General features: G+C 48.3%; 43 protein-coding genes (1 of these 43 running past the window's edge). 39 read left to right on the top strand and 4 right to left on the bottom strand.

Annotated features, from left to right (window positions below):
* The 3 genes from BN98_RS05785 to hpf all read left to right on the top strand — a co-directional run.
* Window positions 1–473, top strand: partial view of an ABC transporter ATP-binding protein gene (locus tag BN98_RS05785; RefSeq protein WP_019190517.1) — the final stretch only. It extends 601 nt beyond the left edge of the window; 473 of the gene's 1,074 nt are visible here — the last part of the coding sequence; the start codon falls outside the window, past its left edge; it ends in the stop codon at window positions 471–473.
* Window positions 457–1,458 (top strand): ATP-binding cassette domain-containing protein, encoded by a 1,002-nt coding sequence (locus tag BN98_RS05780; protein WP_019190516.1) that lies wholly within the window; start codon window positions 457–459, stop codon window positions 1,456–1,458. Before BN98_RS05785 ends, BN98_RS05780 begins: the two co-directional genes overlap by 17 nt.
* Window positions 1,459–2,040: 582 nt before the next feature.
* Window positions 2,041–2,583, top strand: a complete 543-nt coding sequence (gene hpf, locus BN98_RS05775) for a ribosome hibernation-promoting factor, HPF/YfiA family (protein WP_019190515.1) — start codon at window positions 2,041–2,043, stop codon at window positions 2,581–2,583.
* A 140-nt stretch (window positions 2,584–2,723) separates the two neighbouring features.
* Here hpf and BN98_RS05770 read toward each other — a convergent pair whose 3' ends face one another.
* Both BN98_RS05770 and BN98_RS05765 read right to left on the bottom strand, forming a co-directional pair.
* The gene (locus BN98_RS05770) at window positions 2,724–4,151 is read right to left on the bottom strand and encodes a sodium-dependent transporter (protein ID WP_019190514.1); all 1,428 of its coding nucleotides are present in this window, start codon (window positions 4,149–4,151) and stop codon (window positions 2,724–2,726) included.
* An 11-nt stretch (window positions 4,152–4,162) separates the two neighbouring features.
* Window positions 4,163–5,806, bottom strand: coding sequence for a tryptophanase (locus tag BN98_RS05765; protein WP_019190513.1), 1,644 nt, complete (start codon window positions 5,804–5,806; stop codon window positions 4,163–4,165).
* A gap of 489 nt (window positions 5,807–6,295) precedes the next feature.
* On the opposite strand from BN98_RS05765, the gene secA reads away from it, so the two are divergent.
* The 4 genes from secA (at window position 6,296) to BN98_RS05745 (ending at window position 13,486) form a co-directional block, all read left to right on the top strand.
* Entirely contained in the window at window positions 6,296–9,127 is a 2,832-nt protein-coding gene (gene secA, locus BN98_RS05760; protein ID WP_019190512.1) for a preprotein translocase subunit SecA, read from the top strand.
* Between the two features lie 81 nt (window positions 9,128–9,208).
* Window positions 9,209–10,328, top strand: a protein-coding gene (gene prfB / locus BN98_RS05755; protein ID WP_154654969.1) for a peptide chain release factor 2 whose coding sequence is annotated in 2 segments (ribosomal slippage) — window positions 9,209–9,280 and window positions 9,282–10,328 — 1,119 coding nt in all. Because the reading frame shifts where the segments join, the coding sequence is not laid out codon by codon here.
* Window position 10,329: 1 nt separating this feature from the next.
* Window positions 10,330–12,039, top strand: a complete 1,710-nt coding sequence (locus tag BN98_RS05750; RefSeq protein WP_040942760.1) for a proline--tRNA ligase — start codon at window positions 10,330–10,332, stop codon at window positions 12,037–12,039.
* A 739-nt stretch (window positions 12,040–12,778) separates the two neighbouring features.
* Window positions 12,779–13,486: a YitT family protein gene (locus BN98_RS05745; RefSeq protein ID WP_019190509.1), complete on the top strand. Its 708-nt coding sequence runs from the start codon at window positions 12,779–12,781 to the stop codon at window positions 13,484–13,486.
* Between the two features lie 25 nt (window positions 13,487–13,511).
* Here the strand turns inward: BN98_RS05745 and BN98_RS05740 are convergent, their stop codons facing one another.
* A complete protein-coding gene (locus BN98_RS05740; RefSeq protein ID WP_019190508.1) occupies window positions 13,512–14,075 on the bottom strand; it encodes an isochorismatase family protein in 564 nt (187 codons plus the stop codon).
* Between the two features lie 156 nt (window positions 14,076–14,231).
* On the opposite strand from BN98_RS05740, the gene BN98_RS05735 reads away from it, so the two are divergent.
* The 27 genes from BN98_RS05735 to cls all read left to right on the top strand — a co-directional run bounded on the left by BN98_RS05735 (window position 14,232) and on the right by cls (window position 50,753).
* Window positions 14,232–14,597 carry a PaaI family thioesterase gene (locus tag BN98_RS05735; RefSeq protein ID WP_019190507.1) on the top strand — a complete coding sequence of 122 codons (366 nt, stop codon included), beginning with the start codon at window positions 14,232–14,234 and terminating at the stop codon, window positions 14,595–14,597.
* 224 nt (window positions 14,598–14,821) lie between these two features.
* A complete protein-coding gene (locus BN98_RS05730; RefSeq protein WP_019190506.1) occupies window positions 14,822–16,273 on the top strand; it encodes an N-acetylmuramoyl-L-alanine amidase family protein in 1,452 nt (483 codons plus the stop codon).
* A gap of 113 nt (window positions 16,274–16,386) precedes the next feature.
* Window positions 16,387–17,589 carry a M23 family metallopeptidase gene (locus tag BN98_RS07995; protein ID WP_019190505.1) on the top strand — a complete coding sequence of 401 codons (1,203 nt, stop codon included), beginning with the start codon at window positions 16,387–16,389 and terminating at the stop codon, window positions 17,587–17,589.
* Window positions 17,590–17,775: 186 nt separating this feature from the next.
* The gene (locus BN98_RS05720; protein WP_019190504.1) at window positions 17,776–19,509 is read left to right on the top strand and encodes a L,D-transpeptidase family protein; all 1,734 of its coding nucleotides are present in this window, start codon (window positions 17,776–17,778) and stop codon (window positions 19,507–19,509) included.
* A 200-nt stretch (window positions 19,510–19,709) separates the two neighbouring features.
* Complete coding sequence (locus BN98_RS05715) at window positions 19,710–21,746, top strand: GH25 family lysozyme (RefSeq protein ID WP_019190503.1); 2,037 nt, start codon at window positions 19,710–19,712, stop codon at window positions 21,744–21,746.
* 189 nt (window positions 21,747–21,935) lie between these two features.
* Window positions 21,936–23,087 (top strand): glycosyltransferase family 4 protein, encoded by a 1,152-nt coding sequence (locus BN98_RS05710; RefSeq protein WP_019190502.1) that lies wholly within the window; start codon window positions 21,936–21,938, stop codon window positions 23,085–23,087.
* A gap of 50 nt (window positions 23,088–23,137) precedes the next feature.
* Complete coding sequence (locus BN98_RS05705; RefSeq protein WP_019190501.1) at window positions 23,138–24,457, top strand: nucleotide sugar dehydrogenase; 1,320 nt, start codon at window positions 23,138–23,140, stop codon at window positions 24,455–24,457.
* 112 nt (window positions 24,458–24,569) lie between these two features.
* Window positions 24,570–25,697 carry a glycosyltransferase gene (locus tag BN98_RS07990; protein ID WP_019190500.1) on the top strand — a complete coding sequence of 376 codons (1,128 nt, stop codon included), beginning with the start codon at window positions 24,570–24,572 and terminating at the stop codon, window positions 25,695–25,697.
* A gap of 45 nt (window positions 25,698–25,742) precedes the next feature.
* Window positions 25,743–26,891, top strand: coding sequence for a glycosyltransferase family 4 protein (locus BN98_RS05695; protein WP_019190499.1), 1,149 nt, complete (start codon window positions 25,743–25,745; stop codon window positions 26,889–26,891).
* Window positions 26,888–28,156, top strand: coding sequence for a glycosyltransferase family 4 protein (locus tag BN98_RS05690; RefSeq protein WP_019190498.1), 1,269 nt, complete (start codon window positions 26,888–26,890; stop codon window positions 28,154–28,156). The genes BN98_RS05695 and BN98_RS05690 overlap by 4 nt, the downstream gene beginning before the upstream one ends.
* Window positions 28,153–29,271: a glycosyltransferase family 4 protein gene (locus BN98_RS05685; protein ID WP_019190497.1), complete on the top strand. Its 1,119-nt coding sequence runs from the start codon at window positions 28,153–28,155 to the stop codon at window positions 29,269–29,271. Before BN98_RS05690 ends, BN98_RS05685 begins: the two co-directional genes overlap by 4 nt.
* A gap of 12 nt (window positions 29,272–29,283) precedes the next feature.
* Complete coding sequence (locus BN98_RS05680; RefSeq protein WP_019190496.1) at window positions 29,284–30,714, top strand: MBOAT family O-acyltransferase; 1,431 nt, start codon at window positions 29,284–29,286, stop codon at window positions 30,712–30,714.
* A gap of 9 nt (window positions 30,715–30,723) precedes the next feature.
* On the top strand, window positions 30,724–32,133 hold the full coding sequence (locus BN98_RS05675; RefSeq protein ID WP_019190495.1) for an alginate O-acetyltransferase AlgX-related protein: 1,410 nt from the start codon (window positions 30,724–30,726) through the stop codon (window positions 32,131–32,133).
* A complete protein-coding gene (locus BN98_RS05670) occupies window positions 32,108–33,826 on the top strand; it encodes an adenine nucleotide alpha hydrolase family protein (protein ID WP_019190494.1) in 1,719 nt (572 codons plus the stop codon). The genes BN98_RS05675 and BN98_RS05670 overlap by 26 nt, the downstream gene beginning before the upstream one ends.
* Before the next feature lie 23 nt (window positions 33,827–33,849).
* Window positions 33,850–35,070 (top strand): glycosyltransferase, encoded by a 1,221-nt coding sequence (locus BN98_RS05665; protein WP_019190493.1) that lies wholly within the window; start codon window positions 33,850–33,852, stop codon window positions 35,068–35,070.
* Between the two features lie 40 nt (window positions 35,071–35,110).
* Window positions 35,111–36,499 (top strand): O-antigen ligase family protein, encoded by a 1,389-nt coding sequence (locus BN98_RS05660; RefSeq protein ID WP_019190492.1) that lies wholly within the window; start codon window positions 35,111–35,113, stop codon window positions 36,497–36,499.
* Window positions 36,475–37,833 (top strand): oligosaccharide flippase family protein, encoded by a 1,359-nt coding sequence (locus BN98_RS05655; RefSeq protein ID WP_019190491.1) that lies wholly within the window; start codon window positions 36,475–36,477, stop codon window positions 37,831–37,833. Before BN98_RS05660 ends, BN98_RS05655 begins: the two co-directional genes overlap by 25 nt.
* A 53-nt stretch (window positions 37,834–37,886) precedes the next feature.
* Entirely contained in the window at window positions 37,887–38,984 is a 1,098-nt protein-coding gene (gene wecB, locus BN98_RS05650; protein ID WP_019190490.1) for a non-hydrolyzing UDP-N-acetylglucosamine 2-epimerase, read from the top strand.
* Window positions 38,981–40,105, top strand: a complete 1,125-nt coding sequence (locus BN98_RS05645) for a Gfo/Idh/MocA family protein (RefSeq protein WP_019190489.1) — start codon at window positions 38,981–38,983, stop codon at window positions 40,103–40,105. Before wecB ends, BN98_RS05645 begins: the two co-directional genes overlap by 4 nt.
* Window positions 40,106–40,151: 46 nt before the next feature.
* Window positions 40,152–40,736: an N-acetyltransferase gene (locus tag BN98_RS05640; protein ID WP_019190488.1), complete on the top strand. Its 585-nt coding sequence runs from the start codon at window positions 40,152–40,154 to the stop codon at window positions 40,734–40,736.
* Between the two features lie 32 nt (window positions 40,737–40,768).
* Window positions 40,769–41,911, top strand: a complete 1,143-nt coding sequence (locus BN98_RS05635) for a DegT/DnrJ/EryC1/StrS family aminotransferase (RefSeq protein ID WP_019190487.1) — start codon at window positions 40,769–40,771, stop codon at window positions 41,909–41,911.
* A gap of 19 nt (window positions 41,912–41,930) precedes the next feature.
* Window positions 41,931–43,904, top strand: coding sequence for a polysaccharide biosynthesis protein (locus BN98_RS05630; protein ID WP_019190486.1), 1,974 nt, complete (start codon window positions 41,931–41,933; stop codon window positions 43,902–43,904).
* A 29-nt stretch (window positions 43,905–43,933) separates the two neighbouring features.
* A complete protein-coding gene (locus BN98_RS05625; RefSeq protein ID WP_019190485.1) occupies window positions 43,934–45,154 on the top strand; it encodes a DegT/DnrJ/EryC1/StrS family aminotransferase in 1,221 nt (406 codons plus the stop codon).
* A 36-nt stretch (window positions 45,155–45,190) separates the two neighbouring features.
* Entirely contained in the window at window positions 45,191–45,874 is a 684-nt protein-coding gene (locus BN98_RS05620; protein ID WP_019190484.1) for a sugar transferase, read from the top strand.
* Window positions 45,875–45,937: 63 nt separating this feature from the next.
* Window positions 45,938–47,851, top strand: a complete 1,914-nt coding sequence (locus BN98_RS07985; protein ID WP_019190483.1) for a cell wall-binding repeat-containing protein — start codon at window positions 45,938–45,940, stop codon at window positions 47,849–47,851.
* A 357-nt stretch (window positions 47,852–48,208) separates the two neighbouring features.
* Window positions 48,209–49,183, top strand: coding sequence for a choloylglycine hydrolase (bsh, locus tag BN98_RS05610; protein ID WP_019190482.1), 975 nt, complete (start codon window positions 48,209–48,211; stop codon window positions 49,181–49,183).
* Between the two features lie 70 nt (window positions 49,184–49,253).
* Entirely contained in the window at window positions 49,254–50,753 is a 1,500-nt protein-coding gene (gene cls, locus BN98_RS05605) for a cardiolipin synthase (protein WP_242826683.1), read from the top strand.
* A 122-nt stretch (window positions 50,754–50,875) separates the two neighbouring features.
* On the opposite strand, the gene BN98_RS05600 is transcribed toward cls, so the two are convergent.
* Window positions 50,876–51,826, bottom strand: coding sequence for an IS481 family transposase (locus tag BN98_RS05600; protein WP_019190480.1), 951 nt, complete (start codon window positions 51,824–51,826; stop codon window positions 50,876–50,878).
* Between the two features lie 202 nt (window positions 51,827–52,028).
* On the opposite strand from BN98_RS05600, the gene rpmE reads away from it, so the two are divergent.
* The 5 genes from rpmE to fba all read left to right on the top strand — a co-directional run bounded on the left by rpmE (window position 52,029) and on the right by fba (window position 57,636).
* Entirely contained in the window at window positions 52,029–52,232 is a 204-nt protein-coding gene (gene rpmE, locus BN98_RS05595) for a 50S ribosomal protein L31 (protein ID WP_019190479.1), read from the top strand.
* A 67-nt stretch (window positions 52,233–52,299) separates the two neighbouring features.
* Window positions 52,300–53,142 (top strand): peptide chain release factor N(5)-glutamine methyltransferase, encoded by an 843-nt coding sequence (gene prmC, locus BN98_RS05590; RefSeq protein WP_019190478.1) that lies wholly within the window; start codon window positions 52,300–52,302, stop codon window positions 53,140–53,142.
* A 13-nt stretch (window positions 53,143–53,155) separates the two neighbouring features.
* Window positions 53,156–54,244, top strand: coding sequence for a peptide chain release factor 1 (gene prfA / locus BN98_RS05585; RefSeq protein WP_019190477.1), 1,089 nt, complete (start codon window positions 53,156–53,158; stop codon window positions 54,242–54,244).
* A 15-nt stretch (window positions 54,245–54,259) separates the two neighbouring features.
* Window positions 54,260–56,638 carry a glycogen/starch/alpha-glucan phosphorylase gene (locus tag BN98_RS05580; protein ID WP_019190476.1) on the top strand — a complete coding sequence of 793 codons (2,379 nt, stop codon included), beginning with the start codon at window positions 54,260–54,262 and terminating at the stop codon, window positions 56,636–56,638.
* Window positions 56,639–56,769: 131 nt separating this feature from the next.
* On the top strand, window positions 56,770–57,636 hold the full coding sequence (gene fba / locus BN98_RS05575) for a class II fructose-1,6-bisphosphate aldolase (RefSeq protein WP_040942800.1): 867 nt from the start codon (window positions 56,770–56,772) through the stop codon (window positions 57,634–57,636).
* Window positions 57,637–57,671: the final 35 nt, after the last annotated feature.

Below are 57,671 nucleotides of genomic sequence, written 5' to 3'. Positions count from 1 at the left end.
AAGAATTGGCAGTAGAATATCAATTTACCACGATCTATATTACGCACGATTTGGGCGTGGTGGCCAAGGTGGCTGATAAGGTAGCCGTCATGTATGCCGGCCAAATTATTGAACATGGTACGGCGGAAGAAGTCTTCTTTGATCCGCGTCATCCGTATACCTGGGGCTTGCTGTCCTCCTTACCGCAGCTGGCTACCGGGGAAGAAGACCTCTTTGCGATTCCCGGCACACCGCCGTCGCTCTTTGAGACGATTAAAGGGGATGCCTTTGCACCTCGTAACCGTTATGCGATGAAGATAGACTTTGAATTAGAGCCGCCCATGTTCCAAGTATCGGACACGCATTTTGTCAAGACCTGGTTGGAACATCCGCAAGCTCCTGCAGTGGAAAAACCGGTTATTATCCAAGACCTGCATGATCGTATGGTGAAATTAACATCGAAAGGAGGCGACTACAGTGACGAAAACTATTGATGCGCAGACGGCGCAGGCGCCGCAGACTCCGCAAAAGGATGGCGAGCGCGAAGTGTTGCTGGATGTTCGCGGCCTGGAGGTGACGTTCCGCAATAACGGAAAGAAATTTCGTGCAGTCAAGGACGTGAATTTCCAAATCTACCGAGGCGAAAAATTTGCTTTGGTTGGCGAATCGGGTTCCGGCAAGACCACCATTGGCCGCGCCATTATCCGTTTACATCCGACCTCTGCCGGCGAAGTCTATTTCAAAGGTAAGTTGATCAACGGCAAGATGTCGCGGCAGGAAGAACATCAGCTCGTTCGTGAGATCCAAATGATTTATCAGGATCCGGCTGCATCGCTGAATGAACGTGCTACGGTCGACCATATCGTTGCCGAAGGCATTGATAACTATCATTTGTTTAAAGATCGCCAGGATCGTTCCAATAAGGTAGATGGGGCCCTTTCTTCCGTGGGCCTGTTACCGGAACATAAATCCCGTTATCCGCATGAGTTCTCTGGTGGACAGCGTCAACGTATCGGCATCTCTCGCTCCATCGTCATGAGTCCGGACTTCATCATTGCTGATGAGCCGATTTCGGCGTTGGACGTGTCGATTCGTGCGCAGGTGTTGAATCTGATGAACAAATTCCGTGATACGGAGGGGATCACCTATCTCTTCATCGCACATGACCTTTCGGTGGTGCGTTATTTCTCGGATCGTATTGCGGTTATCCATAACGGACGTATTGTAGAGATCGCAGAAACGGAAGAGCTCTTTGCCCATCCGATGCATCCCTATACACGTTCCTTGCTGCAGTCCGTACCGATTCCGGATCCGCTTATTGAGAAAGAAAAGAAGCTGATCGTCTACGATGAATCCAAGCGCGACTTCTCCGGTGAAAAACCGAAGCTGCGTGAGCTCGTGCCTGGTCATTTCGTCTTCATGAACGATCGTGAGAAGGCGGAATATATCGTATCCTACGAAAAACGCCAGAATCGCTAAACCGGCGAAAAGTCGGCACAGTATCCTATAGTAAGAAAAAACGCCTCGCCAAGAGTACTCGCGAGGCGTTTTTTTATCTCCATTTATTTTCATGCAATTTTAACAAGAACATTAAAAAGTGTCTTTTTTTCATGGACTATATTTTGAGCGAACTCGTCTCACTACCACTAGAAAATCAATAATCATGCTCTTTTATTGAGTGCTTTCTCATCGATTATTCCCTCATGCTGAATGGGGGACGAATGTCAAGAGAGACAAAAATTTTCCTTTATCCACAGAAATGTGGATAACTTGTTAATAAAAAGACCGTATAACGGGGGATGACAGAGATTTACACCGCAATAAATCGGACTTATCCACATGTCCTCTCTTTTCAACCTTCTGCATAGTGAATGAGGAATGACACGATATTTATTCAAGCGTTGCAAAGTGGGAGTCATGCGTTTTCATTTATTCACTTATTCAAAAAACTTTTTTCAGTCAAAAAAAAGCCTGCACAAGATGCCATTTTATTTTTTTCTCCTCCCTCGAACGTTTTCATGAAAATGGGGTAAAGACGAAGTAAGAGGAAAGGGGGAGTCTATGAAAATCACGTACTACGGAAAAAACATTAACCTGCGGGACAATACGAAACAAGAGATCGATAAGAAGGTCCGGAGACTGGACAAGTATTTCCGCGAAGATGTAGAAGCCAGAGTCACCATTTCTCAAGAAAAATCCGGTATGCGGAGTGAAATCACTATCCCCATCCCCGGTTCCGCCACGATTTTACGTGCCGATCAGGTGACAGGTGAACTCTTGGATGCGGTGGATCAGTGCATTGATGGCCTACTGTCCCAAATCCGCAAGTTTAAGACGAAACTGGAGCGTCGTCGCTACGTAGAAGAATCCATTCGTTTTGCGGCGGTAGAGGAGCCTTCTCCGGAAGAAGCGGCTCCGGAAGAAGCGGATATCGCCCGTGTGAAACAAGTGGATGTGGGTGCGATGACCGTGGAAGAAGCGGTGGATCAGATGGAACTGTTGGGCCATGATTTCTTCCTCTATTTGGATATGGATCGCGACACCATTTGTTGCGTATATAAACGAAAAGCTGGCAACTACGGACTATTGATTCCTAATAAATAAAGCGCTCTATTCGAAAGACAGAAGAAAGGCGCCGATCCAATGGATCGGCGCCTTTTAAGATGCATCGATCGACGTCAACCGACATGGCCTTCAGCGGCCATTTGACGTCAATAGATAGGAGCTTCTGGCTCCATTTGGTATCAGCCAATACCGCCCAAGATCGCTCCGGCGATGAGAGCGATTAAAGCGGCTGCGCAGTAGAAGTATTTGCCCAGCGGATAGAACCAACTGCCGATGGACTTTTTGCTGCCTTCGTTGACCGCCTTAAGCGCCGTTTCCTTTTTGAGCACCCAGAAGAACATGATGCCGGCTAAGAGTGCGCCGAACGGGCAGAGGTAAATCGAAACCATGTCCATCCACTGCGACGTCCATGGCTGAATCATGATGGCAACAATCGCACCAAGCACACCAATGGTAGCAACGGCCGGCAGGCGTTTAAACTTGAACTTTTCCTGCAGGAAGGCGACAGGCGCTTCGTAGAGATTGATCTGTGATGTGACACCTGCAAACAGCACGCAGATGAAGAAGATCATGCCGACGATGCGGCCGCCGGGCATGCCGTTAAAGACGTTCACAAGATAAATGAACATCAGTCCCGGTCCGCCCTTAACGTTATTGATTTCTGATCCGAGCATGACCGCCATGGCCGGAATGATGACGAAAGCGGCGAGGTGGGCGGCGATGGTGTCAAAGAGCGCGACATTAAATGCCGAAGAAGGAATGGATTCTTTCTTGGACAGGTAGGAACCGTAAATGACGGAACCGTTGCCGGCAACGGATAGCGAGAAGAACGCTTGTCCGAAGGCAAAAATCCATACTTTAGGATCAGCAAGACCTGCCGGATTTATGGTGAAGATGAACTTGTAGCCTTCACCAGCACCGGAAAGGGTTCCAATATAGATCGCAAGGCCTACAAAGAGGACGAAAAGCAACGGCATCATGATCTTGTTGGCTTTTTCAATGCCGCCGGAAACACCCATGCTCATAATCGCAAGCGATACGAAGAGACCGATTAACAACCAGACGCCGTTTCCGACGCCGAAGATACCGCCGGAGAGCATCATATGAATAGCTTCTCCGAAGGTTCCCGCTTCGGGAGCAATGGACCCGAAGGAACCGCCGATCGCCGACATTTCCGTTCCCAGCGCATAGAGTTCTCCGTTAATGCCCATCCAGCAATACTTGAAAATCCAGCTCATGACGACGGTATAGCCGATGGCAAGCATCAGGGCGCCAACGATAGGGATGGCGCCGAATACTTCACCGAGACGGCGGCTGCCGGTACGTTCTTTGGTGGCCATGCCGAAGGCACCCACCGGGCCGGCTTCGGCCATGCGGCCGAGTGCAAATTCTTCAATGATGCCCGTGGAACCAATGAGCAACACAAAGAGCAAATAGGGCAGAATGAACGTTAATCCACCATATTTCTGTACCAAAATTGGGAAACGCCAAATGTTTCCCATGCCCACGGCGGAACCGATGCAGGCAAGAATAAACCCCCAGCGAGAGGCAAATCCGTCACGCTTTTCCACTGGAGCAGCATTTGTTGTGGAACTTGGGCTAGTCATAAGACACCTCTTTATTTTTCTTCGTTCGGATACGGCTCAAGGAAGGCATGGAAGTGACGCATCGGCAGATTGTGTCCCCAGGTGATGCGCATATTCGGGATACTTTCGCGATCTTCGTAGAGTTGTTTTACCGCGGCAATGACGTAATCCAGATGCTCTTGTGTCAGGCGGCTGCGGTCGATAGCAAAACGCACGACGTTTGCCACCTCAGCCTGTTGCTCCGGTGTCTTAAGATCATATTCCATAGAGTAGTCGCCAAGCTCTGCGACGCGGATACCATAGCGACGAATGAGCTCCAGCGAGAAACCTTCGCCGGCGAAGGACTCATGATCGCGCTTGCCGTCAAAGAACGTGTCCATATTAATGTATACGGCATGACCACCGGCCGGAAGAACAACACCTTTAACACCGGCATCATAGAAGCCCTTGGCCAGGTATTCGACTTGTTGTACACGCTCATGCATATAGTGGAAATCGCAGCTCTCGTAGAGACCGACAGCCAATGCCATGATGTCATGACCGGACATGCCGCCGTACGAGTCGTTGCCGTAGCAGGAAATCTGCTTGACCTTCAGCAAAACGCCGACATCCGTTTTGACGGAACCGTCTTCGTTAAAGTCACAGAATTTTTGCCAGAAGAGACCTTTATCGCGGAATGCTAACATACCGCCCATGTTGGAGTGGCCGTCTTTCTTTGCCGACATGGCAAAGACGTCGCAGTACTTAAACATTTCCGTGGCAATTTCAGCAATGGATTTATCCGCATAGCCTTCTTCATTCATCTTGATGAAGTAGGCATTTTCCGCCCAACGTGCCGCATCAAACACAACCGGAATTTCATAGGAATGCGCCACTTCGTTGATGGCTTTGAGATTGGCCATGGAAACCGGCTGACCGCAAACCGGGTTATTGGTAATGCAACAGAAAATCAGCGGAACATTTTCGGGACCAACGCCTTCGATCAACTGTTTCAGTTTATCGATGTCCATATTGCCCTTGAACGGGTTTTTCTCGTAGGAGCCACCTTCCGGCACTTCCCATAGTAATTTCTTGTTATAGAGGTTGCGCGGAATCGAACCCATTTGTTTGATATTGCCTTCGGTCGTATCAAAGTGGCCGTTGGAAGGAATGGTGAATTTCTTTCCCGGATGGCGCTGTGCCAGGATGTTGCGGACGATTTCCATCAGGACGGATTCTGCTGCACGACCCTGTTGGATAATGAAACTATTCGGGCGTTCCATTTGTGCCGCACCGCCGTTGAAGAAGTTGCCTTCGTATTCGGGCAGATAGACCTCATCCATCATTTTTTCCACGTCGCGGCAATCCGTACGGACCAGATCCAGGATCTTCTTCCAGTTCTTTTCGCCGCCGCGTTCAAAGATATCGCGGAAGGTATCCAGCAGAACATAGTAACCGGTATTACGACCATAGGCTTCATCGCCAAGGAAAAGGGAAGCCCACTGTGTATTGGTCATAGCGGTGGTGCCGGAGTCAGAAAGCATATCCACGCTCAATAATCCCGACGGGAAAGCAAATTCATTATAATGTGTAGCTTTTAAAGCGCGCTCACGCTGTTCCAGCGTGACTTCCGGAAGATCACGAACGACATAAGAAAAATGATGGGGTGCAGGAACATCTAAAGTATACTTTTTCATAAAATACCTCCAATTTGACGCAATGCGTCGTGTGCATGGAGGTACCCCGGTCATCGCGGCCCGACTTGGGGGGCGGTCGACTGGCGGACAGTACCTGACATTGTTGCAGCGCGTGGCCCTCGCGCATCGTTATCTAGGAAACGTTATTCCTCTAAACCTCCTTTCATAAAACGTTTTCGGCCAGACTCATGGTTTTATTTTAAGATAATGCCATAAAACGGTCAACGGGAACGATTAAGGATGCAAAATATGGAATAGGAAAATAGCGGGAAAACGAAAAGAAAAATGAGACATAAAGAATTTAAATATAAATGGTTTTCCTATCAAATATGAGAACAAAATGTTCGGGACGTTTCTTTGTTGCAAGAAGAAGTTACCGGTTGTCGGGAAAAACTGAAAAGATTTCGTCATGCACACAAAGGTTGTACAATATTGCGCCATAAAATGTTATTATAGAAGTGTTGCGATACCATGGATAAGGGAGAAGATATGGGATTATTTGATTTTTTAACAAAATCCTTTAGTGAAAAGGAAATCGATAAAATAAGGCCTCAGGTAGATGCTGTATTGGCATTGGAAGGACAGATGGAGGCTTTGTCGGATGAACAGCTCCGCGCCAAGACGGAAGAATACAAAAAACGCTATAAAGACGGGGAATCCTTGGATTCTCTGTTGCCGGAAGCGTTCGCTACCGTGCGTGAAGCAGCTTGGCGCGTGCTTGGAATGAAACCCTATCCGGTACAGGTCATTGGTGGTATCATCCTGCATCAGGGACGCATTGCCGAGATGAAGACCGGTGAAGGTAAAACCTTGGTGGCGACTATGCCGTCCTACCTGAACGCCTTGGCCGGCGAGGGCGTACACGTTGTCACGGTCAATGATTATCTGGCACAGCGCGATGCCGAATGGATGGGTAAAGTCCACCAATTCTTAGGCCTTACGGTTGGCGTGGTACTGCAGCCCATGGAGTCCAATGAACGCAAGCGCGCCTACAATGCCGATATTACCTATGGTACGAACAACCAGTTCGGCTTTGACTATTTGCGCGACAATATGGCCATTTACAAGTCCGGCGTCGTCCAGCGCAAACTGCATTATGCCATCGTGGACGAGGTTGACTCCATCCTGATTGATGAGGCGCGTACGCCGCTTATTATTTCCGGCATGGGCGATCCGTCCACAGAGATGTATTCGCGCGCTGATGAATTTGTGCAGACCCTGGAAGGACGTGTGCTGGATCCGAAGGAAGAGCTCAACAAGCTGGATTCGTTACTGGAAGAGCACAAGTTAGAGACGGTCGATTATTTGGTGGATGAAAAGCGCAAGACCGCAAACCTGACCGAACAGGGCAATGCTAAAGCGGAAGCGTATTTCCATGTGGATAATATTTCCGATCCGTCGCATATGGAATTGATGCACTACATCAATCAGGCCTTGAAGGCGCGTACGACCATGCGCCGCGATATCGATTACGTTGTTGACAACGATGAGGTGAAGATTGTTGATGAATTCACCGGCCGTATTATGGAAGGGCGTCGCTATTCGGAAGGCTTGCATCAGGCCATTGAGGCAAAGGAAGGGGTCACGATTAAGAGTGAATCCAAGACCCTGGCTACCGTGACGTTCCAGAACTTCTTCCGTATGTACGAAAAGCTGGCTGGTATGACCGGTACCGGCTTGACAGAGGCGGATGAATTTTCGGAAATTTATCATATCGATGTCATTGAAATTCCGACCAACAAACCCATTGCTCGTAAGGACTTGGAAGATGTGGTGTATGTGCACCAGGACGCCAAATTCCGAGCCATTGTTAATGAGATTGCTGAAGTGCATAAAACGGGCCAACCGATTCTGGTCGGTACGGTGGATATTGAAACATCCGAAAAGATTTCTAAGATGCTCAATAAAGTGGGCATCAAACACCATGTATTAAATGCCAAGCAGCATCGCTATGAAGCAGCCATTGTTGCGCAGGCGGGCCGTTTCGGCGAAGTGACCATTGCTACTAACATGGCCGGCCGTGGTACCGATATTGTACTGGGCGGCAACGCCGAGTGGATGGCTAAGAAGCAGATGGAGAAGGACGGCGATTCGGAGGAACTCATCGAATGGGCGGACAGCTTCCGTCATGTGGAACCGGAGGAGACCTTCCCCGCAAATGCTGTCGGCGATGAAGAGGAAGAGGAAGAGCAGCAATGGATCACCGGCCGTCAAATCTTGGATGCACGAGAGAAATTCCAAAATCTGAAGAAAAAATTTAGTGAAGAAACCAAAGAGAACGCAGAGAAGGTCAAGGCAGTAGGCGGCCTCTTTATTCTGGGAACCGAACGCCATGAAGCGCGACGTATTGATAACCAGTTGCGCGGCCGTTCTGGTCGACAAGGCGATCCCGGTGTTTCGCAGTTCTATATTTCGTTGGAAGATAAGCTGATGCGTCTGTTCGGCAGTGAAAGAATGCAGAAGTTCATCGAATCGGGGGCCTTCCCGGAGGATGAGCCCATTCAGGCGGGCATTCTCACCAAGTCCATCGAACGGGCACAGAAGAAAGTAGAGTCGAACAACTTTGCGACTCGTAAGCAGGTCTTGGATTACGACAACATCATGAACATGCAGCGCAATACCGTGTATACGGAGCGCAATCGTGTTTTGAATGGCGAAAATATGCGTGATGAAATCGTCGGTATGATTCATGGCGTTGTGTCGGATGCGGTAGACAGCTTCTGCGCTGAAGATGTTTCGCCGGAACAATGGGAGATGGAAGGCCTTTTCAACTATCTCAATTCCATTTTCTTGCCAAAGGGCATTGTGGCAGTGGAAAATCTGCAGGGCATGAAAAAAGAGAATATGAAAGAGAAGCTCATCGCCATTGCGGATGATCTCTATGCGAAGAAAGAGGAAGAGATTACGCCGGATGTGATGCGTGAAGTCGAGCGCATGGTGTTGCTTCGTGCGGTTGACACGAAGTGGATGGATCACATTGATGCCATGGATCAGCTGCGCAAGGGCATCGGTATTCGTGCCATGGGCAACGAGGATCCGGTGCGTGCCTACGCGAATGAAGGCTATGACATGTTTAATGCGATGAACGAGTCCATTCGCGAAGATACGGTGCGCATGCTCTATCATATCGAAGCACCCAAACAGGAAGTAGTACGTACAGCAGTTGCCACACCGACGCGGGCCATTGGTGCCGGCGATGAAGCGGAACCGGAATCACATCGCCCCTTTGTGCGCAAGAAGAAAAAAATCGGACGCAACGATCCCTGCCCCTGCGGCAGCGGTAAGAAATATAAAAACTGTCACGGCCGTTTTGACCGTTGATGCTGCGTCGTAAGGCGCGGACAAGGATAAAAAGGGCGGACCTCTCGGGGTCCGCCTTGGAAGTTAAAGAAGGAGGAAGGTATGGAATTATACGAGATGCGGCAGCACCTGGAGACTATCCGCGTGCGTTTGAGTGAGCTAAGGAGCTCTCTTTGACATTGCCGGATTAGAGGCTTCGGTAAAAGCATTAAACGAAAAAACATTGGCACCGGATTTTTGGAATGACTCCGATGCCGCGCAGAGCATTATGGTCGAGCTCAATGGAAAAAAAGAGAGCGTGGATGCCTTTCAAGAGATTGAAAGCGCCTATCAAGATCTCCGCGACATGCTGGAACTGTTGGATGAAGACGAATTTATGGCGTCGCAAAAAGAACTGACGGAAGAGCTGGAGACGGTTGAAAAGAAATTGGCGGCCTTGGCCAAAAAAGCGTTACTTTCGGGCGAATATGACGCCAATGATTGCTATTTTTCCATTCACGCGGGCTCGGGCGGCACGGAAGCGATGGACTGGGCGGGCATGCTGCAGCGTATGTATGAACGCTGGTTCCAGACGAAGGATTGGAAAGTCAGCCTGACGGATATTAATACGGAAGAAACCGGCGGAATTAAGTCCGTGCAGTTTGAAGTGAAGGGCTACAATGCCTACGGTTATTGTAAAGGCGAAAAGGGCGTGCATCGCTTGGTGCGCATTTCGCCCTTTGATTCGCAAAGCCGTCGCCACACGTCTTTTGCCAGTGTGGATGTGTATCCGGTTCTAAAGGACATCGGTGAAATTCAGATCGATGAAAAAGACATTAAAGTAGATACGTATCGCTCTACGGGTGCCGGCGGTCAGCACGTCAATACGACGGATTCGGCCATTCGTATCACGCATTTGCCCACCGGCGTTGTCGTGACCTGCCAGAATGAGCGTTCCCAGATTCAAAACCGTGCGAAGGCTATGGAAATCCTCGTTTCGAAATTGATGCAGATCAAAGAAGAGGAGCATCGCGAAAAAATTGCGGATATCCAGGGCTCGTATAAGCAAATTGCCTGGGGATCACAGATTCGTTCCTATGTGTTCCAGCCCTATACGCTGGTGAAGGATCATCGCACGGGCGAGGAAACCGGCAATATTGAAAAAGTGATGAATGGGGATTTGGATCCGTTTGTGGACGCCTATTTGAACTGGCATGCCCAGCAGGAAGCGAAGGGAGAATAAGATGAGAATGAAGCATTTTTATATGCCGACGCTACGTGAAGTTCCCGGTGATGCGGAAGTTCCCAGCCACCAGCTCTTGCTGCGTGCCGGCATGATTCGAAAAGCAGCCTCGGGCATTTATACGTACTTGCCGTTGGGCTATCGCGTGGTACGAAAAATCGAAGAGGTTGTTCGTGAGGAGATGGACCGTGCCGGGGCGCAAGAGATTCGTGTGTCAAACTTGCAGCCCAAGGAGATTTGGGAAGCGTCCGGACGCTGGGACACCTTCGGCCCGGAAATGTTTAAGCTCACCGATCGTCATGAAAAGCAGTTTGCGCTGGGTCCGACGGCGGAGGAGTACTTTGCCGACTTAATTAAGGAAGAGTTGCGTAGCTACAAACAGTTGCCGCTTAATCTTTATCAGATTGGCTGGAAGTATCGCGATGAGAAGCGTCCGCGCTTCGGCATTAATCGCTCTTGCGAATTTTTGATGAAGGATGCCTATAGCTTTGATATTGATATGGAAGGGCTGGAGGCGTCGTATCAGGTGATGTGGGATGCCTACGCGCGTGTGTTTGACCGCTTGGGTCTGGATTATCGTATTGTCCAGGGCGATTCGGGAGCCATGGGCGGTCGTGTGTCGCACGAATTTACTGCCTTATCCGAAATTGGTGAGGGTGTTATTGTCTATGCGGAAGGCGGTTATGCCGCAACGGATGAAAAAGCGGGCATGCAGAAGCCTGCCGTTGCACCGGAAGATCCGCTGCCGATGGAAGAGATTTTGACCCCGGATAAGCACACGATCGAGGATCTGGAACAATTCCTGCATATTCCCGCCGACAAGATGATTAAAGCCGTTTGTCTGCGTGTGAAGGATGATCCGGTTTTGGTCTTTATCCCGGCGGAACGTGAGCTCAACATGGCAAAATTGGTGGCATATCTGCAGACTCCGGAACACGAGATTTCGATGTTGGATGATGAAACCATTGAAAAAATAACCGGTGCTCCGGCCGGCTTTACAGGGCCGGTAGGCATAGGCAAAGATGTACGCGTTGTGTTGGATCAAGCCATCACAGAACGTCACAATCTCATCTGTGGCGCCAACAAAAAAGATACGCATTTGAAGAATGTGAACTATGGCCGTGATTTTGACGGGGAAGTGGTGGAGGACCTCTGGATGGTGCAAGAGGGAGATCTCGATCCGGTTAACGGTAATCCGCTTCAATTTGCTCGCGGCATTGAAGTGGGCAATATTTTCCAGCTGGGCACGAAATACACCGACGCCATGGGCGCCAGCGTATTGGATGAAAATGGTGTTGCTCGTCCGATCATCATGGGATCCTACGGCATTGGTATCACTCGTACCGTATCCGCCATCATCGAACAGAATCATGATGAAAAAGGCATGATCTGGCCGCTCATTGCGGCACCGTATCATGTCATAATTACGATCATGAAACCGGAAGATGAAGCACAAAATGCGCTGGCGGAAAAACTCTATGCCGATCTGCAAGAAGCAGGCGTTGAGGTATTGCTCGACGATCGCAAGGAACGCCCAGGCGTGAAGTTTAATGATCGCGACCTCATCGGTATTCCACTGCGTTTGACGGTGGGCCGTAAAGCGGCCGAAGGCATCGTGGAATTTTCCACCCGTCGTGAGATGGAAAACAAAGATATTGCTGCTGAAGAAGCGTTCCGTACCATTGTGGACGCGGTAAAGGCCATTCAGTAATCGAAACATGCGCAAAAGCACTGTAGGGAATACCTTCCCTACAGTGCTTTTTGCTTGAAATGGAATTTGTACGGTACGAAAAAGAGGCAAAATACAGTACTTTCGTTGAAAAAAAGAATTTGTACTGTATGAAAAGGGATGCAATTACAGTACCTTTTCCAAATACGCAAATTTGTACTGTAAAAATAGCGATAAAACTACAGTGTATACTGCAATAATCGGTAAAAGCACTGTAGTTTGGTGCGAAAAACTACAGTGCTTTTTGGCGATAACGGAATTAGTACTGTAAATAAGGCAAAAATCCTACAGTACTTTTTGCTGTAATTGATAAAAGTACTGTCGTTCGAGATGGAGCTACTGTACGCCGCTAAGTCCGGCAATGCTTCAGCCGAAAAAACCGCGCCCTCGGCTCCGCTATTTCGCGCTAGACGCACCCACCAACCCCCTTGCCCGTCTCTGGTATCCTATGCTATACTATGGTAGAAGCAATTATTTGTGATATCTGTGGGTACCGCTAAGCGGTAGTTTTTATCTGTCCCCTTTCTGTGAGCGGGTTCATCATCGGTCTGATGTGGCACTATGAATCATTAAACGGAGAGGAAAGCAGAGTTCTTACAAGAAAGAATTTCAAACAACAGCATCAACCACCACACGATTGTACAGCACGGAGTTCTCTCACGGCCAAGGCAATCTTTTTTTGGTTCTGAGAGACGCCATGTGAACGAAAACGAGGTGTCTTATGAAATTCTTATCCACTAAGAAGCCGACTTTCCATTTGGCTCAACCGCTACGTCGTTTTGCGGCGTGGATGAACCTGTCCGTGAAGGACGTTGCTTTAATGGTCATCGGGAATTTAACGATGGCATTTGCCATGTGTAATATTCATATCCCGGCGAAAATCACCGAAGGCGGCGTATTGGGCAGTATTGTATTATTTAATAAACTGTTTGGTCTAGACCCGTCCATTCTCAGCGTTTTGCTGGATTTTTCATTATACTTTTTCGGTATTTTATTACTGGAACGTGGCTTTTTAAAGAAGGCGGTTTTTTCCACCCTGATGTATGCGGCATCGTTAAAACTGTTTAACTTTATCGGACCGTTTTTGCCATCGCTAGAGAGCGCACCGTATCTGGCGGCCATTATCGGCGGTCTGCTACTTGGCTCCGGCTGCGGGCTGGTGGTCACGCGCGGCGGTGCTGCCGGTGGCGATGACTGCTTTGCGATGATCTTGGAACGGAAATCGCGCCTGTCATTGAGCGGAGCGTATTTCATCAGCGATGCAGTGGTGTTGGGGCTGTCTTTCCTGGTGTATCTGCCCGCACAAAACCTGATGTGGTCGTTATTGACTACGATGATCTCTTCCTATGTGGTCGGACAGTTCGAGATTCATTTGCCCAAACCCGTGGCGATGCAACAAGTAGCGGAACGCGCCGGAGAGACATCCTGAGGGGGCGTTCTAAAACGAAACCCAGCTATTTAATTAACGCCTGTAATGCCTTGAAATGCGGATTCTTGGAATCTCGCAGAAGATCAAAGAGCAACGATTCCGTGCAGGTGACGACGGCACCCATCTCGATAAAGAGACGGCGTGCCGTTTCTTTATTTTTTTCATCGCGAGAGCTGATGGCATCCACAGGGATGAATACCTCGTAACCGCGTTCTAGCAGCGTGCGCACCGTTTGGAATACGCAGATATGCGCCTCGATGCCGGTTACGATGACTTTTTTACGCGCGGAAAGAGGGGCATCGCTAAGAGCGGCCTCAATAGAAGGGGTAATGGCATTAAACGCCGTTTTATCCGAATAGACGGCATGAACGGCATCCAAGGTTTCTTTGAGTTCGGAAACCGTGGCGCCAAGGCCTTTCGGATATTGTTCGGTGTAGAGCACAGGCATTTCAAAGGCCTTTGCCGCTTCCAACAGGACTTTTGAATTCTTGCAAACGACATTGCTGTTGGCCATACTGGGTAGCATACGTTCCTGCAAATCAATCAGAAGCAGCAGGGTGTCATCCGGACGAACCGTAAAATCGCGCATAATTTTCTCCTTATTATTTACTGTGACGATGGCTACGCACCGTCTTATTCAAAGCGATAGCGACGAAGAAGACTCCGTCTTCTCGATTATACCAGTTCATGGCAGCGGGGGAATGGGATACAATAGCTGGGCGACAGCAGAGAAGGGAGAATCGGAGTGAACAAGGAAGTGGAGTTTGGCAAATATATCGGCATGGAGTTGCAAAAGCAAGAGGATGGCGAAGCGGAGGTGGCGCTCAAGGTTTTGCCGCATCACCTGAATTCCCAGAATATCGTCCATGGCGGTGTTTTTTTAGCGATGATGGATCTGGCGATGGGGGCAGCAGCCTCTTCATATGGAGCTTCCGTTGTTACTATGGACTTGCAGTATCGCTTTTTCCGTCCTGCGAAAGTGGGGGAAACCGTGGTGGCACAGGGAAAGGTTCTGAAAAACGGAAGAACTATTGTGGTCACCGAGGGAAAGATGCTCTGCGGGGACGAATGCATCGGCGCAGCTTCCGGTCAGTTTTTTAAGGGACGGTAACCAAAATACGGTCGGTATGACCCTGAAGTAGCCGGCTAGGAAAAGTCGATAAAGGGCTAATTTAAGCCATTTCTCATGATTAAAAACCATGGTGTTGACAAAATGTAACCCATTTGTTACATTTGTAGCGGTCAATTGTTACAAAACGGTTAATAAGAGATTTGCGATTGACGGTTCAACCCGATTGTTTCGCAGTGAGCGGACAAAAGGAGAAAGGTGGTTTCATGAGAAAGCATAGACATACAAAACGCTTGGCAATTCTTTCCGCAGGCCTTTTTATCGCCTTGCTACTTCAAAACACCCCGGTACAGGCAAAAGAACCGGCGGACAATGCGAAGGTAACGGAGCAGGCAGCAGTTACGTCTTCGGAGAACAACAGTACAAATAACGCAGCATCAACGTCTGGAAAAGCGGAAGCGTCCACATCGCAACAAGCCGATTCGGAAGAAGCGTTAAACTGGACGGGCTGGGGCGTCTATGCCAACGGCGCTCGCGTGTACCGCACTGAAAACGGCTACGCGTCCGGGTTACAGGAGATTGATGGGAATCTATATCTCTTTGATGAAAACAATCATTTGCGCCAAGATAACGCATGGGTGAAATACGAAGGAAAATATTATTTCCCGAAAGCGAATGGCGTGCTGTATCGCGATCAAATGATTACGTTTGGTCCGAAGACAGCCTATTATATGGATCATGACGGTTCCATGGCCACGGGATTCCGTGAAGTGGGCACGTCCTTATATTATTTTGATCGCAAGAACGGCAAGCTTCATAAAGATAACAGCTGGCTCAATACGGAACGTGGTTGGGTTTTTCCGAATGCCCAGGGACGCATCTATCGGGATCAGGTGATTACCTTCGGCCATCATGTCGCCTATTATTTGGACCATGACGGCACCATTGCAAAAGGCTTTCGCACCTATAACGGCAAGCTGATGTATTTCAAAGAGAACGGCATCCGCGCTAATCACAATCGTTTTATGGAGACGGAACGTGGCTGGATCTTCCCGAATGCGGAAGGAACGGTCTATCGCAATCAATTCATCACCTTCGGTCCGAAAGTGGCCTATTACATGGGCAATGACGGGGTACGCAAGAGCGGAATGATTCTGGTCAACGGAACGGCCCATCGCATGACCGGCAAAAACGGCGCTCGCTTGTGCCAAGAAGGTTTTTATTCCCATAATGGCAAACACTATTATGCCGACGCCAATGGTGTACCGGTACGCAATCGCGAAGTGACCGTGAATGGTGTTAACTATTACTACGGTGCCGATGGCGCGCGCGTCTTCGAAGATTTTGACCGCGATGGCTATACGTACAGCATTGACAACAATACCGGTGCCATTCAAAGCAAGGAAGCGAACAAGCTGAAAGCACAGAACAATGATGTGCCGATGCTCTACTCCTTGCGCGATCTGCGTTTCCACGGCGTGATCAATTGGGGCGGCTATAAATTTACTTATTATTCACAGAGCGTATTACCGGGTGGCGGTTTGCGCATTCCGGGACGCCATGTCAATGAATCCGGCTATGTGGCCGATGCAGATGGCTACATTGTGTTGGCCAACAGTGCCCCAATCGGCACGATCATTCCGACGCCGTTCGGCTATTACGGCAAAGTTTATGACCGCGGTACGTACGGAAACCATTTTGACGTCTATACGCGCTAACGTTTTTTAGCAACACAGAAACATACGATAAGGTTTAGAAAATAAGAGAGTACAAGATGATTTCCTTCTCTGCCGTCTGGCAGAGAAGGAAATCTTATTGAGAAGGATGAAGGATGAAAATTAACAGGATCTATGGATGCCGCTATGTGGCAGCGGCATTTCTCTTTGCTTTTCTGCTGTTCTTCGTACCGTTTGGATCGGTACAGGCAAAAAAAGGAGACAATGCCGTCCCAGTTGTAATGCAACCAATAGCGAAAGCTACAGCGAAAGAGTTAAAGCAGGAGGAAGATGACCTGCATCTCTATGACAGCAATGGCAATAGAATGAAGAATAACGCATGGGTCTCCTATGGCGAACGGATTTACTTCCCGAATGCGGAAGGCAAGGTGTATCGCCATACCATTCTCCGCTTTGGCGACGAGCGCGCCTACTATGTGAATCAACAGGGCGCTCTGCAGAATGGACTGGTCTCTGTGGGAGGCAACTTGCGTTATTTCTTTGAGTCGGGCGAAAAGATGAATGAGATGGCACAGGATGCCGGCTGGGTGTGGAGTCATCGCGGTTGGATCTTTGTGAATGAGAATGCAAAAGTGTATCATGATCAATTCATCACGTTCGGTCCGAAAATCCGCTACTACATGGGACCCGACGGTACCCTTCAACAGGGGCTTGTGAAAGCCAATGGTACGGTCTATCGCATGCAGGGAGAGAGTGGAAGTCTGTTGCAGCAAGCGAGCAGCTATACCCATCAGGGAAAATGGTATTTTGCAGCAGAAAATGGCGAGCCCTATCGCAATCGCATCATCAGCTTCGGTGCAAAGCGCTATTTGATGGGAGCGGATGGCAGCCGTCAAGACGGCACAGTGACGGTCAATGGCGTGGGGTATCGCTGCGATGTCGCGGCGGGGACGGTCGAGAAAGTCCATGATTACGACTTTTTGTGGCCCGTTGCGGGACGCACACGGATCTCTTCCGGTTTTGGCATGCGTTGGGGACATATGCATAAGGGCATAGATATCCCCGCCCCCACCGGAACGCCGGTACGTGCAGCTCACGGTGGCACCGTAGTCGCCGCCGGTTACCATAACTCGTGTGGTAATTACGTTCAATTGGTGGGCGATAACGGCCTGTTTACCAATTACTTTCATCTGAGTAAAATTTTGGCGACGCCGGGACAAACGGTACAAGAAGGCGAAGTGATCGGCTTGGTGGGTTCCACAGGAGACTCCACCGGCGCCCATCTGCATTTTGAGGTGCGTACCGGCGGAAACTGGGGCCAAGCACACAATCCGTTAAATTATAGCTACACCTATTAATGTCGGCGTTCTCCAATAATATGGTCACGACGAAACAGAAAACCGTTAAGCGGCAGGGATTCCTGCCGCTTTTTACGTATCCTGATGTCGGGTATGATACAATACGGGCAAAGCGTTGCGAACGCCTATAAAAATGGTGGCAGCGGCTTATCGAATCATGCATAACGACAAGGAAAGAAGGTACTTATGAAAGAACACAAGTTCTTCGGAAAAGAAAAAATTTGGATTAGCTTGGCCTTAGCTTGCGCTCTCCTTCCTTGGCAGAGTGCGGCAGCGGATACGCAGACATCCTCTGCACAAAATGCAGATGCCATTAGCGCTAATGCGGTATCGACACAGACTTCGGATGCATCGGATAGTATGGAAGACAGTGAAACCGCGGAAAAGGCACCCGCTTCCGCCTCAAGGGATGCGCGGGAAGCCGTGCTTTCTATGAAGAAAGATACAAACAAGCTTCGCTATGATAGCCAGGATGATGTTTTCTATGAGGGTGAGGAAAAAGTCTCTCTACGCTGGATCCAATATCTCGGCCACAACTACTATGTGAATGAAGATGGCCACCCCTATCGTAGCATGTTTTTGACGTATCCTTCCTCGGGCGATACCTATTACGTCGGGCCGACCGGAATCATGCTCAAGGGGATATCGCGCATCGCCGGAGACTATTATTACTTTACGGAAAGCGGCAAAGACGTTGGAAAACTGGCTAAGAAGGTCGGTTGGTACACTACTTCCGAGGGGCGTGTCTTTGCGGCGCCGGGCGGTAAACTGTATCATGACCAATTCATTACGTTCGGCCCGAAAAACAAATACTACATGGGTGCAAAGGGCGTCATGCAAACCGGTAAAGTTAAGGCAAAAGGTACCGTCTATGACATTGCTGAAGACGGGCGCGTCAAGATGGGCGCGCATCGTTATACGGCGGAAGGAAAAACCTATTACGCAAAGGATGACGGGGAACCGTATCGCAATATTTTCTTAAAATATCCCGACGGCCGCGTGATGCTCATGGGAGAAGACGGCAGCCAATTGACGGGCGTTTCACTGTATCGCGGTGTCGCCTATCGTTTTGACGACGACGGCTATCTGGTGCGTCGATCCTCGTCGTATGAATATCAGGGCAAGACCTATTTTTCTAAACCGGACGGAAAGCCGTATCGCAATCAGCTGTTGACCTTTGGCTCGAAACGAGCAATTTATATGGGCGCAGACGGCAGTCAGCAGACCGGTATCATTCAGGCCGCTAACGGGAACACCTATTATGCAGATCCAAAGACGGGCAATTTACAGCGCAATCTCGGTGAATTTCGTCTGAACGGACGCACCTACCACAGCGGAAACGGTTATGCGCTGACGCGCGGCTTTATCGGCAATTGCTATTTCGGACCGCATCGCCTTGAAAATACGACGGCAACGATCAACGGAAGAACCTATCGTTTCGACGCCAATGGAAAGGCCTCCCTGGTCAACACCTATTCGGTACCGGGAGAATGGTCCTATGGCGGCGGGTATTTGTCGGGGCCGGCTATTACAGATCGCCATGTGGGTAACAACTTTGCCGTGGTCAGCTTGCGACATCAGTATATGTGGGTTTTCCACAATGGAAAGCTGGCTGTGGAGACACCGATCATTTCCGGTAAGCCGGTGAGCCCCACGCTTCAAGGCAATTTTAACGTGCAGTATATGGAAAAGGGACGTTATTTGACGGGCCCGGGTTATAAGTCCTGGGTAGACTATTGGGTACCCTTTAGCGGCTCCTATGGGATTCACGATGCGCCATGGCAGCGCTACAATCGCTTCTATAAGGACAGCAAGTCCTATACTTGGGCAGGCAGCCACGGGTGCGTGAACGTTATGCCCTCCGTCATGCCGCACGTCTATGCAGCGCTCTACCACGGTAGCCCGGTAACGGTATATTAAGCATAAAGATAACGCGATGGCGATAAAGGCTTAAGCGATGTAAACAGTAAAAAGAAAAGTGTCCGTCCGTTGAGACGGGCACTTTTTGTTTGACGATTTCCGCTTGCACCGACACCGTAAAGTTGATACTATGTAAATGTCATATTTTTGTAACCTTTTCGAGAAAAGTTTACGATCCGATACATAGAGTAGGGGGCATTATGCAAGACCAACGACCGGAACGGACCTTGATCAAAGCATTATTGTTAAGCGCCGGTGTTCTGGCGCTGCCGGTGGGGGCCGTGCAAGCAGATAGCACAGAGACAGCATCCGCTGCGGAACAAAAAATCAGTTTCGAAGTCTCGCAAGAGACAAAAGAGGAAGCAACGGAGGCAGCAACGGAAGAAGTAGCTCCGGAGGCAGCAACGGAAGAGGCGACAACGGAAACAGCCGCAGAGGCGGTGCCAAGTACAGCAGAAGCCAAGCCCACGCCTTCGAAAGACACAACAGTGCGCGCCGCACGGCCGGAATTTGCCTTAACGACATCGGTGCCGCGTATCGCACCGCCAGACGTCGTGCGTCAAGCGCAGAGACGCAACGGCCGTTTTTACGATGCACAAGGAAACCGCATCACCAATCGCTGGGTGGAATGCAATGGCGTTTTCTATTTTTCAAATACGAACGCGACGACCTATACGAATCGCTTTGTCTCTTTTGGCGGCGATGCCATTTATTACTTGGATGAAGCGGGGCGCTTGTATGCAGGCGTCTTGACGCGTGGCAGTAAAAAATATTTGCTGGATGAAACCACGGGCAGGTTGCATCGGGAGAATCGCTGGGTGAACCAGTTGCATGGTAAATACTTTCCCAATGCCGCCGGCGAACTATATTACAATCGTTTCATTTCCATGGATCAGAACGCCATCTATTATGTGGGCGACACTGGAAAGCAACAGACGGGCGTCATCCAAGTCAGCGGACAATACTATCTGATGGACGAAACGAGGGGCGGCAAAATGCGTCGCGATAACACATGGGTGAGCTATCGCGGGAAGGAGTATTTTCCGAAAGCTAACGGTGAACTGTATCGCAATCAGTTTATTACCTTTGGCAAAGACATCGCCTATTATATGGGCGAAGATGGCAGCAAACAGGTGGGGCGTTTGAAGCTCAAAGACGCGTTCTACATTCTGCATCCGGTGACGGGCCAGGTCCAGTTCCGCAATGCACCCGGTTATCGGACGGTTGACGGACAGCGCTTTTACGTGGATGCCACAGGGGCATTTCGTTCGGTGGGACAGTGGGTCACGAAGAACGGTAAAAGTTATTACCAAAAAGGAGACGGCACCTACTATCACAACGAGGAAATTACCGTTGCCCAAAAAAAATATTACATCGGAGCGGATGGGGCTACGACACCCGGCGTTCACCGCGTTGGTCAGAAACTCTATTACTACGATCCTGCTCTCAACAATGAGCGTCGCCAACGTAGCGGCGTTGTGCAATGGCGGGGACAACAGTACTATGTCGGCTCCAAGGGCAATATTCTCACCAATCAAATTGTGCAGGTGGGGGACACCGTGAAACAGGCAGATGCCAACGGTATTTTGCGAACGACAACACGTCGCCTGGTTATTGACCTTTCCTATCATCAGAGACCGGATGATTTCAACTTTGATGCGTTTACCAACGGCGTATCCGGCGTAATTCTGCGTGCCGGCTATACCGGACATGGCACCGGAAACTCCTATTATCGTGACACAGCGTTCGAACGCTTCTATCGCGAGTTTAATGCGCGGGGCATCCCGATCGGCGCCTATTGGTATGCCTGTGCCAATACGGTGGAAGAAGGCATTGCCGAAGCCAAGGAGTTTAAAAAAGCCTTGGCGGGCAAGAAGTTTGCCCTCCCCGTGTACTGGGATACCGAAGATCAGTACCATCAGCGCCATACGGACAAGAAGACGTTGACCGATACCGCCCTGGCTTTCTTAAAAGAAATGGAAAAATCCGGTTATTATACCGGCATCTATGCCAGCGCATCCTGGTTCTATGAAAAACTGCAGATGGAACGCCTCAAAGACTATGATATTTGGGTGGCACACTACGGTGTTGCCACACCGGCCTATCACGGTGACTACAATCTCTGGCAGTTCACCTCCAAGTATAAGAAGGACGGTTTCCCGCGCCAATTGGATGCCAACTGGATGCTAGTGGACTATCCCGCCATCATCAAAAAAGCACGCCGAAACGGCTATTGATGGTAAAGGTAAAAATTCAATAGAGAAAGGCGGCGTTTCGGCCATGTTTCGAAACGCCGCCTTTTGCCGTTTCCAATAAATCCGACATCCGGCAATGCTATTGCCTTCCCCCTCAGAGGGAGGGACTGTGTTAAAATAGTAGCGACAGGCGTCGGAGCAGAAAAATAGCTCCTCGCAGGGAGGAAAGCATTGATTCTTCATATCAATATGAATTATATAGCGGGATCGCTCTATAGTGCCATGTTAGACCATATGCCGCATCCGGAAGAACACGTGGTCTATGCGCCGGCGGCCCGTAAGGCGCGGACCTATACGCTGATGAAACAGGAATTGGGACATCCGGAAGTGCACGTGATGCCTGGCCTTTCATCGTGGGAACGCATGTTTTATAGGCATCGTCATCATAAAATGTATCAAGCCTTGCAAAAAAGTGTATCGCTGGATAAAATTACTCTCTCGCAGGCCTATACGCTCTTTACCGATGGCGCGCTGGCGCATCGCCTTTTTCGCGAAAAAGGCGTTCCCTACATCGTATCGCTACAGGATCGGGAATTACGGCGCCTGCTGAATGAATGGAATAAGCATGAGGAATTGGCGCTGGAGATACTGGAAGACGCCTCGGCGATCACTTTCCTGTCGGAAGGAATGCGCCAAGAGGTGGTGGAGCGGCTTATACCCGTGCAGCAGAGGGCTCACTTTCGACGTAAGAGCTATGTTATCCCGCAAGGCATTGATGATTTCTGGCTCGAAAATCCACCGCCAGAGAGTTTGAAAACGGAGCAACAAGAGTGCTGCCCAAAGACGGTGCGCTTGCTCTTCGTGGGAACATTGAATCGGAACAAAAATGTGATGCAAATTCAGGAGGCCAGACGTCTTCTGCAGGAACGCGGTATTTCCACACGCTTAGACATGGTTGGGCGTGTTGTGAATCGTCGATTGTACGATGCTCTTCTCAATGTTCCCAATACGGTGTATCATACTCCGGAATCGAAAGAGGAATTGATTCATTGCTATCGCAAGGCGGACATCTTTGTGATGCCGTCCTTCTACGAAGCCTTCGGCTTAGTGTATGCGGAGGCATTATCGCAGGGACTACCGATTATTTACTCGAGGGGGCAGGGCTTTGACGAACAGTTCCCGAACGGTGAAGTGGGCTATGCCGTATATCCGCAGGATCCATCATCCATTGCGGATGCGATAGAAGCTATTTTAAAAGATAAGGCTATAAGAAAACGAGCGCTTGCCGGTGCGTCACGCTTCGACTGGAAGCAAGTGGACGCACAGTATGCGGCGATTTATCGCCAGTTGCTACCGACAGCGCCGACGTCGCCGCGCAGGTAACGCGGGATAGAGACAAGGGTGGCAAACAGCTGAAAAAACAGGAGAACAACATGGGATTAAAGGAAGAATTGCTAAAAAAAATTGAGGATCGTTCCATTCGTGTCGGCGTGGTAGGCTTAGGCTATGTCGGTCTGCCGCTGGCTGTGGAGAAGGCTCGTGCGGGATTTCAGACGACGGGATTTGACGTACAGGACGAAAAGGTCAAGCTCGTCAATGCCGGACATAATTACATCGGCGATATCGTGGACGACGATCTGAAGGCATTGGTGGAGGCGGGAAAACTGCGTGCTACCACGGACTTTAGTTTTATTAAAGATGTGGATTTTGTTGCCATCTGTGTGCCGACGCCACTGGATGCTCATCAGCAGCCGGATATCAGCTACGTGAAGTCCTCGGCAGAAAGCATTGCTGCGCATTTGAAAGCAGGCACCATGGTGGTGTTAGAGTCTACGACCTATCCCGGTACGACAGAAGAACTGGTGAAGCCCATTCTGGAAGAGGGCTCCGGTCTGGTCTGCGGTGAAGATTTCTATTTAGGCTTTTCGCCGGAGCGCGTTGATCCGGGCAACAAACAGTATAAGACGAAGAACACGCCGAAAGTGGTTGGAGCCATCGGTAAGGATGCAACGGAAGTCATCGCTAAGATGTATTCTACCGTATTGGAAGGGGAAGTTTACCCCGTCTCCTCGCCGGCTGTTGCTGAGATGGAAAAAATTCTGGAAAACACCTATCGCAACGTGAATATCGGTTTGGTCAATGAATTGGCTATTCTGTGCCATCGCATGGGCATCTCTATCTGGGAAGTGATTGACGCTGCGAAGACGAAGCCCTATGGCTTCCAGGCATTCTATCCGGGACCGGGCCTGGGCGGCCACTGCATTCCGCTGGATCCGTACTATCTTTCCTGGAAAGCACGTGAATACGGCTTCCATACGTCCATGATCGAATCCTCGATGATGGTGAACGATAAAATGCCGGAGTACACTGTGGATCGTGCGGCGCAGGTGCTGAACCGTTTGAAAAAGCCGTTAAACGGCTCGAAGGTGCTGGTCTTGGGCGTCGCCTATAAGAATGATATTGATGACTATCGCGAAAGCCCGGCCATTGCCGTGATCGAGGTATTGAAGGCTCGCGGTGCAGACGTGCAGTTCTTTGATCCGTATATCACGACCTTCCGCCATAAGGGAAAGACCTATAGCGGCATGGAAAGTCTGTCTGCCAAGGATGTGGCGGACGCCGATTTGGTCATGATTACGACGGCACACCAGGTGTATGATTATCCGATGATTTTGAAAAATGCGAAGGCGATCTTTGATGCGCGTCATGCCATTCAAAATCCGGAGCAATACGAGAACGTGGAAACGCTATAAGATCTTAGTGGAGCTAGGCGTATCTCCTCGCTGAGCACGTAGACGTATCGCACGAATAAGAAGGATGGAGCGACAATTGATGGCGGAAGAGAAAAGGAGAGTCCTCCATGTCATGATGGGATATGGAGGCGGCATCTCCTCCTTTGTAAAAAATATGGCGAAAGCGGTACGCAATCGTTCTATTACGATTGATGTGGTAACCTTTACGCCTGTTCCGGACGCCTTTCGAGAAGCTATCGCACAAACCGGCGGGGCTATATATCAGATGGAACGCCCCCACAAAGCGGGCATAGCTGCTTTTTGTCGCTCCTATCGCGTGCCTTTTCAGCAACATCGCTATGCGGCGATCCATTGTCATGCGGCGGGATACAATGCCTTGCCCTTTTGGCTTTTCTCTCGATTTGCCCATGTGCCGCTGTTTTTTGTACACGCCCATGGCAAAATGATGGACGGTGTGCACTATACATTCAAAAATCGCCTGCGTGTGGCTTGCGGTAAAGCCATTAATCGCATAGTATCGCAGCGTATTGTCGGTTGCTCTGAATTGGCTATTCGTGATGTCTACGGCAAGGTGCCGAAGAAGCGCATGATGATATTGCCCAATTGCGTCGCACACCATGACTTTTATAAGACGAGGGAAGAAGTGACAAAACGGCGCAAGGCAGTTCGTGAGCGCTTTTCGATTTCGCAGCCGGGACCTCTCTATGCGCAGGTAGGACGTCTGGAACCGGTGAAAAATTTTGAAAAAACTATTGCAATTGCCGCCTATTACGAGGCGCATCAGTATCCCGGAACGTTTCTTTTTGTCGGCACAGGTGATGAAGAAGCGCATCTGAGAACACTCGTGATGCAGAGTCATTTGGAGAAGCGGGTCCTTTTCACTGGAAGAGTAGAAAAACTGTCCGACTTTTTGCCGGCGATGGATGCCGTGCTGATTCCGTCGTATTCAGAGGGACTGCCGACAGTTGCGGTGGAAGCGCAAGCGTCCGGCATTCCGGTTCTAGTAAGCGATCGCGTGTCACGCGAAACCGATTTTCACCTGGGTTTGTTGGAGTTTCTTTCTTTTAATGCGGCCGTCTCGACTTGGGCGGAGCATTTGCGGAAGCTCCCATTGATGCCTCGCCCTACGGCTGCTGAGGTGGATCAGGCGTTTCAACAGAATTATTTTTCTTTGGAAGGTGGGGCAGAGTTGTATGAATCTTTTCTGCGAGGCGAAATTCGTACGCATCAGATTCGGTAGACGAGCGTAATATTATGAAAACCTGCATTTGTGTAGGAGGGTTCTGTGCGCATTTTACACATTAATACGAATTATCCGTATAACGTGCTGCATCGCAATATGATCAAAGCCATGCCTGCCGGTGAAGCAGAACATTTTGTTTTTGCCCCGGTGCGCAAGGGATCTGAGCCGCTGCCGGACACAACGCCGAACGTCTATTCGCCTGTTTGCTATACGGTAGCCGATCGTTTTCTATATTTCAATAAACGCCGCAAGCTATACCACACCTTAGAGAAATTATTGGATCTCAGGTCTTTTGGCCTCTTGCATGCCTATACTTTGTTCACTGATGGCGATATTGCCTATCGCGTTCATAAAAAATACGGGACGCCGTACGTAGTGGCTATACGTAATTCCGATGTGAATTTCTTTTTTCGTTGGTTTTTCTTTTTACAACCTTATGCGATGCGCATTCTGGAAAACGCAGAAACTATATTTTTTCTTTCGGACGCATATCGTCGGGAGGTTTTCTCGCACTATATCCCTTCAGATAAAAAAGAAAGCCTTTATCGGAAAACGGTGATTATCCCCAATGGGATTGATACATTTTGGCATAGCCATGTTCCGGAAGAGAGCGTGCTTGAAAATCGAACTGCCTTAGCAGCGCAGGAACCTTTGCCGTTATTATTTGCCGGCACCTTGGATCGCAATAAAAATCCTCGTGCCATTGTCGAAGCCATGGCGATCTTAGAAAAGAGGGGCGTGAAGACACGTCTGACCATGGTAGGAAAGATCAAGTCCAAGCGCTATACGGAGCGGTTGCTTCAAGCGCCGGGCGTAACCTATCACGAGCCGATGACACAGGCTCCCTTATTGGAACAATATCGTTCGCACGCTATTTTTGTTATGCCTTCCTATCATGAAACCTTTGGCCTGGTGTATGCAGAGGCCTTATCACAGGGCATGCCTGTCATTTATACGAGAGGGCAGGGCTTTGATGGGCATTTTCCGGAAGGCAGCATTGGAAAAGCAGTGGAAGCCGATTGCCCTGAAGAAATTGCAGAAGCGATTTTAACCATTCGCGATGCGTTTCCTTCTATTCAGCATAGATGCCTTGCGGCAAGTCAGCGTTTTTATTGGGAAAAGATTGATATGGCCTATATGGAGATCTACAAAAAAACGTATGGTAAGAGCATAAGAGAGGGAGACGAATGAATATTTTATATATCGATCATTATGCCGGATCCCTTTCCATGGGCATGGAGTTTCGTCCGTATTATTTTGCCCGGGAATGGGCGGAACAGGGACATCACGTTCGCATTTTAGCGGCGAATTATTCGCATTTGCGCAAGAAAAACCCTGCTGTGACCAAGGATCTGGAGATTCAAACCATCGATGGCGTGGAGTTTCAGTGGATTAAGACCGTATCCTATCCGAAAAATGGGATAAAACGACTGTGGAGTGTGGCTCAATTTATAGGGAAACTGTCACGGTATGCAAAAAAAATCGTACAGGACTTTCATCCGGATGTGATCATTGCTTCATCCACCTATCCCTTCGACACCTATCCGGCACAAAAGATGCGTAAGCTGGCGCGCCAAACGAATCCGAAAGCGGTTTTGGTACATGAAGTGCATGATATGTGGCCGATTACACCCATGCAGCTCTATCATCTTTCGGCAAACAACCCCGCTATTCGCCTCATTCAAAGGGGGGAAGACTCTTTCTGCAAGAATGCGGATTATGTAGTCTCTGTGTTGTCCCATGCCAAGGATTATTTAGTACAGCATGGCATGGCGCCGGAACATTTTGTTTACGTGCCCAACGGCATTCAACTGTCGGACTGGGAAGATCCGCTGCCCTTACCGGAGACACATCAAAAGGTTTTGGAGCGAGCGCGGCAGGAAGGACGCTTTGTGCTCTCCTTTTTTGGCAGTCACACGCGTTCCTATGGTTTGGACACCTTGTTGGAGGCGGCAGCACAGATCGACCCGACGCGCTATTTGCTGGCCTTTGTTGGCGAAGGCAATTATAAAGAAGAATTACAGCAAAAGGCGAAAGACATGGGCTTTACGTCGGACAACTGCGCCTTCTTATCGCGTATCGATAAACGTTCCATTCCTACGTTACTTCAGGCGAGCGATGCTTCCTATGTGGCGGCCATTCGCAATGATATGTTTCGCTTCGGCATCGGCATGAATAAGCTGATGGATGCGATGATGGGGGCAAAACCGATACTCTATGCGGTGGAGGCACCCAACAACTGGATTTTGGAGTATGACTGCGGCATAAGTGTAGAAGCGGAAAACGCAACGGCCCTTACCGAGGGCTTTCGCCAGCTGCTAGCTCTTTCTGAGCAGCAGCGCCGCAAGATGGGCGAGAACGGTCGCCAGGCCATGCTTAAGCATTTCCTGTACCCACACTTGGCGGAACGCTTTTTGCAGGCGGTTACGGCCGACAGGAAAGAGGAGGCAGAATGAAAACTGTCGATCTGCTCTATATTTCCTTTGTGGATCTGGACGGCCCGGCAGACACGGGCTCCAGTGTGCGCCCCAAGCAGATGTTGAAAGCCTTTCGTGAGGCAGGTTGTGAGGTGCACGTGCTGGATGGTTGGAACAACCATCGCAAAGAGCGCCGCCGTCGCGTGAAAGAAACCATGCGCTGGCTGGACAATCATGAGGTGCGTTATTGCTATGTGGAGCCGCCTTCGGGACCATTTTTTGTGCATGCCGATCATGTGTTGCTGAAAAAGATACATGCGCGCGGCATCCCCATCGGCTTATTTTATCGGGACATCTATTGGCGCTTTAAGAATCAATTTTCTCATTTGAATCTTCTGAAATTTTGGGCGATTCAATGGATGCAACGCTATGATTTGGCGGTTTTTAAGAAGAATGTATCGCTCTTTTACTTTCCAACGGAGCAAATGGCTCGGATTGCCGATTTCGGCGTACCCTATGCGCTCCTTCCGCCGGGCGCTGACCCCATGACGGATGCCGAAGAACGCGAGGCGTCGGAGAAGCGTATCCGCGAAGAGGCTGTCCTGACCTTGTTCTTCGTGGGCGGTTTATCTCCGCGTTACGGTTTTGATTTACTGTTGGACGCCTTAAAGAAAGTAAACGAAAAAGAGATTCGACTGCGCTTGTGCGCCGTATGTCGTGAACAGGAATGGTTGGACTTTCAAAAGCACTATCCCACAGAGGATTTGCCGTGGCTTTCCATTCATCATGTGGCACTCGGAAACGGTTTGGAAGAGCTGTATCAGTGTGCGGATTTAGCCGTTTTACCATTGCGCAAAATGACCTATACCGACTTTGCCGTATCGGTTAAGCTGTTCGAATACGCTGCGCAGGAGAAGCCGATTATTTGCACGAATGTCGATGCCATGGCAGAGATTGTATCCGAAAACCGACTGGGATGGGTCTGTGAAGATACGCCTGAGGCGATGGCTGAGGTTCTGAATGAAGCGTTAGCAGATCGAAAGGCGCTCCTTGAAAAAAAGGAAGCAATTCGACGCTTCTTGCCGCACAATACCTGGAAAGCACGCGCGCAAAAAGTATTGCAAACGCTGGAAGAAGCAAGACGGAAGCAGTAGAAGGGAAAGTACATGTCTTTTACGATCGCAGAATTTTTGTTTCTTGGTTTTTCTGCCTTTTTTGCTATCTATTACTTGCTTTTGCGAGGGAAAAAGACAAAAAAACTGACGGAACCTTTCTTATTGGTCACGAGCCTGGCCGTTTATAGCGTTGGTGCGGGATGGAAAACCGGGCTGCTGCTGGCTTTAACCTGTCTGCTGACCAAGTGGGCGGGGGATCTTCTTTTTCATTCCCATTCTCGCCTTCGACTGGCGGTCTTTGTAACGCTTGCGCTGTGTCCCTTATTTTTGTTTAAGTATCTGAATTTTCTGCTGGGTACGCTAAATACTGTGTTGCATACGGCCTTTTCGGCAGGGGACTGGGCAGCGCCGCTAGGCATTTCCTTTATCACGTTTTCGGTGCTTTCGTATCTGATTGACGTGTACCGGGGAGAGGAACCGGGATCCATTCTATCAACGGGATTATACGTATTGTTCTTTCCGAAAATCTTATCGGGTCCTATTGTCCGCTGGAAGGAATTTCGCCAAAAATGGGCACTTCGCTGTGTATCCGTGGACTTGACGGAACAAGGGACCCGTCGTTTGATGATGGGGTTCATTAAAAAAGCTGTTTTAGCGGACAGCTTTGGCGTCGCCGCCACTATGATTGGAAGCAGTGTTCCGAATGGCGTTGATGCGCCATCGATTGTTTTAATGGGCTTTTGTATGATGTTCCAGATTTATTTCGATTTTTCCGGCTATTCCGATATTGCGCTGGGATTATCCAATATGCTGGGCGTCTCTTGGGAAGAGAACTTTCATTTTCCCTATTTGTCCACCTCGGTCAGCGACTTTTGGCGTCGTTGGCATATCTCCCTGGGCAGTTGGTTTCGTGAATATGTTTATATTCCCTTGGGCGGCAACCGTCGCGGCAACGTTTATGTGAATCTGTTCATTGTGTTTGCGCTGACAGGCATCTGGCACGGCGCGCGTTGGAACATGGTGCTTTGGGGATGCCTCAATGGCTTGGCAGTGATGGCAGAACGAAAAATAGCCAGCCAAAAACGATCAATGATGAAAAATACGCGATGCGGCACTGTGATACGGTGGCTTTTTACCATGGTGTTTGTGTACTTTTCCTGGATGCTGTTTATGGCGCCAAATTTAGGACAAGCGTTGCAGTATGGGCGCATTCTCCTATTTTCGCCTTATGCTTCGACAGCACTTAATTTCACGTGGCAATATTTTTTGACCCCGCGCCTTCTGGTGCTGCTGAGCATTGCGGGCGTAGGATCGGTATTACCGGCGATCGTACCGTCCGGGATTAAGGAGAAGCTGCTTCAATTTCGTAAAACCGTACCAGGCTATTGGATCGAAAGCGCTTTGCTTTTTGCTCTTTTGGTGCTAGCAGCGCTCTTTATGATCAATGCAAGTTACAGTCCGTTTTTGTACTTTCAGTACTAGGAGGAAACGATGCGTTTAAAAAATCATAAAATCATTTTTCTCATCCTTTCCGTTCTCCTGGTGCTTCTTCCGGTACTCACCATGGACCATACACCGAATAAAGTTTCAAAGATTGATAATCGAAAATTGACGGATCTGCGTGACTATGACGGCAACTTCCCCCATTGGCTGAAATCGTATGTGGAGGATCGCATGGGCGGCAGAGAGGCTATGATTAACGCCTATCTCATGCTTAACGACAAGCTCTTTCATCAATTGGAGCATCCCATCTATACATATGGCAAAGAGGGAGAGGTGTTTTTTAAGATGAAGCCCAATCGCCGTTATGAGCCGTATCATGATACCTTTGTCGATTTTGTGGTAAAGCTGCAACAGTATTGTGAGTCGCGAGGCATTCCATTTTACTTTCAGATGGAGCCGGAAAAGGCATCCACCTATCGCCAGTTTTTGCCGGACGGTGTGCACTATGAGGATCAGTGGGTGCACACCTTAATGTCGAAGCTTCAACAACGCGGTGTCAAGGTGGTAGACAATGTGTCCCTTCTTGCAGACAAAGCAAAAAGGGAGCGTGTTTTTAGTGTCAAGGATAATGTGGGGCATTGGAATGATGTGGGCGCTTACTATGCAATGAACCATCTTTTTGAGAAGATGAACAAGGATTTTCCGGCAATGCAGCCACTTCCCAAGAATTTCTTTCGTCATGGGTCGCATGTGGAGGAGACATTACCGGAATCGAATTTCCCCATTCGAGAAGAAATACCAGATTGGGATTTAAAGGAGCCCTTTGAAAATTTGACGGACGCTTATTGCAAGGAAGTGCGTGTGGATCCCCAATTTCCGTATGTGCATTATTTCATTAACCCGACGCCTCGCGCTAAGGTGTTGCCTAAGGTGTTGATTTTTCAGGGCAGTTATTTGAATAGCTGGAACCAGTTCTTGATTGCAAATACGCGTGAAAACATGGGCATACATGATTATCAAAACGTCCTGCAGGCGCCCTATTATATCAATCTGTTTCAACCGGAAGCCGTTGTCTTTGAAGTCGGCGAATATACGGTGGAAGAGTATTATTTTGATGAAAAAGGTATGAAAGCGGCCGATTTCGCACCCGCTATGAAAGCGGAGGACCTGGCGCAAAAAGCGACACAGCCTGTTTCATTACTGCGGGATGTTCAGAAACAAAAAAACACACAGGTGACAGAAATCACCTTCGCGATCGACCGGAAGAATATCCGTTATGCCTATTTGGCGGCGGGAGACAAGGTGTATGATCTGCAAAAGACCGATAAGAAAGACGTTTTTCTTTTGGCCTTACAAAACTATGTTTCTTTACCGCAAAACAAGACGCAACTCTATTATTACACCCAAGAGGGACAATGGAGGAGGGAAGAAAATGTCGGGATTTTATTTAACAAATGAAGTGAATGCGCCGACGACCTTCTGGAAACCGGCATCGGTGTCATTGCGTCATCAGGAAAAGCATATCGAAGGCTGGACACTTTCTTCAGATGTGACGCTGCGTTTTGCGGAGCATAAGGTGTTTTTTGAGGATGCTTCTGTTTTTGTGATGACGGATGGGATTATCACGAATGCGCATCATCTGGGGATACCGGAGCATCCGCAGGGCCTGGGCGGCTGGATTCGCGATGCTTATGCGCAAGATCCTCTATTTTTCAAACGCTTTCGCGGCTCGTTTTCCGGCGCAGTATTGGATCGCAAAATGGGAGAGTGGACAATCTACACGTGTCCCACCGGAGAACGCGGCATCTTTTATTGGACGGATCCCGAAAGCCGTCGCGTGATTGTCGGTTCTCGGTTGCATTTCGTGACGGAAACCATGCGAAAAGCGGGGATACCGCGTCGTCCCGATAAAACGGGTTTTCGGCAGTTTATGAATTTCGGCTCGTTCACGGATACGCATACCGGTGTGGAAGGCGTACGACGCCTTTACCCCGGCGACTATTTACGCATTACGCCGGAAAGCGTGACAACCAAGCCCTATCATGTTCTGCCGGCACCGTCTTTTGAACGCTGTGATCACGCAAAGAGCATCGATAAGCTACAGAAGGCGCTGGCAACCGCACTAGAGGACGGCGTGTATTGGAACAAAAAGTACGAGTATCAGACTCTGGTGGATTTGAGCGGCGGAGCGGATACGCGTATTCTGTTTTATGCTTTACAGGGGTTAGCGCCTGACAACCTCGAAGCATTCACGTATGCGCAATCCGGCAGTCGCGATGCACGGATTGCACGCGATATCGCGGCGGACGCCGGTGTACCGTGGCGTTTTATGCCCATGGACACGCCGTCTTTTCTGACGGAGGTGGACACGTTGATGCGTATGAATAACGGCGCCTGTTATTATTTCGGCATTACCGGAGGCAAACAGATGCTGGAACGTCTCGTGTCGCCAACGTGGGGCATTGAATGGACAGGCATTGCCGGGGATATCCATGAGGGTGCGATGCTGACGGAGAATGGTGAGGACACCCCGGATGAAACCATGGATCGCTATCGCTTATCCCGCCATCTTCCGATGTTTGCCATGGAAAAAAACGAAGAAGCGCATCGCTATCAGAATAACGATACGTATTGGCTGGTTACACGTGGCTTCTTGGCGGCGGCTTCGACGAATTTTATTCGCCAATATTACACCGAACCGCTGATGCCTTTAGCGGACGCGGATGTGCTGGACGCCCTGTTGGAAATACCGTGGGAACAGAGGGTTTGTGATAAAATACAAATGCGTTGGCTAAAACGCTACTATCCGCAAAGCTTGCGTTACGCCCATTCCGGGACGGGTATTCCCTTGTCGCATGAATTCTTTCCGTGGCATGTACTGGAACGAAAGATTCACACAGGGCTGGTTATGTTGAAGGCTAAGAAAAATGGAAAGCCTTCAGCCGGAGAAATGAACCCTCTGGACTATTGGTGGAAAACAGCGCCGGATGTGCGTCAACAGCTGACGGATTACTATAAGAACTATGTTTCCGCCATCACAGAGGCAAAACTGCAATCCGCGGTGCGGGAGCTTTTTGAATGCGGAGAGCACTTTGTGGATCGCGGGTTAGCGCTCTCGGTAATTTCGTATTTTCGAAATTATTTGGACTGAAACAGCAACATGAGGAAGTGAGCATGATCTTAACTTTGACAGCGGGTTATCCTTTTGGAGGAGAGCCGTTTCTGATTTCAGAGGATCAGTATGCGCCGAAAGACATGACGTATCTGGCATTACATCCTTTGGAAAACAACAATCAAAGTAGCCATGAAGGCGTTCGCATTGCCAAAAAACGCAATGTACCCATCATGATTTGGTATGCCCTTTGCGGCCTGTTTGATCCGCTCATTTGGCAGGAAATCGGTCGGATGCGGAAAATCGGCAAGTTCTCTCTGCGTAATCTGGGCTTCATGATGGGCTATTATGCCTATGCGGTGCGTTGCTATCACGAAGTTTACCGATGGATGCAAAAAAACAATGCTTTGCAGGCCGATACGGTTCTCTATTCGTATTGGATGGTAACACAGGCCATGATTTGCGCCCTTCTCAAGCGAAAAGTACCGGGTATGCGCATGGTAACGCGTTGCCATGGCTATGATATTTATGAGTATCGCGCCCCCGGGGACTATCTGCCGTTTCGCGATTTTATTTTCCGACAGGCAGATGCCATCTGTCCCATTAGTGATGATGGCGTACGCTATTTGAAAGAGACCTATCCGACATTGGAAGCGGAGAAAATACATCTGCATCGCCTTGGCACCATGGATCGCGGATTGACACCCCCTGCACAAAACGGAGAGCCCTTTCGCATTGTGTCCTGCTCGGCTTTAATCTCTTTAAAACGCGTGCATTTGCTGATTCAAGCTTTAGCGAAACTGCAGCATTCTGTTGAATGGGTGCATTTCGGTTCGGGGCCTTTGGAAGAGACGTTGCAAAAACAGGCGAATGAGGAACTGGGCGAAACGCCGGTACAATTTCATTTTTTCGGACAAGTGCCGAATCAGGCGATTCTTTCCTATTATCATGAGCACCATGTGGATCTTTTTGTGAACGTCAGTGAAACCGAAGGCGTGCCACTTTCTATTATGGAAGCGCTCTCTTTTGGCATCCCGGTCATTGCGACACAGGTGGGTGGTACGGCAGAGATTATCGACGTAGGAGAGAACGGATTTTTATTGCCGGCATCCTTTGCACCGCAAGAACTGACGAAAAAGATCGAAGAAATGGTAGCCATGCCTAGCGAGCGATACGAAGAAATGAGTCGACAGGCTCGTTTGCATTGGGAACAAAAGTGTAGTGCAAAGAAAAACTTTACGGCGTTTTATGATATGATACGTGCGTTGCCTTCAACACGCTAAGGCAGTAAGAACGAGACAGCCCGGAAATAAGGAGTACTGTGTGCATACTTTGATCGATAAACATCAAGCGTTGAATCAAAAAATATATCTTTTTTTTAGCAAATATATACCGGAGGGACTTAGAGCACAACGGGAACGCCTGTTGAGTGTGTTTTTCTACTTCATGCTCATTTTTTACACCTTAGGGGTGAACTACATTGGCTTTTCTCTCGGCTTTCGCCTCATTGTGCACGGTGCCACATTTTTATTTATGCTGGCACTGTATTGTGAAAAGGAAAAAGAAGCGCCGATCGTTCCTCGCAAAACCTTGTGGATGGCAGCCTTCTATCTTATGGGGCTCGGCGCATTATTGACAGCCGTTTTTGTCCGCAGTCGCGCCTATTTTTTGCTGACGCTGATCTGGTTTTTTTTGTATCCCTTTGCGCGCCTCGTATTACAACCGAACGTGTTTTTTGCTTGGATTGAGCGATATTGCATTGTGCTGATTCGCTTTTTCCTTGTAGTTGTCGTTTTGGCGTTATTTCTTTCGCCCCTGACAGCCGCCCAGTATACCGCTGTTTATAGCGACCCGAATGACCTGGCCATGCTCTGTGTGATGGTGATTTTGAGCAGCCTTTATCTGCTTTACAAGGGTATGCCGCAACAGCGGAAGAAATATTTTGCCTATACGGTATTGGCCACAGCAATGATTTTGTTTTCACGCTCGCGAACGGGCATGGTTATGATGCTGTGGGCGTATGTGCTCTTTTTTGCCTATTTGCATGTTCAAAAGAAGAATGTGTTTAGAAAGATTCTGCGCTTTGTGGGCGGTACGGTTGGCGCTTATGTTTTACTATATCTGTTGTTGACCTTTTTGACGCCGATGTCGGCCCGCACCATTTTCCCGCTCATCAGCCCCGAATATGCAGAAGCATTGAAAGAGCATGAAGGCGAGGAGATCAGCTTTGAGGAGTCTTTTACTCTTTTGGTTCAGAAAAGCATGAAGGGAGCAGGCGACAATCATGATGTCAGCTCCGGCAGAATGCGCATATGGACAGCGGGCGTTCAAAGATTGCGTCCCCTTGGGCACTTGGATGAACGCGTGTACGTCTGGAACTATGAACATCGCATGATGCTTTTGCACAACGCTTTTTTACAGATATGGTACTCCATCGGAATCCTGGGGGCGGCAGGTTACATCCTGCTGATGGCTTCCGTGATCAAAGACTCTTGGCCATGTATACGAAATTTATCCAAAATTTCCGTCGAACGCCTTACGGTGCTGGGTTTTTTGGGCAGCTATGCGATCTATCTGCTGTTCTTCTCCTCCTATAACCCGTTTGTATCCCCCCTTGCCTGGATCGCCTATTTTGTATCCATGGCGCCGGCACTACCCGAACGGGGGGTGGTTTCAAAGGAAAAACCATGTTTAACGCAATCAAAAAATTAACATCAACGGGATTCCTGCATATTTTTTCCTCGGAAGTGCTCAACAAGATCATCGTATCTTGTAGCGGCATTATTATCGTTAACTTTCTTTCCAAGGAAAGTTACGGTATTTACTCCTACGCCATGAATATTTTGAGTACTTTTTTGATATTCAGCGGTTTTGGCGCTACATCGGCTTTGATTCAGCTGGGGAGTGAACATTTAGAAGACCCGAAAAAGCAGGAGTCCATCACACGCTTTGGGTATCGTTTTGGCGTGGCAGTTAATCTACTGATGGCAGGGGCGATTCTTATTTTTTGCCGATTCTTTTCGTTTCCCATTTCAGGCGCTAGAGAAGTGTTGGCGCTCCTTTGCCTGATGCCGGTTTGTTATTTCACGATAGAAACGATTCAGATCTATTTTCGCATTCATCTGCAAAATAAACGCTTCTCCTATTTGAGTACCGGCATTGCTTTTGCCAACTCGCTGATGCTGATTATCGGTGCGTTGAGTCAAAATTTGTCGGTATTGGTGATTTTACGCTATGTAGCGTATCTGAGCGTTATTCTGATCGTGATTTGGAAGGTACAGCCTTTCTTTTTGACGCGACGTGGTCTCTTTTCCGGAAAAATAGCGATTTCTGAAAAAAACACGGATCCCGCATCTTCTCTACCGATGGCGTTGCCGGCACCCTTAACGAAAGCCGAGAAAAAAGATTTTTTCTCCATCGGCTTTGTGGCGCTCTTTAATAACAGTGTATCCAGTCTCCTTTATATTATTGACGGATGGCTAATCGGTTCCATTATTGCGGATCCGACGGTGTTGGCCGATTATCACATGGCTACCCTGATTCCCTTTGCAATGACATTTGTGCCTTCCGCCATCATCACCTATGCCTATCCCTATGTAGCCAGTCGGCGCAACGATAAACGTTGGCTCAGCCATCGTCTGAAACAGCTTTACGGTGCCATGGCCATTGTTAACGGCCTCATCAGCGCCGCCCTTTGCCTATTTGCTCCATTGATTTTCCGTCTGCTCTTTCCGGCTTATGCGTCGGCAATTCCAATTTTCCGTGTGCTGTCCGTGGGCTTTTTCTTCTCAGGTACGCTCAGGATTCTATCCGGGAATGTGTTGGTGATGCTCCATCGCTTGAAGGTGAACAGTGTAATTGCGGTGATTTCCGGCGTGCTCAACATTGTTTTGGATTATCTCTGGATTAAGCAATTCGGCTCCATCGGCGCGGCTTACGCAACGACGGCCATTTATATTATTTCAGGTGTGTTAAGCACCGGCTACGTCGTTTATTATGTGCATCGCCACCTTTCAGGTGATAATCAGGAGATTCCCACAAAATAAGCGTGTAGAATAAGGTATAATAAAGTGCTAAAGCGTATTGCACGGAGGCAATAATGAAGATTATGACGGTGGTGGGCGCCCGTCCACAGTTTATTAAAGCGGCGGTCGTTTCCCGCAAAATACGTAAACAGCATCAAGAGATTCTGGTGCATACCGGACAGCATTACGATGCGAATATGTCGGAAGTTTTTTTTGAAGAACTTTCTATTCCAAAACCGGATTACAATCTGGGCGTAGGCAGCGGTACGCATGCTCGGCAAACGGCAGCAATGCTTATTGGCATTGAAGATTTGCTTCTGCAAGAGAAACCGGATGCACTCCTAGTGTATGGTGATACGAATTCCACGTTGGCGGCGGCTTTGGCTGCCTCCAAGCAGCTTGTACCGGTGTATCATGTCGAAGCCGGTCTGCGCTCGTTTAATCGGGCCATGCCGGAAGAGCAGAATCGCGTCTTGACGGATCATCTTTCGGCATTACTTTTTGCGCCGACACAGACAGCAGTGGATAATTTAGCTAAGGAAGGCATCTCAAAAGGCGTGTATGCTGTTGGCGATGTCATGTGTGACGCCGTCCTCTACTATACGGCGTCCATGGAAAAACAGCAGAAGGATAAGATTTTTTCCGGACTTAAGGTGCTGAAAGGCACCACAGAGGGCGTGCACGAGTGGATTTTAGCTACGATTCATCGAGCCGAAAACACCGATACCGAAGAAAAATTGCGGCAGGTGTTAATGGCCTTTGAACAGCTTCCTTATCCGGTTCTATTTCCAGTACACCCGCGTACGCGACAAATGGCCATGGCCATTATGGAAAAGGAGCATTGCCATAACACCATCTTAGTGGAGCCGGTTGGCTATTTGGAGATGCTCTTTTTAACGAAATATGCGAAAAAGGTAGTGACTGATTCAGGCGGCTTGCAGAAGGAAGCCTATATTTTGCACACGCCATGTGTAACGGTTCGAGACCAGACGGAATGGGTGGAAACCCTCCGCGGGAATTTAAATATTTTAGCACGTCCCTCAGCGTCAGACATTGTGCAGAAGGTCGTGGAAACAAAAATTGATGAGACGGCACGCCGTCCGTATTACGGGGAAGGCGATGCAGCGGATAAGATTGTAGCTCTGATTTCGAGCAAAGGAGGAAACCAATGAATTACGCATTGATCGGCTGCGGACGCATTTCCATTAACCATGTGTACGCGGTCAAAAATAACGGATTGCATTTTGTGGCGCTCTGTGATGTCAAAGAGGAAAAGATGGATGCGCTCTTGGAGCGTGCGGAGCTCGATCCGACTACCGTTGCCCACTATACCGATTATAAGAAAATGTTGGATGAGCATCCGGAAATCGAGCTGGTTTCCATTGCTACTGAAAGCGGTTACCATGCAGAGATTGCACTGGAATGCATTCGTCGCGGCATCCACGTCATTATTGAAAAGCCCATGGCTATGTCGCTTGCCGATGCGGATCGCATCATTGCGTTATCCGAAGAAAAACATGTAAAAGTGGCCGCTTGCCATCAGAATCGCTTCAATGTAGCCATTCAAAAAGTACGTAAGGCGATGGATGAAGGGCGCTTCGGGCGCCTCTCGCACGGTTCCATCCATGTGCGCTGGAATCGCGGACGCGCTTACTATGAACAGGCGCCGTGGCGCGGTACTTGGGAAGAGGACGGCGGCGCGCTGATGAATCAATGCATTCACGGCATTGACTTATTGCGCTGGATGCTTGGCGATGAAATCGTGGAAGTGGTCGGACGTACGCGTCAGCAGTTCCATGATTATCTGGAAGCAGAGGATTTGGGCACCGCCATTGTTACGTTTAAAAATGGCGCCATTGGTATGGTTGAAGGCACGACGAATGTGTATCCGAAAAACTTGGAAGAGTCGCTCTTTCTCTTTGGCGAAACCGGTACGGTGAAAGTCGGCGGGAAATCCACCACGGATATTGAAGTTTGGGATTTTGCGGATCATAAGCCGGAGGATGAGGGCTTGGTGGGGATGAAAGAACCCACTTCCAATATTTATGGCAACGGCCATACCGCCTTATTCCGCGATGTGATCCAAGCCATAGAAGAGGATCGCGCTCCCTATGTGGACGCCCATGCCGGACGGCGCGCACTGGAACTTGTGCTGGCGATCTACAAGAGCCAAAAAACGGGCGAAGCGGTTAAGTTGCCGTTGACGGATTTTGCTTCCACGGACATGAAGGGCATTTTCGGCGAAGGTTCTCTGCAATACGATCCGGAGGCGCCGGTTGTTGAAGCCAACTGATGGCATCCATAGAGTGATCCGTAAAAAGCATCGGAAAGGAGAGGCCATGGCAGACTATTTTGTTCATGAATCCAGTTACATTGACCCTGACGTCACTATCGGGAAAGAGACGAAAATTTGGCATTTTTGCCATATTCAATCCGGCGCACGCATCGGTGAACGTTGCAGCTTCGGGCAGAACGTCAATGTCGGTAACAATGTCACCATTGGCAATGGCGTTCGCGTACAAAACAATGTTTCTTTGTATGCGGGTGTGTATTTGGAAGATAATGTGTTCTGCGGGCCTTCCTGCGTTTTCACGAATGACCTGAATCCGCGTGCCGCTTATCCGAAGGGCAGCGCGCACTATGTGGAAACGCTCGTAGAAAAAGGCGCCTCCATCGGCGCCAATGCAACCATTGTGTGCGGCCATACCGTACATACGCAGGCTATTGTAGCCGCCGGCGCCGTGGTAGCGCATGATGTGCCTGCCCATGCGCTGGTAGCGGGTGTGCCGGCAAAGCGTATCGGCTGGGCCTGCACCTGCGGTCATTTGTTCCATGACGAGGACGTACACGACGGCAGTGTCACCTGCCCACAGTGCGGTCGCCATCTGCAACAAGACGGCGAAGGAATGAAAGAAATTTACTGATATCGCAGCTTCTCAGCTGTGGAGGAGGATCCATGCAATTTATTGATTTGGGGCGGCAATATGAATCCGCAAAGGACGCTATTGATCAGGCAATCCGCGATGTGGTGGAGAACCAACACTTCATCATGGGACCGCAGGTCAAGGAACTGGAAGAAAAACTGGCGGCCTATGTCGGACGGAAGTATTGCCTGACCTGCTCCAGCGGCACGAGCGCCCTGTATTTGCCGCTTGTGGCCTATGGACTGGAACCAAATGATGCTGTTTTTGTTTCCAGCTTTACGTACTTTGCCTCAGCCGAAACCATTCGTCTTGCAGGGGCTACGCCGGTCTTTATTGATTCGGATGACACCTATTTGATGGATCCGGCGCATCTGGAAAAAACGATAGAGAAGACACTTGCCGAAGGCAAGTTGCGTCCGCGCGGCATCATGACCGTCGATATTTTCGGCTTGACCTGTGATTACGATCGGATTCAGGCTATTGCTGAAAAGTACGATTTATTCCTGATTACGGACGACGCACAGGCTTTTGGCGCCACCTATCACGGTAAGCAGAGCTGTGCCTTTGGCGATGTTTCGGCCACATCCTTTTTCCCCGCCAAGCCTTTAGGCTGCTATGGCGATGGTGGCGCGGTTTTTACGGACGACGAAGAACTGTATCATCTGATGCATTCGCTGCGCGTCCACGGCCACGGCGAATCCAAATATGACAATGTGCGCATTGGTATCAATGCACGTCTGGATACTATCCAGGCGGCGGTTTTGCTCGAAAAGCTGAAACTGTTGGATGGCGAGATTGAAAAGAAGAATGCCCTGCGCCGCCATTATGACGCCGTATTGGGCGACACCTTTGAAACGCCGATCATTCCGGACGGCTGCAAGACCTCTCTGGCACAGTATACGATTCTCACCAAGACGCCGGAGGAGCGCACGATGCTCCTGGAAGAAATGCCCAAGCACGGTGTTCCCGTCATGGTGTATTATCAGATTCCAATGCATGAACAGAAGGCGTTTGCGGATCTGGAATATGCACCGGAAGATTTGCCGGTCTGCCATGACCACAGTAATCGCGTGTTGAGCTTGCCCATGCATGCCTATATGACAGAAGAAGAATTCGAAAAGATTACATCTACGTTGCTGACATTGGTGCAGGATGTCCGCAAAAAACAGAATTGAAACGGTACGAGGAAAGAACATGAAATCTGAAAAAGTCTCTAAATTTCAATGGCGACGCTTGGCTGCGGTGATATGGGATATTCTTTTAGTCAATATCGCCTATTTCGGCTCCATTTGGATTCGCTTTGATTTTCGTTATAGTTTGATTCCGTACGAATTAAGCACCCATTTGATCAAATCCGCGCCGCTTTTTACGCTTCTAGCGCTTTTGATCTACTGGGGATTTAAGATGTATCAATCTCTGGCGGCCTATGTTGGCTTTCCCGAGATTGTGCGCAGCTTACTCGCCAACGGCCTATTTGTCATTGCACAAAGCATCATCATGCGCTTTACCTTTGAGGACGCTTGGATTCCGAACGGCTTCTATTTAATTGAGTTTTTCCTGTTGTTCATCGGCATCACAGCGCATCGTTTCCTATATCGCTTTCAGTTGCTGATGGAGCGCTTCTTGATGCGCACGGCAGAGGAAGAAAACAGTATTCCCACGTTGATTGTAGGCGCGGGGGAAGCCGGAAGAACGCTCATCCATGAGATGAATGTATCCGAAAAAGTGAAAAATCATGTGGTTGCCTTGATTGACGACGATCCTTCAAAGCACGGCCGCGCCATTGAGGGCGTGAAAATTTACGGTGGACGAGATAAGCTTGAGTCCGTTGTCAAGAAATTGGGCGTGCGCGAGATCATCTTAGCCCTTCCTTCTTCTAGCCGTCAGCAGCAGAAGGAAATTTTGGAGATTTGTCAACGCACGGATGCGAAGATGAAGATTGTGCCCGGCATCTATCAGATCATTACGGGAGAAGTATCCGTCAGCAAGGTGCGCGATGTTTCTTTGGATGACCTTTTGGGGCGTGAATCCATTGAGATCAACACCTTTGAAGTGGGCAATTATCTGGAAGGCAAGCGCGTTCTGGTCACCGGTGGCGGTGGCACCATTGGCAGCGAGTTATGTCGCCAGATTGCGCGTTTCCGTCCGCAACAAATCATCATCTTGGATGTGAACGAAAACGGCTCCTACGATGTACAGATGGAAGTGAAGCGCCATCATCCGGAATTGGATATTCGCATCCTGCTTGGCTCCATTCGTGACAAAAAGCGACTGGCGAGCATCTTCGAGGAGTATCGTCCGGAGATTGTGTACCATGCGGCGGCGCACAAACACGTTCACCTGTTGGAAGCCGCGCCCCATGAATCCATTAAAAACAATGTTATCGGCACGCGCAATGTTGCTGAAGTGGCGGATCGTTACGGGGTGAAACGCTTTGTGTTGATTTCGACGGATAAAGCCGTGAACCCGACCAGTATCTATGGCGCCGGTAAGCGCATCTGCGAAATGATTATCCAGGAATTTGCTGCACGCTCCAAGACCGATTTTGTTGCGGTTCGCTTTGGCAATGTTCTTGGTTCGAGTGGCTCAGTGATTCCGCTGTTCAAGAAAGAAATTGCCGAAGGTGGCCCGGTTACGGTCACGCATCCCGATATTGTCCGCTTCTTTATGACCATTCCGGAAGCAGTCTCTCTGGTGTTGCAAGCCAGCTGCTTTGCGAAGGGCGGCGAGATTTTCGTGTTGGATATGGGTGAACCGGTTCGCATTTTAGACATGGCTAAAAAACTCATCCGTCTCTCGGGCTATCGCGTGGGCGAGGACATTGAAATTGTCTTTACGGGTCTGCGTCCGGGAGAAAAGCTCTATGAAGAGGTGCTCATGAGTGAAGAGGGCCTGAGAGAGACGAAAAATAGCCGTATTCGCGTGGCAGAGCCCTTGAATTTTGATTTGGATCGCTTTGATCAACAGTTGGATACGCTCGAAGCCCTGATGGCAGACGAAAAGACAGATGTCCGTGATACTGTTGCCGACATGGTGGACACCTTTAAAGTGCCCGTAGAAGGCATTCCTATCGATTATAAAGAGTATCAGGAAGAGGGGCGTAGTGCGCTGGAAGAACGTGTGCGAGAAGAGACGCATAAGTACGATAATATTCCGCCGCAAGCTTAAGAAGGAGATCGGCTGAGAAAGGAGCATCCATGACAGAGAAAAGAAGAGTGGCATTTTCGCCACCGGATATCCGAGAGGAAGATATCGAAGCGGTCGTCAAGGCGTTGCGCTCCGGCTGGATCACAACGGGCCCGATCACGAAGCAATTTGAACAGGAACTGGCTGCCTTCACGGGAGGGGAATGCGCCGTAGCCCTGAATTCGGCCACGGCTTCTTTGGAACTCACCTTGCGCGCGCTTGGTATCGGCTCCGGCGACGAAGTGATTGTCCCGGCATACACCTATACAGCAACCGCTTCTGTGGTGGAGCATGTAGGTGCGACGCTCAAGATGGTGGATAGTCTACCGGATTCGATTTTCATGGATCCTGCCGGGATTGAAGCAGCCATTACGGAAAAAACGAAAGCCATCATTTCGGTGGATTTAGCGGGCATTGTTGCGGACTATGACAGCGTCTATCGCATTGTGGAGAAGAAAAAATCCCTCTTTTGTCCGTCTTCAAAACGCCAAGAACAGCTCGGTCGCATTGCCGTTCTGGCGGATGCGGCGCACTCATTGGGCGCTGAGCAAAAAGGTAAACGCGCGGGATCCATTGCGGATTTCAGCTGCTTTTCCTTCCATGCGGTGAAGAATCTGACGACAGCGGAAGGCGGAGCCATCGTTTGGCGCAAGGGTCTTCCCTTTGACACGGACGAACTTTATCATGAATTGCAGCTGTGGAGTTTGCACGGCCAAAACAAAGATGCTCTAGCGAAGACGAAGCTGGGGGCATGGGAATATGATATTGTGATGCCGGGCTATAAGTGCAATATGACCGATACTTTGGCAGCGCTCGGTGTGAGCCAATTGCATCGCTATGAAGAGGTGTTACAGAGACGCCATGACATTGTAAAGCGCTACCATGCTCTTTGCGTGGACGCCCTGGGTTGCGAAGATTTGCCACATGAGGGAGAGGAACATACGTCGAGCGCACATCTGTATATTCTGCGACTGCCGGGTTTTGACGTGCCCGAGCGAAACGCCTTTATTGAAAAAATGGCGGAGCGCGGCATCGCTACGAATGTGCACTATAAGCCCTTGCCGCGTATGACGGCCTACCAAGCCATGGGCTTTGCCATTGCAGACTATCCTCATGCGGATGCACTCTATCGCAATGAGATCACACTGCCGCTGCATACTGTTCTCACTGACGAGGACGTGGACTGGATTCTTGCATCCTTCCGCGCCGTTTGGGAAGAAATGCAGGCATAACAGACGAGGCGCTGCCTCGAAATGGAAAGAAACAGGATGTTACGACCTTTTGACAAACTTCCCGCGCCTTTGCGGAAAGAAGAAATTCGCCCGTATTATGAATCCTTAGCGCACAAGCGAGGACAGCTTTTGATCAAACGCTGTCTGGGCTGGGTGATTGCTCTGCTTTTGTGTGTGGTGCTTTCGCCATTTTTGCTTATCATCGCACTGGCGATAAAGCTGGATTCACCCGGTCCCGTGCTCTATAAACAGGAGCGCGTTACCCAATATGGGCGCCATTTTCATATCTATAAATTTCGCACGATGGTAGCCAATGCCGATAAGATCGGGGCGGCGGTCACGAAGAGCGACGATTCACGAATCACGCGGGTGGGACATTTTCTCCGACGCTTACATTTGGATGAGTTTTCACAGCTGCTTAATGTGCTAAAAGGGGACATGACGTTTGTCGGTGTGCGCCCGGAGGTGCCGAAGTTTGTGGCACAGTATACGCCGGAAATGTGGGCTACGTTATTATTGCCGGCAGGGTTGACCTCACGCTGCAGCATCGCTTATCGCAACGAAAACGACAAGCTGGAAGGGGTTGAAGATCCTGAAAAGGTCTATGTTGAGGAAATACTGCCGGATAAGATGCGTATCAATCTGGCAGAGATGAAACGCTTTTCGCTTTTGCGCGACATCAAAACACTTTGGGATACGATTCTGTGCGCTTTTTATTGATCGCATGAAATCGGGTATGCAACAAATGACTATCAATACGAAGAACGTTTGAAAGGAGCCGATATGAAGAAGATCATACGTCGCTTGACGGCGGGAGTCCTTGCGTTACTCTTGACGTTTGCCATGACTGTGCCTGCCTATGCCGATGAGCCATCCGTAGATTCATGGAGCTGGTCAACGATCGAAAAGATCGCTGCGGCCTCTCCACAGGACAACTATAAGGCACTGACGAAGGGCGGGACGGATGCCGTCTATTATGTGCCCTATACCAACAAAGGAGTTCTTCCTTTCCCGAGCGCCCTTGCTGAAGCAATGCAGGTGTCGCTGCAAAATTTGCTGGAGTCGGGTACGCCTGAAATAGCCATGACGGCCGTGACCAATCTGGAAGAGGGAAGCCAAAAGGGTACGGCACGCTTGACGTTTGCAAACGGGGAAACCTCGTCGCAGTCCCCCTCTGGTATTTACAAGGTGATGGCACTGCTGCCGGGAAAGAGCCAAAAGAGTGCATACGGCTATGTTCTTTTGAACCCCAAAACGCCCGAAACCGCACAGGGCGTTCATGTTCGTGTTTATGATGATGCGGTTTCTTCCGCTGTGCGTCCGGTCTATCAGTCGAAGACTATTGATGTGCCATATTCTGCGCGCGAATCCCGTGCGCCTTTCTCCGGCGATCTGATCACCTATCCGACCGCCGTGGATGCCTTATTGGCCGCACGACAACAAAACGACGGCTTGACCGCCGTCAATACCTATCCGTATCAACAAGAACGCCAGGATGCTATCGTGGCGGACTTGCAAATCGGCGATAAAAACTATATTGAAACGGCCCAGGAAACCGGCAATAAATGGCGCTTTGCCGTTTATGATCGCAACGGCAACCGTAAGCAGAGCCTGATTCCCGGTGTCGCAGACCTCTATCCGATTCAAGACGGCGATACTGTGATCTGGGCGCTGACCGCTCGTGATTTCCCGACCACCCTGCCGAGTGTTCCGGATCAGGAGAAACCGCAAGAACCCGGTGCACTGCCCGGGAATGTGCTGGATATTCAGCGATGGACCGGTTCGAATCGCCAAGAGGTGGCGGCAAATGTGGCCAAATCTTTCTTTGCGGATGCCAACACCGCAATCCTCGTGAACAACGTTGCCTTTGCGGATGCCATCAGCGCAACGAATATTTCGCAGGGCGAAGCCCCGATTCTCTATACGCAAGCCAATCGATTGCTGCCGGAAACGCGTGCGATTTTGCAGACCATTCATCCGAAGCAGGTATACATCATGGGTGGCAAGGCCAGTGTGAATGCCTCCGTCGAAGCCAGTGTAAGATCCCTTTTAAAGGGCACGAAGGTGATTCGCATAGATGGTCGAGATCGCTATGAGGTCAATGCCAAAGCGGCTGCACGGAACTTCCCTTCCGGTGTAACAAAGGCCGTTGTCACCACGGGTATCGTCTATTCGGATGCTCTCACGGCAACGCCTTTGGCGCAAATCCAAAAGGCCCCGGTTCTCTTGGTCAGTCCGACTGCAGTATCGTCCTATACACAAGCCTATTTGCGCCAACAGCCGGCTATGAAACTGACAATTTTGGGTGGCAATCGCTCCGTCAACCGCACGGTACAAAAACAGCTGGAAAGCCTGACGCAAAACAGTGCACAGCGTTTTAACGGTGCGAATCGCTATGAGGTGGCTGCTAAAGTGGCGTCCTCATACTTCCCAACGGCCAAGGTCGGCATGGTTGCCAGCGGCGAAGTGTTCTCCGATGCCCTTGTGGCGGCGCCACTCAGCCAAAAACTGAATGCACCGATCCTGCTCGTACAAAAAACAAATCTTGGGCAATCGATCGAAGCTTATTTAAAGAGTAACAAGGCGATTTCCCTGCTGCATGTTTTGGGCGGTGAAAATACCGTTGCTTCTTCCGTCCTGACAAAACTGGGCGAATTTGGGCGCCCGAGCAATACGACAATGCCGATTGTGCGTTAGTCTGTACATTTGTAAATGATGTGAGACCAAAAACAGGAGAGAGAATTTCCTGTATGCTACCCTATTGCTGGCGGGTTAACCCGCCAGCAATAGGGTAGTAATGTTATCAAACTTAGATTGTTCAATATTAAAAGAATTAGATAGACAAAATATAAAATCAGATGTTATTTTAATAGTAATGAATAGACTAGATACTAATGATAAGAAAAATGATTTTCTTTCATTTATGATTGATAACAGAAATGCCCTTATATCTTTGAAAGATATTTTTAGTGAATTAAATATAATCACTAAATAGTAATTTTAAAGAGAGTTATATAAAAGATAAGAAATAGTATTAGAAAGAAGGGAAAGAATATGTGTACAGCAGCAACTTATAAAACGAAAGATTTTTATTTTGGAAGAACATTGGATTATGAATTTTCATATGGAGATGAAGTAACAATAACACCAAGAAACTTTGAATTTAAATTTAGAGAAGTAGATGACATTAAGAGTCATTATGCGATAATTGGAATGGCATTTGTTACTGAAGATTATCCATTATATTACGAGGCAATAAACGAAAAAGGGTTAGCAATAGCAGGTTTAAATTTTGTTGGAAATGCTCATTATAAAGAAAAACAGGAAGGAAAAGATAATGTTGCTCAATTTGAACTGATACCATGGATTTTAAGCCAATGTTCAAATGTAAATGAAGCTAGAAATTTGATTGAAAAAATGAATGTGTTAAATACTCCATTTAGTGATAAATTACCATTAGCTAGCTTACATTGGATTATTTCCGATAGCACACAATCAATAACTGTAGAGTCTGTTATTGATGGAATAAAAATATATGATAATCCAGTAGGGGTATTAACTAATAATCCATCTTTTGATAAGCAAATGTTTGCCTTAAATAATTATATGTATTTATCACCTAAATCTCCAGAGAATAAATTTAGTAAAGAATTAGATCTAAGTTTATATAGTAGAGGAATGGGAGCAATAGGTCTACCAGGTGATTTATCATCGCAATCAAGATTCATAAGAGTAGCGTATACTAAATTAAATTCTTTTTCTAAAGAAGATGAAAAATCAAGTGTTAGTCAATTTTTTCACATTTTAGGTAGCGTTGATCAACAAAGAGGATGCTGTGATTTAGGTGATGATAAATTTGAAATAACAATTTATACATCTTGCTGTAATGTAAATAAGGGAATTTATTATTATACAACATATGATAATCATCAAATAACAGCAGTTGATATGCACAAAGAAAATCTAGATAGTAATGTACTTATTCGTTATCCTTTGATAAAGGAAGAACAGATAAGAACTCATAATTAATGTTTATCTATAAAGAAGATAAAAGTATTACATATAAAAATGAATTAGTATGAGGAGAAAAAATATGTGGATGGCAGTAAAAAGAGGAATTGTTGTAGCAATAGGTTTATTAATACAAATTCTATTAACATTATTTATATATTTAAAATTTGGAGAATTTATAAGTATTATTCAAGTAGTTTATGGTTTACTTAGTATTATAATTGTTTTAATGATTATCAAGTATAGTAAAAGATTAAGTAGCGATTTAATATGGATATTACTGATTATGCTTTTTCCATTAATTGGAACACTTCTATATATCATACTTAGTAATAATATGAAAAGAAGTAAAGTTTTAAAGAATATTAATGAAAATATAGAAAATGGTCAAAAATACTTAATACAAGATGAATTTATAAAAAAAGAAATCGATACTAAAAATTTAGGACAATTAAAATATATAAGTGAATTTGCAGGATTTCCTGTAACGAAAAACAATGAGATAAACTATTATTCTCTTGGTGATGACGTTTATCCTGTTATGTTAGAAGAACTAAAAAAAGCCAAAAAATTTATTTTTATAGAATATTTCATTATTAATAATGGTACTATGTGGCAAGGAATTTTAGATATATTAAAAGAAAAAGCAAATTCAGGACTAGATGTAAGAGTATTATATGATGATTTGGGTTCTTTTGCTATGCTACCTAGTAATTATCCAAAGTTACTGGGGAAATATGGAATAAAATGTATGCAATTTAATAAATTATCGCCATTTGCAGGTATTATTATGAATAATAGAGATCATAGAAAAATGATGATAATTGATGGACATACTGTTTTTTCTGGTGGAATTAATATTTCAGATGAATATATAAATATAAATAGTAAATTAGGAGTATGGAAAGATAATGGAATTAGGATAAAAGGTGAAGCTGTTTGGAATTTTACTGTTATGTTTCTAGAAATGTGGAATTCATTTAAAAAAGAAGATAATGATTATAATAAATACAAATATAATTTTACTGAAAAGTATAAGGAAAATGCTTTCGTTGTACCTTATGGGGAAAGTCCATTAGATGATGCTATAACCGGCGAAGATATTTATCTAAATATTATCAATCAAGCGAAAAAGTATGTTTATATTTATACACCTTATTTAATTATTGATACAGATATGATAAATAGTTTAATCTTAGCTGCAAGAAGAGGAGTAGATGTCAGAATTGTTGTTCCTGGAATACCCGATAAAAAAATTGTATATGATTTAACCTCTTCTTATTTTTATACATTAATTAAAGGTGGAGTAAAAATTTATACTTATACGAATGGTTTTGTACATAGCAAAGTATTTTTATCCGATGATGAAATAGCAACTGTAGGAACAATAAACTTAGATTATAGAAGTTTATATTTACATTTTGAATGTGGTATTTATATGAAGGATACAAATGTAATAAAATATATCAAAAAAGATTTTGAGGATTCCTTTAAAGAATCACATAAAGTAGATGAAAGAGAAGCAAAAAATGGTTTATTTAAAGGACTATGGCAAGCTATTTTAAGATTATTTGCTCCAATAATGTAAACGATATAATAAAATTAGATAAATAGAAAATTATAATTTGTTGAGAAAGTGTACATTTGTAAATGATGTGAGACCAAAAACAGGAGAGAGAATTTCCTGTATGCTACCCTATTGCTGGCGGGTTAACCCGCCAGCAATAGGGTGCGTTTTTCTATAGGCGTTAACCATCCCAAGGTCTGCATAGGCAACCGATTCGACTTATATAAATAGCGCTTCATTTGTACCAGCAAATCCTCATAGCTGTAGAAAGACAAACGCGCGTAGAAGCGCTCATTGTCATTACGGTGACTCCGTTCTACCTTGCCATTGTGTCTCGGCGTTCTTGGTCGTATAAGCTGGTGTACAATCCCTTGTTTTTGGCAGTACAGATCGAATGGATGCGTTCGACGTGTCTCCCGGAAATGGGTAAATTCAAAGCCATTATCCGTCTGTATGATTTTTGGTTGATAGCCAAAATGCTTGATGGCCATTTTGATAAATTCCACACTGGAGTAGGAAGATTGTTCGCGAAAAGCGTAGATAAAACGCTCCCTGCTTGCCTCATCCATAACCGTGTACTGGTAAAATTTGTCGGGCAATCTTCCTACGTAGCAGGATTTGGGAACATATTTCACATCTAATTGCCATTTTATGCCCAGATTTTTCGGCGCATCGTAAGGTTTCGGCACATAGACCTTTTTCTTTACCGTTTTTTCCTTGTAGAAACCTTGCTTTCGAAGAAAACGAAAAAGGGAGCATGGATGACGTTGATAACCACGCTGAAACTTGAGTTTCGCGTACAATTCTATGAGGGAGATGGTTGGGTTTCGTCGGATGAAATTCTTTATCCAGGTTTTTTCCTGCTGTGTATGGGCATTCGGATGCGGTGTTTTTGGACGATGCGAGCGGTCTGTTAGCGAGTCCATTGTTCCGTCAAAACGACGATTCCAGCGCATGAGAGAGGCTTTCGAGACCTTGTAGCGGCGAACAACAAATTTTACAGAAAACCCCGATCGATACGTTTTAACCGCATGAAATCTTGTTTCCAAAGTATGTGGCAGATACCGCTGTGTTTTTGCTATACTGGTTGACATAGAGAGAATCCTTTCTTTGTTTTGTTTGACGCTTTCATTGTACAGGATTTCTCTCTATATTTTTTTCTTCTTGGTCTCACATCAATTGTATCTCTACAACGATAATGCCGATTGTGCGTTAGTCTTGCTTGCGCAACCGCAAAGGGTATGCTATACTCATAAAGCTATGCATTTGAATTTTTAGCAAAAGAGAGGTGAGATCATGAAACAAGGCATTCACCCGGAGTATTACGACAACGCGACGGTTACCTGCGCTTGCGGTAACACGTTTACGACCGGTTCGACCAAGAAAGAGCTGCGTGTAGACGTTTGTTCAGCGTGTCATCCGTTTTACACGGGCAAACAGAAGTCAGCAGAACGTGGCGGTCGTGTCGAACGCTTTAAGAAGAAATATAACATCGACTAACACCAGTAAAAAGGACCGGCTATCGCCGGTCCTTTTTCAGTGGAAAAACGTATGGCAGGGGGCATCTATGGAGATAAGAGAAAACAGCATTCGCGCCTGCGCGGCACGCCTTCCGCAAGGAGAAGGTTATTTAGCACTGTCCTATGTGCTGGATACGACGCCTGGTGCGTTGCGCGCAAAAGCGGACAGCCTTCTGCCGCCGGAGGCGCTAGAACGCTACGAAGCCATCGTTGCGCGACGCCTGCACGGTGAGCCGCTGCAATATGCCATTGGACAGTGGGAGTTCTACGGGCATCTCTTTGCTGTGGACCGCCGTGCGCTCATTCCGCGTCCTGAAACGGAGCGATTGGTGGAAATCGTGCTGGACGAAGGAGTGGGCGGACAAGCTGTGGCGGACATCGGAACAGGCACCGGCGCCATTGCACTGAGCATTGCGCTTGAAGCACAGCCTGCGCCGAGCGTCGTGTATGCCACCGATCTTTCGCGGGAGGCACTGGATTTGGCCAAAGAAAATGCGACCGCTTTGCTTCAGCCTGCCCGGGCTGGCATGGTAAAATGGATCGAGGGGGACGGCCCTTCCGTGTTGCCGGAAGCTGTGGATGTGTTGCTGTCCAATCCGCCGTATATAGATCCCATGCATAAGAAAAATTTACAAGAAGAGCTTAGCTATGAGCCCTCTTCTGCATTATTTGCCGGTGCGGCGGGTAAAGGAGGAGTGGCACTCTATGAGGCATGGATTCCTCAATTGAGCACAGTGCTAAAACCGAGGGGCCGTGTGTTTTTTGAAATCGGAGACGATCAAGGTGAAGCGGTGGCAGATCTGTTTCGTGCCGAAGGATTTGCAGAAGTTGCCATCTTACAAGACTATACGGGACGGGATCGAATGGTGCGGGCACGGCGCATCGTTTGAGAGAGGAGTAAGGATGTTTGAAAGTTTAGCCAATATCGACAGCCAATTACGCGATATGGAGAAGAGACTGGCGGATCCGGAATTGCTGGCAGACATGAACGCTTGGCGCAAAGTCAATCGCGAATATGTCGAGCGCAAGCCTATTGCGGAAGCCTACGAGGCCTATCGTAAAGCATTGCAGACGGCCAAGGAAGATAAAGACATGATTGCCGAGGCGGAGGATTCCGACATGGAAGCCATGCTGAAGGCAGACCTGGCCGAGCAGGAAGCGCTGGCGGAAAAAAAGGAAGAAGAATTGAAGCTCCTTCTGGTACCGAAGGATCCGAACGATTATAAGAATGTCATTGTGGAAATTCGTGCCGGCGCCGGCGGCGAAGAGGCGGGCCTTTTTGCCGGGGACTTGTATCGGATGTATCACATGTATGCCGAAAAAGAAGGCTATACGACGGAAGAAATTGATCGGACCGATCAGGGCATTGGCGGCATTAAGGACGCTACCTTTATGGTGAAAGGAGAAGGAGCCTATTCCAAGCTGAAGTACGAGTCCGGGGTACATCGTGTACAACGCGTACCGGAAACAGAATCGTCCGGACGCATTCATACCTCCACTGCGACAGTAGCGGTCTTGCCGGAGGCGGAAGATGTGGATGTCGAACTCAATATGAACGATGTGCGCGTGGATGTGTATCGCTCCAGCGGCCATGGCGGACAATGCGTTAATACGACGGACTCTGCTGTGCGCGTGACGCACATCCCGACGGGCATTGTCGTTGCCATTCAGGATGAGAAGAGCCAGCTCAAGAACAAGGAGAAGGCGCTCCATCTGCTTAAAACCAAACTGTACGATCTGGAGCTGGAAAAACAGAATCAGGAGATTGCCTCGGCGCGTCATTCGCAGGTGGGCAGCGGCGATCGCAGTGAACGCATTCGCACCTATAATTTTCCGCAAGGGCGTATCACCGATCATCGTATCAATCGCACGATTTATCAGATTCATGATTTTCTCGATGGCAACATAGCCGAGATGATTGAGGCCTTACAGACGGAAGATCAGATGAAAAAGTTGGCCATGGTTTCGGATAAGCAGGAAAGCCGCAATTAAACCGAAGGAGGGGATATGGACAAAGAGCAGTTTCTCCAACAATTGAATGACAACGCAAAACATCTGTTCTGTAAAACGTATGAGAGCGCCTCATCCTTTGAAAAATATGCAGCGCTCTCTCGTACCGTGATGAATAGCCTGACAGATTCCTGGATGGAAACACGTGAAAAAACGAAAAAAATGCGCAATGAGTACTATTTTTCGGCGGAGTTTCTGGTAGGGCGCGCGTTGGGCAATAATTTGCTCAATCTGGGCATCCTCTCCGAAGTGAAGGATTTGCTCAAGGACATCGGTGTGGATTTTGAACAGCTGGAAGACGAAGAGGACGATGCTGCGCTGGGTAACGGCGGTTTGGGGCGCCTTGCTGCTTGCTTTATGGATTCCGCAGCGACGGAAGGCTATCCCGTACAGGGCTATGGTGTGCGCTACAGCCAGGGCCTTTTTGAACAAAAATTTATTGATGGTTTTCAGCGTGAAGAGGGCGATGACTGGACGAAAAAAGGTGATTTCTGGTCACTGCGTTGTGAAGAGGATGCTATAATTGTTCGCTTTCGCGATGAAGCGGTGCTTGCCGTTCCCTATGATATGCCCGTTATCGGTTATAAAAACGGCATGGTGAATACCCTGCGGCTGTGGCAGGCGGAGCCTATTGATTCCGGCTTTAATTTTGACCAGTTTAATAATTTTCAATACGATGCCGCCTTGCAGGCGATGAACCGTGCGGAGGACATTACGCGTGTTCTCTACCCTAACGATATGCAGCGTGCCGGCAAACTCTTGCGTTTCAAACAGCAGTATTTCTTTACCTCGGCGAGCATTCAGGACCTTATCCATCGCTATAAAAAGAACTTTCCGGATGATCCTACCTTCCGTTCGTTCTCCCAATATCATTCCATTCAGTTGAACGATACGCATCCCGTTATAGCCATTCCGGAATTGATGCGTCTGTTGATTGATCAGGAAGAACTCTCTTGGGATGATGCCTACGAGGTGGCCACCCATACCTTTGCTTTCACGAACCATACCGTGCTGCAGGAAGCCTTGGAAAAATGGAGTTTGGACATTGTGGACGAAGTGTGCCCTCGCTGCCTCGAACTCATTAAAGAAATCAATCAGAAGATGATTTCTGTATTTCGCCAGCAGGGAATGCCGGATGACAAAATCAATACCTATCGCATCATCCACGACAATGTGGTCGAGATGGCCTACCTTGCTGTCTGGTGCGCCGTTGCCGTCAATGGTGTCGCGGAGATTCACACACGCATTCTTAAGGAAGAGACGCTTCATCAATGGTATGAGGCCATGCCGGAGAAATTCAGCAATAAAACCAACGGTGTCACGCCTCGTCGCTGGCTGCAATATGCCAATGCCGAACTTTCCGATTTTATCACGCGTAAGCTTGGAAGCGATGCCTGGCATCATGATCTGAGCCTGTTAAAGGGCTTGGAGCAATTTGCGGATGACCGGGAAACGCTGGAAGAGCTCAATGCCATTAAGAGGACTAAGAAGGAGCAGTTGGCAGCGTATATTAAAAAAACCGAAGGCATTACGATCGATCCGCACTCCCTCTTTGACATTCAAATCAAGCGTCTGCACGAATACAAACGCCAGCTGTTGAATATTCTGCACGTTCTGTATCTCTATACCAACTTAAAGAAAAATCCGGGTCTTGATATGGTGCCGCGCACCTTTCTCTTTGGCGCCAAAGCAGCCCCTGGCTATTTCCGTGCCAAAGCGGTCATCAAATTCATCAACGAAGTGGCGCGCATGGTCAACGCTGATCCGGACACCCGCAAAAAGTTAAGTGTCGTGTTCGTGCAAAACTATCGTGTAAGCTCTGCTGAGAAACTGTTCCCGGCAGCGGATATTTCAGAACAGATTTCTACCGCCGGCAAGGAAGCTTCCGGCACCGGCAACATGAAATTCATGATGAATGCTACCCCTACGCTCGGCACGTACGATGGCGCCAATATTGAAATCTTTGAAAGCGCCGGGGAAGAAAATAACTTCCGTTTTGGCGCCACCGTTGAGGAACTGGACGAGATAGCACCTTCCTACAATCCGGTCGAATACTATCGCAAGGATCCGGACATTAAGGTTGTCGTGGATTATCTGTTGGATCAGCGTCTTTCGGATCATGGTACGTATATGTTCTTGGACATCTATAATGCGCTGGTTGCGCCGCAATTTGGCGAACGCGGCGATGCCTACTACATTCTCTATGATTTCAAAAAGTATGTGGAAGCACAGGAACGTGTGGATGCCGCCTATCGCGATCGTCTGGGTTGGGCGAAGAAGTGCCTGATGAATCTGGCCAATTGCGGTCATTTCTCCTCAGACCGCACCATTCGCGAATACGTAGAGGACATTTGGCATCTGGAGTCCATTCAATAAGGGATAGCGTTTCATAACGGAAAAACGTTATGGAGCGAATCGTCATTGGCGTGGCAAAGACCACACGCCAAAGCTATAATGGAAAAGAAGATATGCTGGATCGCCATGCAAATGGCATAAAGGAGGAAAACATGCTGGTATCAGCCAAAGAAATGCTCGACAAAGCGGTAGCAGGACATTACGCTGTCGCGCATATTAACCTGAACAACCTGGAATGGACAAAAGCAGTACTCGAGACGGCACAAGAACTCAAAGCGCCGGTCATTTTGGGCGTATCGGAAGGCGCTAACAAATACATGGGCGGCTATAAAACGGTTGCTGCCATGGTCAAAGCGATGGATGAATCGCTGGGGATTACGGTTCCGGTGGCATTGCACCTGGACCATGGCACCTATGAAGGCGCTAAGGGCTGCATCGAGGCGGGTTACACGTCTGTCATGTTTGACGGTTCCCATTTTGACTTGGAAGAAAACTTGGAAAAGACCACCGAGATTGTCAAATTGGCACATAAACAAGGCATCTCCGTGGAAGCGGAAGTCGGCACCATCGGCGAAGACAAAAACGGCGTCGTCGGCATGGGCGAAATTGCGGATCCGGAAGAATGCAAGCGTCTGGCAGATCTCGGCATCGACTTCTTAGCTGCCGGCATTGGTAACATTCATGGTGTTTATCCCGCCAACTGGCAGGGTCTCAACTTCGAAGCCCTGCAGAAGATCAAAGAGAAAATCGGCGATCTGCCCCTGGTTCTTCATGGCGGCACCGGCATCCCGAAGGAAATGATTCAGAAAGCCATCTCCCTGGGCGTAGCCAAGATCAACGTCAACACCGAATGCCAGATTGCCTTTGCTAAGGCAACCCGCGCTTACATTGAAGCCGGTAAAGATCAGCAGGGTAAAGGCTTTGACCCGCGCAAACTGCTCGCACCCGGTGCCCAAGCCATTAAAGACACCGTGAAAGAGAAAATGGAAATGTTCGGCTGCATCGGTAAAGCTGAATAAAAACTGCAAATGCTGGTTCGGCACTTGTAAAACTT

The organism is Levyella massiliensis (genome assembly GCF_000308275.2).
Taxonomy (GTDB): domain Bacteria; phylum Bacillota; class Clostridia; order Tissierellales; family Peptoniphilaceae; genus Murdochiella; species Murdochiella massiliensis_A.
This window is presented reverse-complemented; position numbering and strand designations above follow the sequence as displayed.

Coding starts and splice junctions, on each gene's coding strand:
- hpf (WP_019190515.1), top strand. CDS start 2,041: ATGAAAATCACGTACTACGGAAAAAACATTAACCTGCGGGACAATACG.
- BN98_RS05770 (WP_019190514.1), bottom strand. CDS start 4,151: ATGACTAGCCCAAGTTCCACAACAAATGCTGCTCCAGTGGAAAAGCGT.
- BN98_RS05765 (WP_019190513.1), bottom strand. CDS start 5,806: ATGAAAAAGTATACTTTAGATGTTCCTGCACCCCATCATTTTTCTTAT.
- secA (WP_019190512.1), top strand. CDS start 6,296: ATGGGATTATTTGATTTTTTAACAAAATCCTTTAGTGAAAAGGAAATC.
- BN98_RS05750 (WP_040942760.1), top strand. CDS start 10,330: ATGAGAATGAAGCATTTTTATATGCCGACGCTACGTGAAGTTCCCGGT.
- BN98_RS05745 (WP_019190509.1), top strand. CDS start 12,779: ATGAAATTCTTATCCACTAAGAAGCCGACTTTCCATTTGGCTCAACCG.
- BN98_RS05740 (WP_019190508.1), bottom strand. CDS start 14,075: ATGCGCGATTTTACGGTTCGTCCGGATGACACCCTGCTGCTTCTGATT.
- BN98_RS05730 (WP_019190506.1), top strand. CDS start 14,822: ATGAGAAAGCATAGACATACAAAACGCTTGGCAATTCTTTCCGCAGGC.
- BN98_RS07995 (WP_019190505.1), top strand. CDS start 16,387: ATGAAAATTAACAGGATCTATGGATGCCGCTATGTGGCAGCGGCATTT.
- BN98_RS05720 (WP_019190504.1), top strand. CDS start 17,776: ATGAAAGAACACAAGTTCTTCGGAAAAGAAAAAATTTGGATTAGCTTG.
- BN98_RS05715 (WP_019190503.1), top strand. CDS start 19,710: ATGCAAGACCAACGACCGGAACGGACCTTGATCAAAGCATTATTGTTA.
- BN98_RS05705 (WP_019190501.1), top strand. CDS start 23,138: ATGGGATTAAAGGAAGAATTGCTAAAAAAAATTGAGGATCGTTCCATT.
- BN98_RS07990 (WP_019190500.1), top strand. CDS start 24,570: ATGATGGGATATGGAGGCGGCATCTCCTCCTTTGTAAAAAATATGGCG.
- BN98_RS05690 (WP_019190498.1), top strand. CDS start 26,888: ATGAATATTTTATATATCGATCATTATGCCGGATCCCTTTCCATGGGC.
- BN98_RS05685 (WP_019190497.1), top strand. CDS start 28,153: ATGAAAACTGTCGATCTGCTCTATATTTCCTTTGTGGATCTGGACGGC.
- BN98_RS05680 (WP_019190496.1), top strand. CDS start 29,284: ATGTCTTTTACGATCGCAGAATTTTTGTTTCTTGGTTTTTCTGCCTTT.
- BN98_RS05675 (WP_019190495.1), top strand. CDS start 30,724: ATGCGTTTAAAAAATCATAAAATCATTTTTCTCATCCTTTCCGTTCTC.
- BN98_RS05670 (WP_019190494.1), top strand. CDS start 32,108: ATGTCGGGATTTTATTTAACAAATGAAGTGAATGCGCCGACGACCTTC.
- BN98_RS05665 (WP_019190493.1), top strand. CDS start 33,850: ATGATCTTAACTTTGACAGCGGGTTATCCTTTTGGAGGAGAGCCGTTT.
- BN98_RS05655 (WP_019190491.1), top strand. CDS start 36,475: ATGTTTAACGCAATCAAAAAATTAACATCAACGGGATTCCTGCATATT.
- wecB (WP_019190490.1), top strand. CDS start 37,887: ATGAAGATTATGACGGTGGTGGGCGCCCGTCCACAGTTTATTAAAGCG.
- BN98_RS05645 (WP_019190489.1), top strand. CDS start 38,981: ATGAATTACGCATTGATCGGCTGCGGACGCATTTCCATTAACCATGTG.
- BN98_RS05640 (WP_019190488.1), top strand. CDS start 40,152: ATGGCAGACTATTTTGTTCATGAATCCAGTTACATTGACCCTGACGTC.
- BN98_RS05635 (WP_019190487.1), top strand. CDS start 40,769: ATGCAATTTATTGATTTGGGGCGGCAATATGAATCCGCAAAGGACGCT.
- BN98_RS05630 (WP_019190486.1), top strand. CDS start 41,931: ATGAAATCTGAAAAAGTCTCTAAATTTCAATGGCGACGCTTGGCTGCG.
- BN98_RS05625 (WP_019190485.1), top strand. CDS start 43,934: ATGACAGAGAAAAGAAGAGTGGCATTTTCGCCACCGGATATCCGAGAG.
- BN98_RS05620 (WP_019190484.1), top strand. CDS start 45,191: ATGTTACGACCTTTTGACAAACTTCCCGCGCCTTTGCGGAAAGAAGAA.
- BN98_RS07985 (WP_019190483.1), top strand. CDS start 45,938: ATGAAGAAGATCATACGTCGCTTGACGGCGGGAGTCCTTGCGTTACTC.
- bsh (WP_019190482.1), top strand. CDS start 48,209: ATGTGTACAGCAGCAACTTATAAAACGAAAGATTTTTATTTTGGAAGA.
- cls (WP_242826683.1), top strand. CDS start 49,254: ATGGCAGTAAAAAGAGGAATTGTTGTAGCAATAGGTTTATTAATACAA.
- BN98_RS05600 (WP_019190480.1), bottom strand. CDS start 51,826: ATGTCAACCAGTATAGCAAAAACACAGCGGTATCTGCCACATACTTTG.
- rpmE (WP_019190479.1), top strand. CDS start 52,029: ATGAAACAAGGCATTCACCCGGAGTATTACGACAACGCGACGGTTACC.
- prmC (WP_019190478.1), top strand. CDS start 52,300: ATGGAGATAAGAGAAAACAGCATTCGCGCCTGCGCGGCACGCCTTCCG.
- prfA (WP_019190477.1), top strand. CDS start 53,156: ATGTTTGAAAGTTTAGCCAATATCGACAGCCAATTACGCGATATGGAG.
- BN98_RS05580 (WP_019190476.1), top strand. CDS start 54,260: ATGGACAAAGAGCAGTTTCTCCAACAATTGAATGACAACGCAAAACAT.
- fba (WP_040942800.1), top strand. CDS start 56,770: ATGCTGGTATCAGCCAAAGAAATGCTCGACAAAGCGGTAGCAGGACAT.